This window comes from Pseudomonas sp. B37(2017), assembly GCF_002112885.1.
GTDB classification, from domain to species: Bacteria; Pseudomonadota; Gammaproteobacteria; order Pseudomonadales; family Pseudomonadaceae; genus Aquipseudomonas; species Aquipseudomonas paraglycinae.
In genome coordinates this window covers 170646-228316 of the sequence record NZ_NEIX01000005.1, presented here as the reverse complement: position 1 = coordinate 228316, position 57671 = coordinate 170646, and the positions used below count along the sequence as shown (strand labels likewise).

The window sequence follows — 57671 nt, the reverse complement described above, 5'->3', positions numbered from 1 at the left end:
GTGCGTGATTACAGCCAGCTCACCGCGTTTGCCCAGGCCTGCGAAGTGAAACTTGGCGGCATCGACATCATCGTCAACAACGCCGGTGTGGCCTCGGGCGGTTTCTTCAGCGAGTTGTCGCTGGAAGACTGGGACTGGCAGATCGCGATCAACCTGATGGGCGTGGTCAAGGGCTGCAAAGCGTTCCTGCCGCTGCTGGAACAGAGCAAGGGCAAGATCATCAACATCGCCTCGATGGCCGCGCTGATGCAGGGCCCGGCGATGAGCAACTACAACGTGGCCAAGGCTGGAGTGGTGGCGCTGTCGGAGAGCCTGTTGATCGAACTGGCCCAACAGGAAGTCGGGGTTCATGTGGTCTGCCCGTCATTCTTCCAGACCAATCTGCTGGATTCTTTCCGTGGCCCGACGCCGGCGATGAAAGCCCAGGTCGGCAAGTTGCTGGAAAGTTCGCCGATCACCGCCAGCGATATTGCCGATTACATCTATAAGCAAGTCGCAGCCGGCGAGTTCATGATTCTGCCCCACGAACAAGGGCGCATGGCCTGGGCGCTCAAACAGAAGAACCCGCAGTTGCTGTACAACGAAATGACCGCGATGGCCGAAAAGATGCGCGCCAAGGCCAAACAGAACAACGGCTGAACTTGCCCGGGGTTCGTCGCATCGTTAGGGTGGCCGCAACAGTCACCCTGACGAGATGTCTTGCATGCTCAATTACCTGTGGTTCTTCCTCGCCGCGCTGTTCGAAATCGCCGGCTGTTTCGCGTTCTGGATGTGGTTGCGCCAGGGCAAGAGCGCCCTCTGGGTGATCCCGGCGCTGATCAGCCTGACTCTCTTTGCGCTGCTGTTGACGCGCATCGAAGCGACCTACGCCGGTCGCGCCTACGCCGCTTACGGTGGCATCTACATCATTGCTTCGATTGGCTGGCTGGCGGTGGTCGAGCGCGTCCGCCCGTTGGGTTCGGACTGGATCGGTGTGGCGCTGTGTGTGATCGGGGCCAGTGTGATCCTGTTCGGGCCACGGTTTTCCGCGAGCTGAATCTTGCAGCCCTGAAGGAAACGTCTGAAGGCTTGCGCGACCTGACGCGTAGGGAATGACTGAATTGCCCGGCGTGCATTGTAGGGCGGTCGAAACCCGCGCATCTTCAAGACTCGCAAACCTTGAAGGACACCTCCCATGCTTGTACTCAGCCGTGTTGTCGGTGAACTGATTTCCATCGGCGACAACATCACTCTGCGCGTTCTGGCGGTCAACGGCTCCAGCGTGCGGTTCGGCGTCGAAGCGCCGGAGCAGGTCGGCGTGCATCGCGCCGAGGTCTACGAACGGATTCAGCGCAAACAGGCCAGCGGCAAGGGCCGCTGACCGTTTTCAGTCGAACAGGTGCTTGGGCACGTCGTGCTTGAGCATCAACTGGCATTGCTCGCTTTCCGGATCGAAAACGATGAGCGCCTGGCCTTTGGTCAGCGCCTGGCGAACCCGCAGTACGCGGGTTTCCAGCGGCGTGTCGTCACCGTTGTCGGTACCGTCGCGGGTGACGAAATCCTCGATCAGGCGGGTGAGGGTGTCGACTTCGAGCGCGTCGTAGGGAATCAGCATGGGCACCTCGGCTAAATCAATGTCGGGATGCTACGGCGAATGATCGCCGAGGGCCAGACTCAACTGTCCGAGCGTTGCCCCACCAGGCTGTCCACCGATGGCACACGGGTGTCGCTCTCCATCTGCGTTTCGTGTTCGATCTGATGACTGAAGCGGTCCAGTGATCCAGTGGCCGGTTGCGCATCGCTGGCAAATACCGGCGGACTCAGAATGTACGCCCCCAACAAGCGACTGAGCGCCGCGAGGCTGTCGATGTGCGTGCGTTCGTAGCCGTGGGTTGCGTCGCAGCCGAAGGCGAGCAGGGCGGTGCGAATGTCGTGACCTGCAGTGACCGCCGAATGGGCGTCGCTGAAGTAATAGCGGAACAGGTCGCGGCGCACCGGCAGTTCGTGCTCACCGGCAAGGCGCAACAGGTGGCGCGACAGGTGATAGTCGTAAGGCCCGCCGGAATCCTGCATCGCCACGCTCACCGCATGTTCGCTGGAGTGCTGGCCCGGCGCGACCGGGGCGATGTCGATGCCGACGAACTCGCTGACGTCCCACGGTAACGCGGCCGCTGCGCCGCTGCCGGTTTCCTCGGTGATGGTGAACAGCGGATGGCAATCGATCATCAACTCCTGACCGCTGTCGACGATGGCTTTCAGCGCTGCCAGCAGAGCGGCGACGCCGGCCTTGTCGTCCAGATGGCGGGCGCTTATGTGGCCACTTTCGGTGAATTCCGGCAGCGGATCGAACGCCACCACATCACCCACGCTGATGCCCAGCGAATCACAATCGGCGCGGGTCGCGCAGTAGGCGTCCAGACGCAGCTCGACGTGATCCCAACTGATCGGCATCTCGTCCACGGCTGTATTGAAGGCATGCCCGGAAGCCATCAATGGCAACACGCTGCCGCGAATCACACCGTTGTCGGTGAACAGGCTGACGCGGCTACCCTCGGCGAACCGGCTCGACCAGCAGCCCACCGGCGCCAGGGTCAGTCGCCCGTTGTCTTTCACCGCGCGCACGGCGGCGCCGATGGTGTCCAGGTGTGCCGAGACCGCCCGGTCGGGGCTGTTTTTCTTGCCCTTGAGGGTGGCGCGGATCGTGCCGCGACGGGTCATCTCGAAGGGAATGCCAAGTTCCTCCAGACGCTCGGCGACGTAACGCACGATGGTGTCGGTGAATCCGGTAGGGCTGGGAATGGCGAGCATTTCCAGCAGGACTTTCTGCAGGTAGTTCAGATCCGGTTCGGGAATTTGGGTGGTCATGGAAACTCCTGTTGCGGGGCGTCATTCGCGCGTTGAACGCGCGAATGACGCCGAAGAGAGATCAAACGGCCGGCTGACTGTGCGGAAACAACAGATCGACAAACCGCTCGGCCGTCGGTTGCGGCTCGTGGTTGGCGAGACCCGCCCGCTCGTTGGCTTCGATGAACACGTACGCCGGTTGATCCGCCGCCGGCACCATCAGGTCGAGGCCGACCATCGGGATCTCCAGCGCTCGGGCCGCGCGCACTGCAGCGTCGGCCAGGGTCGGGTGCAGAATCGCCGTGACGTCTTCCAGCGTGCCGCCGGTGTGCAGGTTCGCGGTGCGCCGCACGAACAGATGCTCCCCGGCCGGCAGGATGCTGCTGTAGTCGTAACCGGCCGCGTGCAGGGTGCGTTGGGTTTCGTGGTCCAGCGGGATTTTGCTTTCGCCGCTGGTGGCTGCTTGTCTGCGTCGGCTCTGCGCTTCAATCAACGCGCCGATGGAATGATGACCGTCGCCGACCACTTCCGCCGGGCGGCGGATCGCCGCTGCAACCACCTCGAAACCGATCACCAGAATCCGCAGGTCGAAGCCTTCGTGGAAGCTTTCGAGCAGCACGCGAGTGTCAAACTGTTTGGCGGCTTCGATGGCCTGCTGCACGTCCTCGATGGTTTGCAGATCCACCGCCACGCCTTGACCCTGCTCGCCATCCAGCGGTTTGACCACCACGCGCTGGTACTCGTCGAGAAACGCCAGATTGTCGTCCGCATTCCCCGCCAACTGTTGTGACGGCACATTCAACCCGGCAGCTTTCAGCACGTTATGAGTCAGGCTCTTGTCCTGGCACAGGTTCATGCTGATGGCGCTGGTCAGGTCGCTGAGGGATTCGCGGCAACGCACCCGGCGCCCGCCGTGACTGAGGGTGAACAGCCCGGCGTCGGCGTCATCCACTTGCACGTCGATGCCGCGCCGATGGGCTTCCTCGACGATGATTCGCGCGTAAGGATTGAACTGCGCCTCCGGCCCCGGACCTAGGAACAGCGGCTGATTGATGCCGTTCTTGCGCTTGATGGCGAACGTCGGCAGGTTGCGGAAGCCGAGTTTGGCGTAGAGGTTTTTCGCCAGGCGGTTATCGTGCAACACCGACAGATCGAGGTAGCTCAGACCGCGACTCATGAAGTGCTCGATCAGATGGCGCACCAGCACTTCGCCGACACCGGGGCGCGAACACTGCGGATCGACCGCCAGGCACCACAGACTGCTGCCGTTTTCCGGGTCGTTGTAAGCCTTCTGGTGATTGAGGCCCATGACGCTGCCGATCACCGCGCCGCTGTCGTCGTCTTCCGCCAGCCAGTACACCGGGCCGCCCTGATGGTGCGGGGTGAGCAGGGTGGCATCGATCGGCAGCATGCCGCGCGCCTGATACAGCTGATTGATAGCCTGCCAGTCCGCGTCACTTTGCGCACGGCGAATGCGAAAACCACGAAACACCCGGGTGGCCTGACGATAATCACTGAACCACAAGCGCAGAGTGTCAGACGGGTCGAGAAACAGTTGGGTCGGTTCCAGGCCGAGAATCTGCTGCGGCGCGGCGACGTACAAGGCAATGTCGCGCTCGCCCGGCTGTTCGTTGAGCAGTTCCCGCGCAAGGCTGGCCGGATCGGGAAAAGTGTGGCCGATCAGCAACCGGCCCCAGCCGCAATGCACCGCAATCGGCTCGGCGGCCGGCTCGCTGCCGTCCTCGGCCAGACGCGCCTGCAAGCGTTCGTAGGACGGTGTCTGACCGCGCAGTAGCCGTTGGCTGTAAGCCGTGGCGTGAGGTTTCATCGATCAGATTCCTTGTTCGCTGAGCCACAGATTCAGGGCCGCCAGTTGCCACAGCTTGGAGCCGCGCAACGGGGTCAACTGGCCTTGTGGATCGGTCAGCAATTTGTCGAGCATGGCGGGGTTGAACAGGCCGCGATCCTGACTTGGATCGAGCAGCAGTTCGCGCACCCAGTTCAGGGTATCGCCCTGCAAATGTTTGAGACCCGGCACCGGGAAGTACCCTTTCTTGCGGTCGATCACTTCGCTTGGGATGACCAGTCGCGCGGCTTCTTTCAACACCTGCTTGCCGCCGTCCGGCAGTTTGAATTTGCCCGGAACACGGGCCGACAATTCCACCAGTCGATAGTCAAGAAACGGCGTACGCGCTTCCAGGCCCCAGGCCATGGTCATGTTGTCGACGCGTTTGACCGGGTCGTCCACCAGCATCACTGTGCTGTCCAGGCGCAGGGCCTTGTCGACCGCCGCATCGGCGCCGGGCTGTGCGAAATGTTCCTTCACGAAGTCACCGGCAGCGTCATTGGCGGTCAGCCATTTCGGCTGCACCGTGGCGGCGTAGTCGTCGTAGCTGCGGTCGAAAAACGCCTCGCGATAGGCCGCATACGGATCGGCCGCGCCGTCGACTTGCGGATACCAGTGATAACCGGCGAACAACTCGTCGGCGCCCTGGCCGCTCTGCACCACCTTGCAATGCTTGGCCACTTCGCGGGACAGCAGATAGAAGGCGATGCAGTCGTGGCTGACCATCGGCTCGCTCATGGCGCGGAACGCGGCGGGCAATTGTTCGATGATCTCTTTTTCGTCGATGCGCAGTTGATGGTGCTGGGTGCCGTAGTGCTTGGCGATCAGATCGGAATACTGAAATTCGTCACCGCGCTCGCCACCGGCATCCTGGAAACCGATGGAAAAGGTCGACAGGTTCTCCACGCCAACTTCTCGCAACAGGCCGACGAGCATGCTCGAATCGACGCCGCCGGAAAGCAGCACGCCGACATCCACCGCCGCCCGTTGGCGGATCGCCACGGCTTCGCGGGTGCTGTCGAGCACGCGGTCTCGCCAGTCTTCGAGAGTCAGGTTTTTCTCGTCGTCGTGTGGGCCGTAGGGCAGGGTCCACCAGGTTTTCTGCTCGGTGGTGCCGTCCGCTTCAATGCGCATCCAGCTCGCGGGCGGCAACTTTTCAATGCCCGCCAGCAAGGTGCGCGGCGCTGGCACCACGGCGTGGAAATTCAGGTAATGGTTGAGCGCCACCGGATCGAGGATCGGGTTGATGTCACCGCCCTTGAGCAGCGCGGGCAGGGCCGAGGCAAAGCGCAAACGCTGGCCGGTGCGCGACAGGTACAGCGGCTTCACACCGAGACGGTCGCGGGCGATGAACAGGCGCTGGGCATCGCGCTCCCAGATGGCGAAGGCAAACATGCCGTTGAGTTTCGGCAGCAGCGCTTCGCCCCAGGCGTGATAACCCTTGAGCAGCACTTCGGTGTCGCCGCCGGAGTAGAACGCGTAACCGAGCGCTTCGAGTTCGGCGCGCAGTTCCGGGAAGTTGTAGATCGCGCCGTTGAAGGCCAGGGACAGGCCCAGTTGGCTGTCGATCATCGGCTGCGCCGAGCCGTCCGACAGGTCCATGATTTTCAGGCGTCGATGGCCCAGGGCAATCGGCCCCTGGGCATGAAAGCCCCACGCGTCAGGGCCGCGAGGCGCCAGGTGATGGGTGATTCGCTCGATGGCTGCAAGGTCTGCAGGTTGTTGATCAAAACGTAACTCGCCAGCTAATCCGCACATAAAGTCCTTACCGGTTTTTCCGTTGGGGAGGGTGTCGCTGCACCGCGCCGAAATGGCCGGTACTGAGAAACTGACCCGGCCCGGATGCTGGAGTTTTAGAACGATCAGTTATAAGCGCGTTGGTCTGACCGGTGGCCCATTAACAGCTTGGGTGAAGGGGGAGGTAGTAGATAAGTATTCGAAACATACGGATTGCTGGTTGTTTCTCGGCCCGAACGGGCAGTTATTCGTGTTTTTTATTCGGCGGCGGGATCGATAGGGTGGGAGGGACTCAACAGCAATAAAGGAATATTGCCCATGTCCACTACACCCGCGTCGATCGCACCGATCGCCCTTACGGAAAAACAGAAACTGAGCTTTTTGCTGGAAGCCACCGGCGATCTGGACACCGCCACGGCCTTGCAGAAAAACTTCCCCTCCGTGCTGCTCAATGCCAGTGCCGACACATTGGCGGCACTGGACAAGACCGCCTGTGACCTGCACACCATCCAGGCCCAGGTCGAGACAGACTTGAGCCGGCTGCAATCGCTGAAAAGCTTTTGCATCGCGCAATTGAAATACGCCCTGACCAAACGCTGGTCAGCTGTGTTCGATGCCGAGAAAGACCACCTCGAGTTACCGGGAAGTTATTGCGGTTGCGAGCCGGTAACGCCACCAGGCGGCGGAGCGAAGGTCACGCCGTCCGCTACCCCGACGCTGCTGGAAGCAGCGATGCAGAACTTCACGCAAGACGAGGCGCAAGCCGATTACTTCCCCGAAGGCAGCTTCGTGCGCATTGCCAGCGCACCTGACGGCGTCCCCGGTCTGACCCCGCCGGCGTTCGCCGCGCTCTGCCGGGAGCTGGATCTGGGGCGGCTGTATCAGGAGCATTTCCAGCAGGTGTTCGGAGTCAGGGAAGTCAATGGCAGTCGGGTCGCCACCGGTACGATGGTTCGCAATATCTCGGTGATGAAAAAGCAGATGCTGCAACTGGATCTGCACCTGGCGCTGATGAAGGAACACGTCTCCCGGGACGGTTTTCAGACGGTTCAGCGCCTGATCGACGCCGGTGGCATAGCTGATGCCAAAAGCCTTCAGTTCAAGGGGCGACCGCTGATCATGCAGGGCATTGAAGCGCTGGAAAGTTGCCTCTGGGGTGTTGTGGTCTTCTCCGAAAAATCGGTCGAGCTGGATCCGGATCAATGGTGTCTGGTGTACATGCCCGGGGAACCTGACCAGCCCCTCTACGAGTACGCGAGTTTCACGGCGTTCATCGCATATCTGGAGTTCAAACTGGGAGTCGGCAGTTACAAAAGCTACTTCACCCACTGCATCGGCGAAGTCGACAAGGTCGAGTTTTTCAAGACGTTTGCCGAGAACGATAGCCTGGGGCACGTCAAACAATTGGAAATGCCCGGCCCGCTGTTCGATTTCATGCTCAAAAGTCATGTCGGCAAACTGCAACTCGACGCCCGTGCGCTTGCCGTGCCGACTGCCGATGTCGATGAGGAAGAGCGCAAGAAGCGTTTGATCCAGTATCTGGAAGTCGGCATGACGGTCGCCAACGTGGCGGGATTCGTCGTTCCGGTACTGGGGCAACTGATGATGGGCGTGGCTATCGGACAAATGCTCGCCGAAGTGTACGAAGGAATCGAGGACTGGAATCGCGGCGACCGCCAGGAAGCTTTTTCACACCTGCTCAGTGTCGCGGAAAACCTTGCCCTGATGGCCGCCGTGGGTGCCGGCGTCAAGGTCTTGAAGTCCCTGGCGATCAAAACCGTTCAAAAACACCCGGATTTCTTTCAGCCCTTTACCGCCATTCTCGACCGCAGTGGTCAGTCCCGATTATGGAAGCCGCAACTGAGCGCCTATGAACAGCCTCTTCCTGTCGAAGAGGGCCTCGAACCTGACGCGACGGGCTTGTATCAGGTCAACGGCAAGACTTTCGCCCGCATTGACGACCGCACCTATGCCGTGGCGCTGGATCCTTCTTCGAAGACCTGGCGGATTCAGCACCCTGTCCGTCCACAGGCGTATGCGCCGACGCTCAAGCCCAGCCGACACGGTGGCTGGCGTCATGCCTCGGAGCCGAGCGAGCAATGGTCCGGCGCCTATACCCTCAAACGCATCGATCCGCAGTTGGCGAGTCTGGACGACAGTCGACTGGAGATGATCCGGCGGCTGACCGACACGCGCTTCGACGAACTGCATCGCTTGAGCGATGACAGTCTGCCAATAACGCCTCGTTTACGAGACATGATCGAGCGGTTCGCTCTCGAGCGCCGGGTGCGTGACTTCGTTGCCGCCATGGAGCGTGGCGAAGCGACCGATGCACGGCATGTCCAGGAACAGTTGCAGGCGCTGCCAAGGCTTTCCGGTTGGCCGCAGGATCGCTACATCGAGGTCGTTGATGAAAAAGGGGAGATCACCGAGACCTTTCCTCCCGGCTCGATTGAAGATGACACCCTGAGCGTCATTGTCAGCAACGATCAGTTGGAGAAGGGCGAGTTGCTGCAGACCGTCATCGACGGTCTGTACCCCAAAGAGGTCGAGGCTCTGGTCGGCGCTGACGTTGCGCTGACCGATCGGGGGGTGAAACTGGCGAAAGTCATCGGGGCGGCGGTCAAGGCTGATCGTCGTTCGACGTTCGATCATCTGTACCGGCGCTATGACCAGACGCTGGACAGTGAGGTGCTCAAGACCAGAGCGGCTTATCCCGACGTACCGACGCGTTACGCACAGGAACTGATCCGTCAGGCTTCGAGCGTCGAGCGCACGCTTCTGCGCACCACCGGACGAGTGCCCATGGGCCTGGCGCAGCGCTTGAGCGAGGCCGTGAGCAATGTTCGCCTGGATCGGGCGCTGACCGGGTTCTACCTGGCTGAAGTCGCCAACGCCGACACCGAAAAACTGGCCATTGGCTTGTTGCCGCAACTCGAGGGTTGGGATCCGCAGCTTTACCTGGAATTGCGGGCTCAGTCACTCAAGGGAGACCTGCTTGAGACCCTCGGCAAGAAACCGCTCACTGCCGGGAACTCGCTCACACTGGTCAGGCTCGACAACGGCTTCGAGGTGTTCGACAGCCAGGCCAGGTCTCTCGGAAAAGCGCTGGGGCCGGACAGTCTCTATCAGTCGATCCTGAAGGGGCTTTCACCTCGTCAGCTGAAGTCCATCGGCCTGGAAGGCGTCAAACCTGAGGATGGCTGGCGTCTGCGAAGCAAGTTACTCGACACCGCACTGGATGAGCGGGAAGGATGCAACCGGTTGTTAAGCGGCGAGCAGTTTGAACCGCCGGCTCCCGAGCCTGCATGCGTGCTCGCCGATCCACCCGGCGAAGCCGCAAATCATCCACAACGTCTGTTGCGCAAGGTGAAAAAACTCTACCCCTTGTTTTCCGATATCCAGGCCCGGGAGTTTCTTGATCAGTTGGGCGCAGACCATCTGACACGCGCACTTCGGGTCAGGCAATTGCAGGATGACCTGGCGCGCCTGCGAGAGGTGCTCGATACCTGGATGGACGATGCCGCGGCCATCAAGGCTCAGGGCGGGATATCGACTGAAGTGCGCGAATGCCGGCATCTCGTGGCGTACGAGATCGAAGACAGTTTTCGCCGGCTGGTTTTACTGCCCGACGAGTATTACCGTCCGGCCTATGGCCTGAAGCTCGATGGCATGCGGTTCGGAAAGCTGCCGATCCTGCCGCCCGGGCTGAGCTTCGATCACGTGAGGCATCTGTCACTGCAAAACATGCAGCTGGACAATGATGTCGCGTATTTCCTCAAAGCCTTCAAGAACCTCGAGACACTTGAGCTGGGTCGCAACAGGCTCACCCAGTTGCCGGAGGCGGTCTCGCTCATGCCGAATCTCAGGCGTTTGGGCCTGATGCACAACCGTCTTCAGATGACCGAGCATGCCCTGGTGAAATTGTCGCGAATGCGCAATTTGCAAAGCCTGGACCTAAGCGAAAACCCTCTGGGGGCGACGGTGGACGTCAGCGGGATGTTCGAGCTGTCTGACCTGAGCGTGCGCAATACCCGAACCACTGAACTACCCAAGGGGTTGCACCGTTTGCCAAACCTGGATCGGGTAGATTTGCGCGACAATGACATTCGCGATTTACCACAGTGGCTGTTTGAAACACCGCGGCGCTTCAGTGAAACGATCAATCTGCGCAACAACCCGATTTCCGCTCTCAGCAGTACTCATCTGGAGAACTACCGCAAGAAAATCGGGGTCGGCATGGGGTATCTGGAAAACGATATCGCGCGCCTGGATGAACACCAGGCACGTTCGATCTGGCTGACCGAAACCGGAGGGACGGTGGGTTCCAGGCGGCTGCAAACATGGAACGCGATCAACGACGATCCGATGGCTGAAGGCCTGTTTCATTTGCTGGCGGAGCTGGGCAATACCGCTGACTCCGAATTCGTGCGAGAGGATATGTCCAGGCGGGTCTGGGCGGTGCTTGAGGCGACGCAGGCCAACGCCGAACTGCGCGAGCAGATTTTCAATCTGGCGGCCAACCCGATCAATTGCACGGATAGCGCAGCGCTGAACTTCAGTCATCTGGAGGTCGCCGTGCATGTGCGCAATGTATTGCGCTTTGCCGGTGAGAGGCAGGTCTCCCCGACGGTCCTGATGAAGCTTGCCCGAGGCTTGTTCCGGCTTGAGCAAATCGACTTGATAGCGGCGGAACACGCCCGGGATCAAGGATCCCCCGACCCTCTGGAAGTGACCCTTGCGTATCGCACGGGGCTGGCACGGGCGTTCGACCTGCCTGGGCAGGCGGCGCATATGCGTTACAGCGAACTGGCTGATGTGACGAATGATGAATTGATAGCGGCGCTCCACCGAATCCAGACGGCTGAACTGTCCTCCAGCTGGGTGAAGTTTCTGGTTCGCCAGCCGTTCTGGAGTGACTACCTGAAAACCCGTTTCGCGCAGCAGTTCGAAGACGCCATTGCCCCTCACCATGAGGAAGTTCAGGCACTGTTCGAAAAAGCTGAGGAGCTCACTTCTGCCGACTACCTGAGTGAAATGGGTCTGTGCACCTCGCGTAAGCAACAAACCGAGAACGCCCTGTTGCAACGCTTGACCCAGCGTATCGCGGAGCAGATCGAGCGGGGCACCTGCATCGTGCCCGGTGACTGACAGCGTCTGGACGGAGCGCCCGGTTCACTTGCCGCGAATCAACTGGCGCAGGGCGAAGCGGTTGGGATGACAAGCCTCGGCCACGGCTCTGGGCAGCGGCAGCGGCTCGTTGTCCAGCCACGCGGCCAGTAACTCGCCAGACAGTGGCGCGGTGATCAAGCCGCGTGAACCGTGGCCACTGTTGACGTACAGACCGTCCAGCCACGGGCAGGGAATGTCCGGCACTTGCCGGGCATCCTTGCTCAAGGCGCGATAGGCCTCAGTGAAGGCTTCGCGATCGGCGAGCGGGCCGACGATGGGCAGGTAATCGGGGCTGGTGCAGCGGAAGGCAGCGCGGCCCTCAAGGCTGGCGGTGTCGAGTTCGTCGATGTGCAGGCGCGCGACCAGATCCGTGGAGATCTCTTCGAGCATCCCCAGATTGCCCAGGTGTTCGGCGGTGGTCGGTGTCAGGTCGTCGCTGTTGAAATCGAAACTGGCGCCGAGGGTGTGTTCGCCCAAGCGTGCCGGTGCGACATAACCTTCGGCGCACACGACAGTGGTCAACGCCTGGCTTTGTGTGGTCTGCGTCAGCCGGGTGATCTGCCCGCGAATACGCTTGAGGGGCAGGTCGGCACTTTGGGCAAAACGCTTGATTTCGGCAGCACCGGCCAACACCACGACCGGTGCTGTTGCGATCAATCGTTCACCGTCGAAGGCTTGCCACTGACCGTCGACCTTGCGCAGCTCCACGGCTTCCTGATGGGTAAGCAGCGAGACGCCCGGTTGTGCGGATTGCGCCTGACACAACGCCGGCGGATGCACCCAGCCGCCCTCGGGATAATACAAACCGCCATGGGCCAGACCGATCCCGGCACGGGCCTGTGCTTCGGGTTGATCGAGCCATTGCAGAAGGTCTTCGGGAAACGCGGCCGCCAGTTGCGCCTGACGCTCGCGTTCCTTTTCATTGAACGCAAGTTGCAGCACGCCGCAGTCGTCCCAGTCGGTGCCGCGTTGCAGGGTTTCCAGCAGGCGTCGGGTGTAGCCGAAACCGCTGACGATCAACTGCGACAGTGCGGTGCCATGGGCGGACAGTTTCAGGTACAGCACGCCTTGGGGATTGCCCGAGGCTTCCTGTGCTACCGCGTCATGCCGTTCCAGCAGACTGACTTGCCAACCCCGCGCCGCGAGGCTGGCTGCCGTGGCGCAACCGGCCAGACCGGCACCGATCACCAGGGCGCGACGCTCACCGCTCAACGGAGCCGGGCGGGCGAACCACGGTTTTTCGGCGGCGGGGGGCGCAACGTCCTCGGGCCAGCCGAGAAATTGGCCGCGCAGGATCTCCCACTTATGGCCGATGCCCGGCGTGCGCTTCATCTTGAAGCCGGCGGCGTTCAGCAGGCGCCGTACCCAACCGGTGCTGGTGAACGTGCTGATGGTCGAACCGGGCGCCGCCAATCTCGCCAGTTCCGCGAACAGTTCGGCAGTCCACATCTCCGGGTTTTTCGCCGGGGCGAAACCGTCGAGAAACCACGCGTCGATCTGGCCGTCCAGTTGCGGCAACTGCTCCAGTGCATCACCGATCAGCAGCGTCAGGGTCACACGACCGTTATCCAGAACAATGCGCTGAAAACCCTGATGGATTGCCACGTAATGCTTGAGCAACTGATTGGAGAATTGCTTCAGGTCGGGCCACAACGCCAGTGCCCGTTGCAGGTCGGCAGGGCTCAACGGAAACTTTTCGACGCTGACAAAATGCAACCGCGCACCGGCCACCGCATGCTGTTCGAACAACTGCCAGGCGCAGAGAAAATTCAGCCCGGTGCCGAAGCCGGTTTCACCGATCACCAGTCGCCCACCCGCCGACAGCGCGGCAAAACGCTCGGCCAGACGGTTCTGTTCAAGGAACACGTAGCGGGTTTCATCCAGCCCCGACTGGTCGGAAAAATACACATCGTCGAACACTCGCGAACGCGGGCGTCCCTGGTCATCCCAGTCGAGTTGGGCGTGGGGCATTACAGGTTTCATGGCAGGCTCGGCAACGACAAGGCGGCCATTCTAGCCGATCACGCAGGCGGCGCTTGATCCATGGCAAGCCTTGCAGACTATCACTCAAGGACAATCCGCCGCCGGCGGGAATTTCTGTGCCGCGTCAGAGCCCAATCCGCTAGTCTTGCTGAATCCTGGAAGGAGCCGTCCCTATGTTCGAATCCGCTGAAATCGGTCACGCCATCGACAAAGACACCTACGAAGCCGCCGTGCCCGCCCTGCGTGAAGCGTTGCTTGAAGCCCAGTTCGAGTTGCAGCAGCAGAAGCGTTTCCCGGTGATCATTTTGATCAACGGCATCGAAGGCGCCGGCAAGGGCGAGACGGTGAAGTTGCTCAACGAGTGGATGGACCCGCGCCTGATCGAAGTGCGCACCTTCGACCAGCAGACCGATGAAGAGCTGGCACGGCCACCGGCCTGGCGTTACTGGCGGATGCTGCCGGCCAAGGGGCGGATGGGGATTTTCTTCGGCAACTGGTACAGCCAGATGCTGCAGGGCCGGGTTCACGGCTTGTTCAAGGATCCGCGTCTGGATCAGGCGATTGCCGGCGCCGAGCGCATGGAAAAGATGTTCTGCGATGAAGGCGCGCTGATCTTCAAGTTCTGGTTCCACCTGTCCAAGAAACAGATGAAGGCGCGGCTCAAGGCCCTGGCCGATGACCCACTGCACAGCTGGCGCATCAGTCCTCTGGACTGGCAGCAGTCGGAAACGTACGACAAGTTCGTCAAATACGGCGAACGCGTGTTGCGTCGCACCAGCCGCGATTACGCGCCGTGGCATGTCATCGAGGGTGTCGACCCGTACTACCGCAGCCTGACGGTCGGCAAGATTTTGCTCGAAGGCCTGCAAAACGCGCTGAAGCGTCCCGATGTGCACCCGCATGATGTCAGCGCCCAGCCGCTGGGCTCGTCGGTGGATCAGTTGAACCTGCTCGACAGCCTCAACCTGACTCAGCGTCTGGAGAAGAAAGACTACGAAGAGCAATTGATCACCGAGCAGGCGCGGCTGTCCGGCCTGATGCGTGACAAGCGCATGCGCCGTCACGCGCTGGTGGCGGTGTTCGAAGGTAACGATGCGGCGGGCAAGGGCGGTTCGATTCGTCGTGTGGCGGCGGCGCTCGATCCGCGCCAATACAGCATCGTGCCGATTGCCGCGCCGACCGAAGAGGAAAGGGCGCAGCCGTATCTGTGGCGTTTCTGGCGGCACATTCCGGCGCGGGGCAAATTCACCGTGTTTGATCGCTCGTGGTACGGCCGGGTGCTGGTGGAGCGGGTCGAGGGCTTTTGCAGCACCGCCGACTGGATGCGTGCCTACGGCGAAATCAATGACTTCGAGGAGCAACTGGCCGACGCCGGGGTGATCGTGGTCAAGTTCTGGCTGGCGATCGACAAGGACACGCAGATGGAGCGCTTTCAGGAGCGTGAAGAAATCCCGTTCAAGCGCTTCAAGATCACCGAAGACGACTGGCGCAACCGCGACAAGTGGGACGCCTATCGCGCCGCCGTCGGCGACATGGTCGACCGCACCAGCACCGAAATCGCGCCGTGGACCCTGGTCGAGGCCAATGACAAGCGCTGGGCCCGGGTCAAGGTGCTGCGCACGATCAACCGTGCGCTGGAAGATGCTTTCGAGAAGTCCGACAAGCGAGCCAAAAAGCACAAGGACTGAACCGATGGGCCCGCATACGCGAGGTGAATGATTGTCGCGGTCGGCGATTGGGTGGACTTATGCTCGGTCCACTCTCAACCGACTGCAACAATGAGGTATGCCATGCGTGAAGTGGTGATCGTCGACAGCGTACGGACCGGCCTGGCCAAGTCCTTTCGCGGCAAGTTCAACCAGACCCGTCCCGATGACATGGCGGCCCATTGCGTCAATGCGTTGCTCTCGCGCAACGACATCGACCCGGCCAGCGTCGAGGATTGCATCGTCGGCGCCGGTTCCAACGAAGGCGCCCAAGGCTACAACATCGGCCGCAACGTCGCGGTGCTCTCGCAATTGGGCACCGGCACCGCCGGCATGACCCTCAACCGTTTCTGTTCTTCGGGCTTGCAGGCGATTGCGATTGCCGCCAACCAGATCGCGTCGGGTTGCAGCGACATTATCGTCGCCGGCGGCGTCGAGTCGATCAGCCTGACCCTGAAAAGCGTCAACACCGATCACCTGATCAACCCGTTGCTCAAACAGCAGACCCCCGGCATCTACTACACCATGGGCCAGACCGCCGAAGTGGTGGCGCGCCGTTATGGCGTCAGTCGCGAGGCGCAGGATCGTTACTCGCTGCAAAGTCAGATCCGCACCGCTCAGGCGCAGGCAGCCGGCCTGTTCAGCGATGAAATCGTGCCGATGGCGGTGAAGTACCGCGTTGAAGACAAAAACAGTGGTGAAGTGCAGGTCCTCGACGGCGTCGTAGATCGTGACGACTGCAACCGCCCGGACACCACCTATGAAAGCCTCGCCGGGTTGAAACCGGTGTTCGCCGAGGACGGTTCGGTGACTGCTGGCAACTCGTCGCAGTTGTCCGATGGCGCTTCGATGACGCTGGTGATGAGCCTGGAAAAAGCCCTGCAACTGGGGCTCAAGCCGAAAGCGTTTTTCCGTGGGTTCACCGTGGCCGGTTGCGAGCCGGACGAAATGGGCATCGGCCCGGTGTTCTCGGTGCCGAAACTGCTCAGGGCCAAAGGCTTGCAGGTGGCGGATATCGATCTGTGGGAATTGAACGAAGCGTTCGCCTCGCAGTGCCTGTACGCCCGTGATCGTCTGGAAATCGACAACGAGAAGTACAACGTCAACGGCGGCTCGATTTCCATCGGTCACCCGTTCGGCATGACCGGCTCACGGCAGGTCGGGCATCTGGTGCGCGAGTTGCAGCGGCGCAATCTGCGCTACGGGATCGTGACCATGTGCGTGGGCGGCGGGATGGGCGCGACCGGGTTGTTTGAGGCTGTGCGTTAAGTCCGGGAATTTGTTTTGCTCTCTCGATAGCTTTCGCGAGCAAGCTCGCTCCCACAGTTGACCCTATTCTTATTGAAGGAATGTGATCGAATGTGGGAGCCAGCTTGCTCGCGAAGGGGGCGACCGGATCTACCTGCCAGCATCCCGCAACTGCATCCGCGCGATGTAGGCGCGGATTTCCTGCTCGGCTTTCTCGGGGCTGTCGAACGGCCCTTCGAGGGTATTTTCCCGGGTGCTGAAATACAGGTCGCCGTTGACCCGGCACACGCGGTCGCTGCGAAAGCGCGTGGCGGGGGCGGTGTCCTGGGCGCGCATGCCTAACATGACGGGGTCTCCTTGGTGATTGATGTCCCGGGCTGGATCCAAGAAGCTTATGCCTGAACCACTTACCCTGCCCGGCCGGCCGATCAACGGCCCATCGTCAATTTTCCGCTGCGACCTGCACAGTTTCATTTGCGGCTGGAGCGCAACTGTCCCTGTGTCGGGCAGGGTCTGTGCGCCTAGAATGAGCGCTCCTGTCTCTGGCGCTTGGGGTTCTCATGCACGTTTCATCGGGTCGTTGGGTGTACGGCATGTTCCTGGCGTTGTTGACGGCGTTTTTGTGGGGAATCCTGCCGATCAAGCTCAAGCAGGTGCTGGTGGTGATGGACCCGGTCACGGTGACCTGGTTTCGCCTGCTGGTCTCCGGCGGCTGTCTGTTCATTTATCTGGCGGCGACCAAAAGGTTGCCGAGTCGCAAGGTGCTCGGGCCTAAGGGCGGCTGGCTGGTGCTGATGGCGGTGCTCGGGCTGGTAGGCAATTACGTGCTTTATCTGATGGGCCTGAACCTGCTCAGCCCCGGCACCGCGCAACTGGTGGTGCAGATGGGGCCGATCATGTTGCTGATCGCCAGTCTGTTCGTGTTCAAGGAGCGCTTCAGTATCGGTCAGGGCATTGGGCTGGCGGTGCTGTTGATCGGGTTTGCGCTGTTCTTCAATCAGCGTCTGGCTGAATTGCTCACCTCTTTGTCTGACTACACCGCCGGCGTGTTGCTGGTGCTGTTGGCCTCGACGGTCTGGACCTTTTATGCGCTGGGGCAGAAGCAACTGCTGACCGTGTGGAATTCGCTGCAGGTGATGATGGTGATCTACCTGTTCTGCGCCATGTTGCTGACGCCTTGGGTGCATCCGCTCGAAGCGCTGTCACTGAGCCCATTGCAGGGCTGGCTACTGCTGGCGTGCTGCATGAACACCCTGATCGCCTACGGCGCGTTTGCCGAAGCACTGGCGCACTGGGAAGCTTCACGGGTCAGCGCGACGCTGGCGATCACGCCGTTGGTGACGTTCGGTGCGGTGGCCGTGGCGGCCGGGGTGTGGCCTGAATATGTGCACGCCGAGCAAATCAATCTGCTGGGGTATGGCGGGGCGGTGCTGGTGGTGCTGGGTTCGGCGCTGGTGGCGCTCGGGCCTTCGCTGATTGCCGGGCTCAAGGCGCGGCGGATGCGCATGGCAGCAGGTTAACCGAGTCATCGTTCTTCGCGAGCAAGCCCGCTCCCACTTTTAACCGCATTCCTGACATGGGATTGCGGTCAACTGTGGGAGCGGGCTTGCTCGCGAAGACTGACTTACAGACGCTGCAGATCTCAGCCCTTGGCGCCGGCCTCGATCATGTTTTCCGGCCGCACCCAGGCATCGAACTCCTCATCGGTCAGATAACCCAGCTCCAGCGCCGCTTCGCGCAGGGTCTTGCCTTCGCTGTAAGCCTTCTTGGCGATTTCCGCCGACTTGTCGTAGCCGATGTGCGGGTTCAGCGCCGTTACCAGCATCAGGCCGCGTTCCAGATGTTTCGCCATGACTTCGGCGTCCGGCTCAAGCCCGGCGATGCAGTGCTGCTGGAAGTTGCTGCAGCCATCGGCCAGCAGACGGATCGATTGCAGCAGGTTGTGGATGATCACCGGTTTGAACACGTTCAGTTGCAGGTGACCCTGGCTGGCGGCAAAACCGATCGCCACGTCATTGCCCAGCACCTGGCAGGCGAGCATCGACAGCGCCTCGCACTGGGTCGGGTTGACCTTGCCGGGCATGATCGAACTGCCCGGCTCGTTGGCCGGCAGGCGCACTTCGGCAAAACCGGCACGCGGACCGGAACCCAGCAGGCGCAGATCATTGGCGATTTTCATCAGCGCCACGGCGAGGGTTTTCAGGGCACCGGACAGCGTGGTCAGCGGCTCATGGCCGGCGAGGGCGGCGAACTTGTTGGGCGCGGTGACGAATGGCAGGCCGGACAACGCCGCCAGTTCAGCGGCAATCGCTTCGCCGAAACCGTGGGGCGAGTTGAGCCCGGTGCCGACCGCGGTGCCGCCCTGGGCCAGTTCGCAGACTGCCGGCAACGCCGCGCGAATCGCCCGTTCGGCGTAATCCAGCTGCGCTATGAAACCGGAGAGCTCCTGACCGAAGGTGATCGGCGTGGCGTCCATCATGTGGGTGCGGCCGGTTTTCACCAGCTTCATGTGCCGCGCCGACAGTTCGGCCAAACCGCCCGACAGCTCGGCGATGGCCGGCAGCAGTTGGCCCTGCACTGCTTGCGCGGTGGCGATGCTCATGGCGGTGGGGAAGCAGTCGTTGGAGCTCTGCGAGCGGTTGACGTGATCGTTGGGGTGCACTGGCGTCTTGCCGCCACGCGGGTTGCCGGCCAGTTCGTTGGCGCGGCCGGCAATCACTTCGTTGGCATTCATGTTGCTTTGGGTGCCGCTGCCGGTCTGCCAGACCACTAGCGGGAATTGGTCGTCGTGCTGGCCGTCGAGCACTTCGTCGGCGGCCTGTTCGATCAGGCGGGCGATGTCGGCGGGCAGGTCGCCGTTGCGGTCGTTGACCCGGGCCGCGGCTTTCTTGATCAGGGCCAGGGCGTGCAGGACCGGCAAGGGCATGCGTTCCTGGCCGATGGCGAAGTTGATCAGCGAGCGTTGCGTCTGAGCGCCCCAGTAAGCGTCGTCCGGGACCTCGATCTGGCCCAGGCTGTCGGTTTCGATACGGCTCATCGTGCACACTCCTGTTGGTCTGTTTGCGCAGTTTAGGCCGGTGTCGGCCCGGGTGGTTCCCTCCGGCCGATTGTTGACCGGCAAATCCCCGCCAATCAAGCGCGGCAAGGCCCGGGGGTTGAGCCGCAGCGTTATTCAGGCGCAGAATGGTCGCCCTTGGGGTTTTACCTCGCCTAGCTGAAAAGGAAACTCGATGACTCGTCTTCGTGCCATCTGCACCGCGGTTGCCCTGGTTTGCGCCAGCGGCCAGGTGCTTGCCGATACCGCCAGCCACAACGCCAGTGCCGAAGCTTTCCTGACCCTGGCACACGCTGACAAGCTGGGCACTCCGGTGTACATGCAGGTTCAGCAGATGTTCGCCCAGCGTTTTGAACAGACCAAGGCGCCGGAATCCAAGAAAGCCGTACTGGATACCTACCAGGCCAAGGCCAACGCCGCTCTGGACCAGGCCATTGGCTGGAACAAGCTGAAACCGGACATGGTCAAGCTCTACACCACCAATTTCAGCGAATCCGAGCTCAAAGACCTGGTCGCGTTCTACCAGTCGCCACTGGGCAAGAAAGTCCTGGAAAAAATGCCGCAGCTGACTCAGCAATCGGCGCAGATGACCCAGGCCAAGCTGGAAAGCGCCGTACCGGTGGTCAACAAGCTGCTGGACGACATGACCAACGAGCTGGCACCGAAAGGCGCGGCTCCGGCCAAGAAGAAGTAAGCGGAGTTCGTGATGACCATGCAACAACGCATCGAATCGACGCTGGCGCTGCTTCAGCCTGAGCATCTGCAAGTGCTGGACGAAAGCCACATGCACAGTCGCGGGTTGCAGACCCACTTCAAGGCAGTGGTGGTCAGTGCGCAGTTCGAGGGCCTGAACCGGGTCAAGCGCCACCAGAAAGTCTACGGCACGCTCGGCGAGCTGATGGGCGAGTTCCATGCGTTGGCGCTGCACACCTACACCCCGCAGGAATGGGCAGAGACAGGCGTCGCTCCGGCGTCGCCGACCTGTGCCGGCGGCAGCAAGCATTGAGCCTTGCAGCAATGAACTGAGGTTTTTTGCTAGAATCCGCAACGCGCCGCTCACCCGGCGCGTTTTTTTTCGCATCCGGTTCACCCTTTACGAGGGTAGCCACCTGGAGAAATACCCATGACACAACCGATTGTCGTGGCGGCACTGTACAAGTTCGTCACCCTCGAAGATTACGTCAACCTGCGCGAGCCGCTGCTGCAAGCGATGGTCGACAACGGCATCAAAGGCACCCTGCTGATCGCCGAAGAAGGCATCAACGGCACGGTTTCCGGCAGCCGTGAAGGCATCGACGGCCTGCTGGCCTGGCTGCGCAACGATCCGCGCATGGTCGACATCGATCACAAGGAATCATACTGCGACGAGCAGCCGTTCTATCGCACCAAGGTCAAGCTCAAGAAAGAGATCGTGACCCTGGGCGTCGAAGGCGTCGACCCGAACAAGAAGGTCGGCACCTACGTCGAACCGCAGGACTGGAACGCGCTGATCAGCGACCCGGAAGTGCTGCTGATCGACACCCGCAACGATTACGAAGTCTCGATCGGCACCTTCGAAGGCGCCATCGATCCGAAAACCACCAGTTTTCGCGAATTCCCCGACTACATCAAAGAACACTTCGATCCGGCCGTGCACAAGAAGGTCGCGATGTTCTGCACCGGCGGCATTCGCTGCGAAAAAGCCTCGAGCTACATGCTCGGCGAAGGTTTCGAAGAGGTTTATCACCTCAAGGGCGGCATCCTGAAGTACCTCGAAGAAGTGCCGCAGGAAGAAACCAAATGGCAGGGCGACTGCTTCGTCTTCGACAACCGCGTGACCGTGCGCCATGACCTGAGCGAAGGCGACTACGATCAGTGCCACGCCTGCCGCACTCCGGTCAGCGTTGAAGATCGCGCTTCCGAGCATTACGTGGCCGGCATCAGCTGCCCGCACTGCTGGGACACCCTGAGCGAGAAGACTCGCCGCAGCGCAATCGACCGCCAGAAACAGATCGAACTGGCAAAAGCGCGCAACATGCCGCACCCGATCGGCTACAACTATAAGCAAGCATCCACCGAGGCTTAATCATGTCTGCACGCCTGCTCTATGTGATGGATCCGATGTGTTCGTGGTGTTGGGGATTTGCTCCGGTCGCCAAGGCATTGGTGGAGCAGGCGCAGGCAGCCGGGGTGGAACTGCACCTGGTGGTCGGCGGGTTGCGCACCGGCAGTGGTGCGGCGCTGGAGCCGACCACCCGGCGCTACATTCTCGAACACTGGCAGGCGGTCACCGAGGCCACCGGCCAGCCGTTCAAGCTGGAAGGCGCGTTGCCGGACGGCTTTGTCTACGACACCGAACCTGCCTGCCGGGCCATCGTCACCGCGCGCAGCCTGGCACCGGATTGCGCGTGGAAACTGGTCGGGTTGATCCAGCACGCGTTTTACGCTGAAGGTCGCGATGTCACCCAGGCCAGCGTACTGGTGGAGCTGGCAGAGCAGGCTGGCGTGCCGCGCATCGAATTTGCTGCCCTGTTTGATCACGCCGATCAACACAAGGCGACCCAGGCCGATTTCAGTTGGGTCCAGGATCTGGGCATCGCCGGATTCCCGACCCTGCTCGCCGAACGCAACGGCCAACTGGCGTTGCTGACCAACGGCTACCAGCCGCTCAGTGAACTGTCGCCGTTGCTCGGTCGATGGCTGGAGCGCGCGGCCTGTGTCTGACCCGGCCAATGACACGCCAGCCGTCAAGCGTGTCGACCGGCTGAGCTGGGCTGAAGTCCGGCGACTGGCACTTCATCACAAAAAATCCCTGTGGATCGCCAACGGCGTGGCCGTACTGGCGACGCTGTGCAGCGTGCCGATTCCGTTGCTGCTGCCGTTGCTGGTGGACGAGGTCCTGCTCGGCCACGGTGATGCCGCGCTGAAAGTCATGAACCATGTGCTGCCCTCAATGTGGCAGCAGGCGGCGGGCTACATCGGCCTGATGCTGGTGGTGACGCTGACTCTGCGTTGCAGTGCCCTGTGTTTTGGCGTGTTGCAGGCGCGGTTGTTTGCGCGGCTGGCCAAGGACATCGTTTATCGCATTCGCGTGCGTTTGATTGAACGACTCAAACGGATCTCCCTCGGCGAATACGAAAGCCTGGGCAGTGGCACGGTCACCACGCACCTGGTCACCGACCTCGACACCCTCGACAAGTTTGTCGGCGAAACCCTCAGCCGTTTTCTGGTGGCGATGCTGACGCTGGTCGGCACCGCCAGCATCCTGATGTGGATGCACTGGAAACTGGCGCTGCTGATCCTGCTGTTCAACCCGTTGGTGATCTACGCCACGGTGCAGTTGGGCAAGCGGGTCAAGCACCTGAAGAAACTGGAGAACGACAGCACCTCGCGCTTCACCCAGGCGCTGAGCGAAACCCTCGATGCAATCCAGGAAGTGCGAGCCGGCAACCGGCAGGGCTTTTTCCTCGGACGGTTGGGTCTGCGTGCGCAGGAAGTGCGCAACTACGCGGTTAACTCGCAGTGGAAGACCGACGCCTCGAACCGCGCCAGTGGTCTGCTGTTCCAGTTCGGCATCGACATCTTCCGCGCGGCGGCCATGTTGACGGTGTTGTTCTCTGACCTGTCGATTGGCCAGATGCTCGCGGTGTTCAGCTATCTGTGGTTCATGATCGGCCCGGTCGAACAGCTGCTGAACCTGCAATACGCTTATTACGCGGCGGGCGGTGCGCTGTCGCGGATCAACGAACTGCTGGCCCGCGCCGACGAGCCGCAATACCCCGGCGGCGTCGACCCGTTCAAGGGGCGCGATACGGTCGGGATTCAGGTGCAGGGTCTGAGCTTCGGTTACGGCGACGAACTGGTGCTGGATCAGTTGAACCTGTCCATCGCGCCGGGCGAGAAAGTGGCGATTGTCGGCGCCAGTGGCGGCGGCAAAAGTACCCTCGTGCAATTGCTGCTGGGCCTGTACACACCGCTGGCCGGGACGATCCGTTTCGGCGGATCGTCCCAGCAGGAAATCGGCCTGGAAACGGTTCGGGAAAATGTCGCGGTGGTGCTGCAACATCCGGCGCTGTTCAACGACACCGTACGCGCCAACCTGACCATGGGCCGTACCCGCAGCGATGAAGCCTGCTGGCAGGCACTGGAAATCGCCCAGCTCGAACCCACCATCCGCGCCTTGCCGGACGGCCTGGACAGCATCGTCGGCCGCTCCGGCGTGCGGCTGTCTGGCGGTCAGCGTCAACGTTTGGCCATCGCGAGGATGATCCTCGCCGAGCCGAAAGTGGTGATTCTCGATGAGGCGACGTCAGCCCTCGACGCCGCCACCGAATACAACCTGCACCAGGCCATGGCGCGCTTTCTCCATGGCCGCACCACGTTGATCATCGCCCACCGCCTGTCAGCGGTGAAGCAGGCAGATCGGGTGCTGGTGTTCGACGGCGGGCAAGTGGCCGAGGATGGCGACCACCAGCAACTGATTGCCGATGGCGGGTTGTACGCCAAGCTTTATGGGCATTTGCAGAGGTTGTAGATCATTTCCATAGCACCTCCAGTGCGTTGGCCGTGCCGTCGTAGCCAAACTCTTTGACGATCACTGAACAACTGGTGCATGGAGGCATGGTTGTAGCCACGTCGATCGAAGCGATCATGTGGTTTTCGGGGTATTTCTTGCGAAGCACACTGATCAGTTTGGCCTCGCTGTCCAGAGAGGTCGGCCGACGGGTCAGCGCAGGCGTGTAGGTGTCGATGTCCTTTATCGTATGGGGAATCGCCACCAATTGCCCTTTGCTCGAGACTTCCAGTGAGGTTCTGTTGAAGGTCTGGTCGAAGTCGATATTGAAGTAGGTGGTGTCGCCGATGATCACTTTGTCTGACATGGGCAGCGCCTTGAAAAGCGGCAGTTCGCCAGTCAGTCCTTGCGAGCCGGAAACGCTTATATAGACCTCACGGTTTCCGGTAGCGGTCACGATGTCTGCATAGGCGATGTTTCTCGAATTCTGTGCTCGATAGCTGCGAGGGAGCAGCGCTTGAAGCTTGTCCATCGCCTTATTGATTTTCAGATCTGCGTGCTGCCGGACATTGATTGTTTTCTCGCAAAACAGCGTATCGAAGATATCGGCGGTTCGTTGGCGAAAGCTGTCTGAAGCATCCCTGCTACGTGACCAGGATGCAGCACCATTCGGCAGCCGGCTGACGATCATGCGCGTGGAATGATCGAACAACACCGCTTCACCGGGGCTGGTATCGACTTTAAGCAGTTTGAGCGTGTCGGGCGGGTTCGCATGGCCACCAATGCGAATGGCAATTTTCTCCATGGTTTCGAGGGCGCGTTCCACGGCTGGAATACCGTAGATTCTCGCCATGTTGTTGGCGTTGAGAGACCCGGTGTACACCGTCATCAGCTCACCCTTCAGATTGGCAGGCAGGGTATTGGCCTTGCGCAGCGTCAACGGAGTGGTGAGGCTCTGACCTTTGGGCAGTTCGGCGACGTAGAAGGATCCGGCGTCCAGTCGGGTGAACACATAGTGCCTTGAGTCGTCGATAGCGGGGACGATGATGGCGCCGGCCTCGAAGGTGTCGAACTGATTCCGGGTGCCGAAGGGGATATCCACTTTGATCCTCCCGTAAATCCCTTTTTGAAACGCTATTGCCGCCAAGTGTCTGCTTTTCTTTTTCAGGGACTTGAGCAGCATCGCTCGACCCGCTGTGGCCGGGGTGTAAATGCTGTCCCCGAACCAGGGTGCCCAGCCTTTATCCGTGTCGTAAGTGCCGTTGGCTGGCGTGGGGGCCGGATTGCGGGTGACATAGCTCGTTTTACAGGCGTCCGACCCCGGCATGCGCCGCACTCTGCAGGGCAGGGCTTTGAGTAGCGACTGATCATCGATCAGGTCGGCGCGGCGCAGCTGGTTGCCGTCCGGTCGATAAGGGATGTCATCAATCAGCAGCGTGGTTCGACCATCGACCTCAAGCACTTCACGAACATGGGCGTTTTCTGGAACTTGCGCAACGACGTGGGTTTCGCTCGGGGGCAATGTCTTGAAGCCGGATCGACCTTGTGCGAGATTTTTGCCGTTGTTGCGCAGGCGCGGGCCGTAGGGCAGGGAGGTCATCGGGTCGACCAGATGAAAGCGTTCCAGTCCCGAAGAGTCTGTATGGCGCAGGAGTACATCATCAATACCGTTGACCGTCGCGAGCTGATCACCGTTCGTCAGCGGCTTCCAGTCCCCGGGATCGATGGCTTGTGGCAGATTCTGGACCAGGCGGAAGCCATCGGCCTTTCCCGTCAGTTTTCTGATGCCGACAACGCTCATTCCGCCGATGAAGAGCAGCCCTTTTCCGGCACCGCTTCCCAGTCCCTTGAGCAGCGAGGGAATACCGTCCAGTGGGTTGAGGTTCGCCAGTGAGCGGGTGAGGAGATGGCGGGCCAATGTCGAAAACGGCGGCAGCGTTGCATTGACGACCATGCGAGTGGTGCCGGCAGCGGCGCGGAGCAGGCGCACCGAACCCGAGATGAATTTGCCGATCGGGCACAGGAACGAAGCCAGGTCGAACAGCAGTCCGATCCCGCCCAGGGCTTTGCTTTTGACATCGTCGGAGAGCAGGTCCTCGATGCTGCCCCAGAAAGGAACGAACCCTTTGACGATCGTCACGAATACTTCCAGCCGTTTCTCGATCTTCGCCCTGTGGCTGTCGAAGATTGTCATGCCTCGGGCTTGCTGGCGCAGGTGTTCTTCATCGACGTAGAGGTAGTTTGTCGCGATGTAGTTGGCCAGTGCGTCCAGTCGTGATGTCAGCGTCGCAGCATCGGTCCCGGTATCCATGGAGGCTGCGGCTATAGTGCCCACGGTGTCGAGGTAGCCGATGCAGGCCCCCCGGGCGGCAGGTGTCCTGCCGTGGAGATGGGCCGACCAGTCGAGCAGCAACGAAGTACTGATGTCACGCTCGGGTGAATAGGTTTGCCCGGGGATGGTGGCGTGCAAGGCAAACTCGGTCCGAACGCCATTGACGGTTGAAAACCTCAAGGTGGGTCGAAGGCGAATGACACCGGCACTCGGGATCAGCTCGTAGTAGGCAATATTTCCCTGGTGGGTCACTTTTATAACGAAGCCCTTCCTGGCCCGGGTCAGATCCGGCGGTTCGTTGGGTACTGATTTTCGACGCATCCCCAACAACTCGATTTCACCTATTGCCAATGCCTGGCGTTCGCTCGCTGGCAGTGAAGTCAGCAAGCTGGCGATCAAGGTCTGATAGGGCGGCCTGATCGTCGCCAGATGTTGGTTGAAGGCGCTTTCAAACTGCGCATTAATATCCGGCAAGGATTTGCCGGCCCAGCTGTAGTCATCTGCATTTACCCGTTCATAACCACCCCGCGAGTTTTCACGCTCGGCATAGAGGACGCGCTGGTCATCCAGCCGGAGTGCTGTGGTGGATCGCGTTGTGCCGTCGGGCATGGAGACAATCCATCGCTTTTCGCCATCGAGCTGGCCGTCTGCATAGACATCCAGAAAGTCGTGGCCCTGCTGATTCTTCTGGTCCAGTGGTGCTCTTGAATGACTATGGCTCGGATCGGCAGACATCAACTTGCGTCCGTCCTTGTTGAATGTAAAACCACTGAACCGGTCAGCCAGCACGTCCCTGGCCATCTGTATCCGGTCAGGCGGGGTGGAATCCAGCGTCATCACGGCCTTGTTCAGGTTTTCGCTTTGTTCTTCCAGCGCAGTCAGCGCTCGCTTGATGTCTTCCTGATCGTGACCGGATGCCGCTCGCGCCGGGATGACGCCAGTGCACACCGCCCATTCAAGGGCGGGGCCTATTCGCAGTCGTGCAATTGTTTCCAGCTCTGCGGGGGAGGCGCCAGCACTGCGTTCCAGAGCCAGACTGACCAGTTGCTGGAAAGACAAGGGTTGAGACTGATCCAGGCCAAGCACCTCGGCCAGCAGCACGCCGTGCATGAAGTTCACCCACACGATCGACGTCTTGTAACGAAGCTCGGGCGGGATATCGCGCACGGCAAAGTCTTTCGACAGGCGATGTTGAAACACCTGGGCCAGCAGGATCGCCTCTTTGGTAGTGGCAACCCGTCGGGTACGCAGCAAATGCTGTTCGAAATCGCGGCGCAGGGTCTGGTAGCTTTTGCCCCAGTGAGCAGGGTCTTGCCAGTGGAATCCGGCGAGCTCCTGCGACTCGTCGGGAGACGGCGCATGCAAATGCAGGCAGATGGCTTTGCATGACAACTGATAGCGTACGGACGACGGCGTCTGTTCGCCGGGGGATGCACCGAACCATTTGAGCCTTTTCAGCAGCCGTTCTGTCAGGTCCAGTGATTCGGGGGAATTCAGTACTCGCTGGAGGAAAACCGAAGGGGTCGCGCGCAGTTCGTCCGTGTCGGCGAGCCGCAGGATATCGCCACTCAAATGACGGATCAGCGAAGGTTTGCCGATCAAAAAGGTTTTGACCGTGTCGAGCATTCGTTCATTGATGCGTTGTGCCATGTACTGTTCGAGGGTCATGGCGGGTGTAATAGCCGGTGTTGCGACTCGGGCTGCCTTGAACCTTTTGCGGTCCCGGCCGGTCGGTTGGGGAATCAGGGATTCGATATCCGGGCCGGTATCCAGTCCAAGCGCCTCGATGGCGCTGGTTTCTGCGGTTGTCGATAGATCGGTTGAAGCTGAAGACGTCGAGGGCATGTCACACTCCTTGTGAAGGCATTCCCGTTACAGAGGGGGGGAGACCTGAAGTGCCCAGTAAATCGATGCCGCCAGCGACCGTGGCTGTACATATGTCTATCCGGCGTTTGTCCTGAACTGAGGCGGATCCGCCGCTTGCCGGAAACCCGAACGCCTCCTAGTCTTTGGGGGTTGGTCTGATAGAGACGGACAATCAGGCAGTGACCACGCAAGGAACTCCATGAAGCAAAAGCGGACTCTCGGAACGCCTCGGTTGCTGGGCATCGTCTGGCCATTTATCGCCGTCGTGTTGTTTCAAGCCTTGTTGGGGGGCGTGAGTCTTTACGTCCTGTCGGCCGTTCGCGGCTATGTCGCTGGTGAAAGCCTTTGGTCCAAGGGCCAGAAAGACGCGATCTATTACCTCAATCTCTACGCGGACAGTCGCGACGAGGCGATTTACCTTAAATACCAGAACGCCATTGCCGTGCCTCAGGGCGGCCATCAATTGCGCCTGGCGCTGGACAAGCAACCGCCCGACTTGCAGGCGGCGCGTGAGGGCATTCTCAAGGGTGGCAACCACCCGGATGATGTTTCCAGCCTGATCTGGCTGTATCTGAACTTTCGTCACTTCAGTTATCTGGAAACCGCCATCGACCGCTGGACGCTGGGCGATGCCTATCTGGTGGAGCTCGATGGCGTGGCGCAGGAGATGCATCAACGTATCACTGCCAATGCCGCCACCGAGGCTGATATCCACCGCTGGAAAGACCGGATCTTTGCAATCAATGACGGCGTGACCCCGGCCGCCAAGGCGTTCAGCGATGCCTTGGGTGAAGGCTCGCGGATGATTCTGCGGCTGCTGCTGTTCACCAACCTCGCCACCGCGCTGGGCCTGATCGTGCTGGCGCTGCTGCGCACCCGCAAGTTGCTCAAGCAACGGCATGCCTTCGCCGAAGCGCTGCAACTGGAAAAGGATCGGGCCCACGTCACCCTGCATTCGATTGGCGACGGGGTGATCACCACCGATGTGAGCGGGGCGATCGACTACATGAACCCGGCGGCCGAGGCGTTGACTCACTGGAAGGCCGAGCAGGCTGCCGGTCTGCCGTTGGCGGCGTTGTTCAACTTGCTGGATGACAACGCCCAGACCGAAGGGCTGACCCTGATCGAACACATTCTCAGCGGCCAGCTCACCGGCGGCAGCGAACACTCGAAGCTGATTCAGCGGCTGGACGGCAGCACCGTGTCGGTGACCCTGGTCGGCGCGCCGATCCGCAATGCCGGCAAGGTCAGCGGTACGGTGCTGGTGCTGCATGACATGACTCAGGAGCGGCAATACATCGCCAATCTGTCGTGGCAGGCCACCCACGATGCGCTGACCGGCCTGGCCAACCGTCGCGAGTTCGAATACCGCCTCGAACAGGCCCTGCACAACCTGACGCGGCAGGCCGGGCGACATGCGCTGATGTTCCTCGATCTCGATCAGTTCAAGCTGGTCAACGACACCTGCGGGCACGCGGCAGGCGATGAGTTGCTGCGCCATATCTGCGCGTTGCTGCAATCAGGCTTGCGTGAGGGCGACACCCTGGCGCGGCTGGGCGGCGATGAGTTCGGCATCCTGCTGGAGAACTGCGCACCGGAGGCGGCCGAGAAGATCGCCGAGAGCTTGCGCCAGACCGTACAGAACCTGCATTTCGTCTGGAAGGGACGGCCGTTCCTGACCACCGTCAGCATTGGTCTGGTGCACGTCGCACAGAACCCGACCACCCTCGAGGCCTCGTTGCGGGCCGCCGACATGGCTTGCTACATGGCCAAGGAAAAGGGCCGCAACCGGGTGCAGGTCTACCACGCCGACGACTCGGAACTGTCCCTGCGTTTCGGCGAAATGGCCTGGGTGCAGCGCCTGCACATGGCCCTGGAGGAAAACCGGTTCTGTCTCTACGCCCAGGAAATCGCCCCACTGGGTTCGGTTGCCGGTGGCACCCGCGGGCACATCGAAATTCTGCTGCGCCTGCATGACGAAGCGGGCCGTATGATTCTCCCGGACAGTTTCATACCGGCGGCAGAACGTTACGGTTTGATGACGTCGCTGGATCGCTGGGTTGTGCAGAATGTATTTAAGGTTATTGCTCAATGTATTAACGAAGAGTGCGAAGGCCCTCTGGCAATGTGTGCGATTAATCTTTCAGGCATTACTATCGGAGATGACGCGTTTTTGCACTTTCTACGCGAGCAGTTTGATAACTACGGCGTACCGCCTGAAATGATTTGTTTTGAAATTACAGAAACCAGTGCCATTGCAAATCTCGGGAGTGCAATCAGATTTATTAATGAACTCAAAGGCTTGGGTTGTTATTTCTCACTCGATGACTTTTGTGCCGGAATGTCTTCATTCGCTTATCTGAAACATTTGCCTGTAGACTTCCTGAAGATCGACGGGAGTTTCGTAAAGGATATGCTGGACGACCCGATTAACCGTGCAATGGTCGAAGTGATCAATCACATCGGGCATGTCATGGGTAAGCAGACAATTGCCGAGTTTGTCGAAACAGCGCAGATCGAGCAGGCATTGCTTGAAATCGGCGTGGATTACGCTCAGGGTTATGTTGTGGAGCGTCCGCAGTTGTTTACCTGTGACAGTTTGCAAAGTCGGCCCGCCAGACCGCAGCCGTTGTTATTCAAGGCGCCTGGCACGTTCCGTTGAAGTCTCTTGCCGATCCGTACAATCACAAATCAAAAGGAGCCGAACAGTGATCGACACATTCAACCGAACCGGACCACTCATGGAAGCTGCAAGTTATCCCGCCTGGGCGCAACAGTTGATCCAGGATTGCAGCGAGAGCAAACGCCGGGTTGTCGAACATGAACTTTATCTGCGCATGCGTGATAACAAGCTCAGCGCCAAAACCATGCGCCAGTACCTGATCGGGGGCTGGCCCGTCGTTGAGCAATTCGCGTTGTACATGGCGCAGAATCTCACCAAGACCAAATTCGCCCGTCATCCGGGTGAAGACATGGCGCGGCGCTGGTTGATGCGCAATATCCGCGTCGAACTCAACCACGCCGATTACTGGCTGCACTGGAGCCGGGCCCATGGGGTGAGCCTGGAAGACCTGCAAGCGCAGCAAGTGCCACCGGAGTTGCACGCCCTGAGCCACTGGTGCTGGCACACCAGTTCGGCGGATTCACTGATCGTGGCCATCGCGGCCACCAATTACGCCATCGAAGGCGCGACCGGGGAGTGGTCGGCGCTGGTGTGTTCGACGGGGGTCTACGCCGCGGCCTTCCCTGAGGAAGATCGAAAGCGGGCCATGAAGTGGCTGAAGATGCACGCCCAGTACGATGATGCCCATCCGTGGGAGGCGCTGGAGATCATCTGCACCCTGGCCGGGTTGAACCCGAGCAAAGCCTTGCAGGCGGAGCTGCGACAGGCGATCTGCAAGAGTTACGACTACATGTACCTGTTCCTCGAACGCTGCATGCAGCTCGAACTGTCGGAGCGGGTGTTAGTCGGGCGTGAACGTCGGGCGCTGGTCGAAAGCTGATTTCGGCGACATCCATAAAAAAACGGGAGCCTTGGCTCCCGTTTTTTGTTGGCGGCGAATAGTCAGCCCGCCATGGTCAGGCGATTGCGGCCCTCGCGCTTGGCGACATACAGCGCGCTGTCGGCGCGGCGCAGCAGGCTGTCGGCGGATTCGCCCGGCAACAGGGTCGAGCAGCCGAGGCTCACGGTCAGTTCGATCAATTGATTATTGGCGTAGTAATCCTGGGCCTGCGCTGCCTGACGCAGGCGCTCGCCGACCATGGCGGCCGCATCGCGACCGGTGTTGGACAGCAGGATCAGAAACTCTTCCCCGCCATAACGGAACACCATGTCGACATTGCGCAACTGGCCCTTGATCGATGCCGCCACGGCTTTGAGCACGTCGTCGCCGGCGCTGTGGCCATGGAGGTCGTTGACCTGTTTGAAATGGTCGATGTCCAGCATCAGCAACGACAGCGGTTGCAGGTGCCGGCGGGACATCTCGATCTCGCGCAGCAGCGTCTGCTCCATGGCAATGCGGTTGCCGGCACCGGTCAGCGGATCACGCAGCGCGCTTTGCGTGGCTGCGCGGTACAGCAGCGCATTGCGCATCGGATACAACAGGGCCGACAACAGTGATTCGAGATTGCCCAGTTCCTGTTCGCTGAAGCGCTGGTTACGGCGGAACACCAGTTCACCCATGTGCTCGCCTTCGTGGCTCAGGCTATAGCTGGCCGAGTGATGGCCGCGGGCGCCGAATTCCAGGCGCAGGTCGCTGCCGTTGTGCACGTAGGTCAAGGCGTCCAGCGGCACCAGGCGCTGAACTTCGCGGAAAAACAGACCGAGGATGCGTTGAGGCTCAAGGCTGGTTTGCAGTTGCAGGCTCATTTGCTGGCGCAATTGCGCTAGGCTGACAGGTCGCGCCAGGAGGGGCGGCTGCTGACCAAAGCCCAGGCGTTGCAATTTGGCACTGTCGAAGTCAATTGCAGTGGTCTGGGAGGGTGATTTCATATGGCGTGAGCCCCTAAGCAGTAAGTCTGTCTTACAGGCTGGGTGAGAGCGGCTATGGGCTGCGCGTCATACTGATCCATCAGTCCCGTAGGACATTTGGCGTAAGTTTAGTCTGCCCGATGACGATTAGTCAGCTATCGAATCAGGCCTTGCCCGACTGCCTTCACACGGCGTGCTTTGAGGAAATGTAGAGCGAAAGTCGTGCCATACGGTTCATATTTTATTAAAACCGTTTTGAATCAATGGCTTAAGATTTTCGCGGAAAGAGGGGCGGTGGTTATTTGACTGAATTTGCCGCGCTCAAAGCGGCAATTGCATGCCGCGACGGTATTCCGCCACGGCAACAAATGCGACGTATGGCATTACTGGGCGTTGAAGGCCTGGCCATTGATACCGGTGCTGTCGGGGCCCATCAGGTACAGATAGACCGGCATGATCTCTTCCGGAGTCGGGTTGTTCAGCGGGTTTTCACCCGGGTAAGCCTGGGCGCGCATGCTGGTGCGGGTGGCGCCCGGGTTGATGCTGTTGGAGCGCACCGGAGCGACGTTTTCGACTTCGTCGGCGAGGGTTTGCATCAGGCCTTCGGTGGCGAACTTGGACACACCATAGGCGCCCCAGTAAGCGCGGCCCTTGCGCCCGACGCTGCTGGAGGTGAACACCACCGAGGCGTCCTGCGACAGTTTGAGCAGCGGCAGCAGGGTGCTGGTCAGCATGAACATCGCGTTGACGTTGACCTGCATGACGCGCATGAAGTTTTCACCGGACAACTGCTCGATCGGCGTGCGCGGGCCGATGATCGAGGCGTTGTGCAGCAGGCCGTCGAGGTGGCCGAACTCGGTCTCGATCATCGCCGCCAGCTCATCGTATTGATGGGGCAGGGCGGTTTCGAGGTTGAACGGGATCACGGCCGGCTGCGGATGCCCGGCCGCTTCGATCTCGTCGTAGACCTGGGTCAGGTTGGCTTCGGTCTTGCCCAGCAACAGCACGGTCGCGCCGTGGGCGGCGTAAGTCTTGGCGGCAGCCGCGCCGATGCCGCGACCGGCACCGGTGACCAGAATGACCCGATCCTTGAGCAATTCGGGGCGAGCGGAGTAATCAAACATAAGAAACCTCTAATCCATTAACTTCTGATCGTTCCCACGTCTTGCGCGGGAATGCAGCGATGGTCGCTTTGCAGCACCACTCAGCAACTGCACAGCGCGTTGTCGAGCACCTTGCGCAACTCCAGCGGATGATCCACCACCACGTCCGCGCCCCAATGACGAGGGTTGTCGTCGGGGTGAATGTAGCCATAGGTCACGGCAGCGGTTTTGGTGCCGGCGTCACGGCCGGATTCGATATCGCGCAGATCATCGCCGATAAACAGAACGGTCGACGGATCGAGATCAAGCATCTTGCAGGCAAGGGTCAGCATCTCGGGATCCGGCTTGCTGTTTTTCACGTGATCCGGGCAGATCAGCAGCGCCGAGCGCTCGGCCAACCCCAGTTGCTGCATGATCGGCTCGGCGAAGCGCAGCGGCTTGTTGGTGACTACGCCCCAGACCAGATGGGCTTTCTCGATGTCGGCCAGCAATTCGCCCATGCCGTCGAACAGCTTGCTGTGCACGGCGCAGCCCACCAGATAGCGCTCGAGGAACTCCAGACGCAATTCCTCGAAGCCCGGCGACTCCGGGTCCATCGAGAACGTCACCGCGACCATGGCCTTGGCGCCGCCGGAGATTTCGTCGCGGATGTGCTTGTCGTTGATTGGAGGCAAGCCACGATCCGCGCGCATCGCCTGGCAAATGGCGATGAAGTCCGGCGCGGTGTCGAGCAGAGTGCCGTCCATGTCGAAAAGGACTGCTCTGATGGCCATCGGCTTACTCCTCGCGCAGGGTCTGGATCATGTAGTTGACGTCAACGTCCGCCGCCAGTTTGTAGTGCTTGGTCAGCGGGTTGTAGGTCAGGCCGATGATGTCCTTGACGGTCAGGCCGGCCATGCGGCTCCAGGCGCCCAGCTCGGACGGGCGGATGAATTTCTTGAAGTCGTGAGTGCCGCGCGGCAGCAGCTTCATGATGTATTCGGCGCCGACGATGGCGAACAGGTACGCCTTCGGGTTGCGGTTGATGGTGGAGAAGAATACCTGGCCGCCGGGCTTGACCATGCGGAAGCAGGCGCGGATCACCGAGGACGGGTCCGGTACGTGCTCGAGCATTTCCAGGCAGGTGACGACGTCGAACTGCTCGGGCATTTCTTCGGCCAGGGCTTCGGCGGTGATCTGGCGGTATTCGACGTTCACGCCGGACTCCAGCTGATGCAGCTGCGCGACAGCCAGCGGTGCTTCGCCCATGTCGATGCCGGTCACGGTTGCGCCGCGCTGGGCCATGGCTTCGCTGAGAATGCCGCCGCCGCAACCGACGTCCAGAACCTTCTTGCCAGCCAGGTTGACGCGCTCGTCAATCCAGTTGACCCGCAGCGGGTTGATGTCGTGCAGCGGTTTGAACTCGCTTTCGCGGTCCCACCAGCGATGGGCCAGGGCTTCGAATTTGGCGATTTCGGCGTGGTCGACGTTGCTCATGATTCAATCCTCTAAAACTTGAAAAAGGCTGTAGCCCCGGAGTTTGCTCCGGGGTGTTTACGATTCGGTGTGGCCGCTGATGCGTCGGCCCCAGGCCCGGGCGGTTTCGCCGAGCTGTTGTTCGTCCAGTCGGGTCAGGCGGCGGTCGTCGAGCAACTGCTTGCCAGCGACCCACAGGTGTTTCACGCAGTCGCGACCGGTGGCGTATATAAGCTGCGAAACCGGGTCATAGACCGGTTGTTGCGCAAGGCCGGACAGGTCGAAGGCGACGATGTCGGCTGCCTTGCCGAGCTCCAGCGAGCCGGTCTCGGCTTCGATCCCCAGGGCTCGCGCGCCATTGAGCGTGGCCATGCGCAGCGCCCGGTGGGCGTCCAGCGCGGTGGCCGAGCCGGCGACGGCTTTGGCCAGCAGGGCGGCAGTGCGGGTTTCACCCAGCAGGTCCAGGTCATTGTTGCTCGCGGCGCCATCGGTGCCGACCGCGACATTGACCCCGGCCTGCCACAGGCGCTCCACCGGGCAGAAGCCGCTGGCCAGTTTCAGGTTCGACTCCGGGCAATGGATCACACTGGTGTTGCTTTCTACCAGCAACGCCAGGTCGTCATCGCTGATCTGGGTCATGTGCACGGCCTGGAAGCGCGGGCCCAGCAGACCGAGGCGACCGAGGCGGGCCAGCGGGCGTTCGCCGCGCTGTTCGACCGCTTGCTGCACTTCGAACGCGGTTTCGTGGACGTGCATGTGGATCGACGCATCCAGCTCTTCGGCGATCACGCGGATTTTTTCCAGGTTCTCGTCGCCCACGGTGTAGGGTGCATGAGGGCCGAAAGTGATCTTGATGCGCTCGTGATGCTTCAGGTCGCCGAACAGTTCAACGCCCTGACGAATGGCTTCATCGGCGCTGGCGGCACCCGGAATCGGGAAGTCGAGGATCGGAATCGCGATCTGTGCACGGATTCCGCTGTTGTGTACGCGCTCGCTGGCAACCTTCGGGAAGAAGTACATGTCGGAAAAACAGGTGATGCCACCTTTTATCTGCTCGGCGATGGCCAGATCGGTGCCGTCACGCACAAAATCTTCATTGACCCATTTGCCCTCGGCCGGCCAGATGTGGTTCTCCAGCCAGGTCATCAGCGGCAGATCGTCGGCCAGGCCACGGAACAGCGTCATTGCCGCGTGGCCGTGGGCGTTGATCAGGCCGGGGCTGAGCAGAACGTCCGGCAGTTCGCGGACTTCGGCGGCGTTACACTTCAGCGCTTCGGCACGCGGGCCGATAAACACGATGCGACCGTCGCGGATGCCCAGGCCATGCTCCTTGAGCACAACGCCTGCGGGTTCGACGGGTACCAGCCAGGTCGGCAGCAATAATAAGTCGAGCGCAATGGCAGGTTTCGGCATCGAGGGTCGGTTCCAGTGCTTTTGTAAAGGATGGCGAAGTATACCCGAGCGTCTTCGCGGGGGGATCGCTATAATCGGCGGCTTTTGTTCATGAGTGCGGGGTGAGGGATGCGCGATCGACTGTTGGCTGCTGAGAAAGTAAAGGCCATCGATTGGCGTGATGGCGCGCTCCACCTGCTGGATCAGCGCGTTTTGCCGTTCGAGGAAAACTGGATCGCCTACACCAGCGCCGCCGGCGTGGCCGAGGCAATTCGTTCGATGGTGGTGCGCGGTGCGCCGGCCATCGGCATCAGTGCCGCCTACGGCATCGTATTGGCAGCCCGTGCCCGGATTGCCGAGGGCGGCGACTGGTACGCGTCGCTGGAAGAGGATTTCATGCTGCTGGCCGATTCCCGGCCGACCGCGGTGAACCTGTTCTGGGCGTTGAACCGCATGCACGACCGGCTGGACCGTTTGAAGGAAAACGCCGATCCGCTGGCGGCGCTGGAAGCTGAAGCCATCGCGATTCATGAAAGCGATCGCGAAGCCAACCTGACCATGGCCCAGCTCGGCGTCGACCTGATCCGCAAGCATCAGGGCAATGCCCAGGCGATTCTCACTCACTGCAACACCGGCGCCCTGGCCACCGGCGGTTTCGGTACGGCGCTCGGAGTCATTCGCGCGGCGTTCATCGAAGGCATGGTCGAACGTGTTTACGCCGATGAGACCCGGCCGTGGCTGCAAGGCTCGCGCCTGACCGCGTGGGAACTGGCCAACGAAGGCATTCCGGTGACCCTGAACGCTGACTCCGCCGCTGCGCACATCATGAAAACCAAAGGTGTGACCTGGGTGATCGTCGGCGCCGACCGGATCACCGCCAATGGCGACGTGGCGAACAAGATCGGCACCTATCAACTGGCGGTCAACGCCATGCACCACGGCGTGCGTTTCATGGTGGTGGCACCGAGTTCGACCATCGACATGAATTTGGCCAGCGGTGATGACATTCCGATCGAAGAGCGCGACGGCGCCGAGTTGCTGGAGGTTGGCGGCAAGCGCGTCGGGGCTGACGTTGAAGCGTTCAACCCTGTGTTTGACGTAACCCCGGCAGATCTGATCGATGCGATCGTCACCGAAAAAGGCATCGTCGAGCGCCCGGACACCGCGAAGATGGCGCAGTTGATGTGCCGCAAGCGCTTGCATTGATTGGCTTGATGTCCGCGTTGTCCTCTTCGCGAGCAGGCTCGCTCCCACAGGTTTTGTGATCGCCACAGAACCTTGTGGGAGCGAGCCTGCTCGCGATGGGGCCTTGAAAGTCAATAAACATCCGCAATTTCGTCCCGAAATTTGCATTCAGGGAAGCTCTGAGCCTCTCTCGTCCCCGTTAAGCCTGTCATCGGTCATCTAACTATGCTCCATGCGCATCTGGGGGATAGGTGCGTGGCGGCTCTTGTGATAACATCCGGCGTTTTCCGAGGCAGTCCCACGGGGTTGTCTTCACTGCGCAAATCCAGGGTCAACTTGTCGATTTGTCGTAAGTCGGCGCATGGCACTCGGCCTGCATCGACGAGCTTCGTGCGTCCCCTATGGATATGGCGAAGTTTCACCAGAAAAAGGAATCAGGCTTCTCATGGGCGAACTGGCCAAAGAAATCCTCCCGGTCAATATCGAAGACGAGCTGAAACAGTCCTATCTCGACTACGCGATGAGCGTGATCGTCGGCCGTGCACTGCCGGATGCGCGCGATGGCTTGAAGCCCGTGCACCGTCGCGTGCTGTTCGCGATGAGCGAGCTGGGCAACGACTTCAACAAGCCGTACAAGAAATCTGCCCGTGTCGTTGGTGACGTGATCGGTAAGTATCACCCGCACGGTGATACCGCGGTGTACGACACCATCGTCCGCATGGCGCAGCCTTTCTCCCTGCGTTACCTGCTGGTCGACGGCCAGGGCAACTTCGGTTCGGTGGACGGCGACAACGCCGCGGCCATGCGATACACCGAAGTGCGCATGACCAAGCTGGCGCACGAGCTGCTGGCCGACCTGCACAAGGAAACCGTGGACTGGGTGCCGAACTACGACGGCACCGAGCTGATCCCGGCAGTCATGCCGACCCGCGTTCCGAACCTGCTGGTCAACGGCTCCAGCGGTATCGCCGTGGGCATGGCGACCAACATTCCGCCGCACAACCTCGGTGAAGTCATCGACGGTTGCCTGGCCCTCATCGACAACCCCGAGCTGACCGTCGATGAGCTGATGCAATACATTCCCGGTCCGGACTTCCCGACTGCCGCGATCATCAACGGTCGCGCCGGCATCATCGAAGCCTACCGCACCGGCCGCGGTCGCATTTACATGCGTGCCCGCTCGATCATCGAAGACATCGACAAGGTCGGTGGCCGTCAGCAGATCGTCATCACCGAACTCCCTTACCAGTTGAACAAGGCGCGTCTGATCGAGAAGATCGCCGAGCTGGTAAAAGAGAAGAAACTCGAAGGCATCACCGAACTGCGCGACGAGTCCGACAAGGACGGTATGCGCGTCGTGATCGAACTGCGTCGCGGCGAAGTGCCTGAGGTGATCCTCAACAACCTCTACGCCCAGACCCAGCTGCAATCGGTATTCGGCATCAACATCGTTGCGCTGATCGACGGCCGTCCGCGGATCCTGAATCTCAAGGACCTGCTGGAAGCCTTCGTCCGTCACCGTCGCGAAGTGGTTACCCGCCGTACCGTGTTCGAACTGCGCAAGGCGCGCGAGCGTGGTCACATCCTCGAAGGTCAGGCCGTTGCCCTGTCGAACATCGACCCGGTGATCGCCCTGATCAAGGCTTCGCCGACGCCGTCGGAAGCCAAGGAAGCGCTGGTCAGCACGCCGTGGGAATCCTCGGCTGTGGTGGCGATGGTGGAGCGTGCCGGTGCCGATTCGTGCCGTCCGGAAAACCTCGATCCGCAATACGGTCTGCGTGAAGGCAAGTACTTCCTGTCGCCAGAACAGGCGCAAGCCATTCTGGAACTGCGTCTGCACCGTCTGACCGGTCTGGAACACGAAAAACTGCTGGCCGAGTATCAAGAGATCCTCAACCAGATCGGCGAGCTGATCCGTATCCTCAACAGCGCCGTGCGCCTGATGGAAGTGATCCGCGAAGAGCTGGAAGTGATCCGCGCCGAATACGGCGACGTGCGCCGCACCGAAATCCTCGATGCCCGTCTCGACCTGACCCTGGGCGACATGATCCCGGAAGAAGAGCGCGTCGTGACCATCTCCCACGGTGGCTATGCCAAGACCCAGCCGCTGGCTGCGTACCAGGCCCAGCGTCGTGGCGGTAAAGGCAAATCGGCCACCGGCGTGAAGGATGAGGACTACATCGCTCACCTGCTGGTCGCCAACAGCCACACCACGCTGCTGCTGTTCTCCAGCAAGGGCAAGGTGTACTGGCTGAAGACCTACGAAATTCCGGAAGCGTCCCGCGCCGCCCGTGGTCGTCCGCTGGTCAACCTGCTGCCGCTGGATGACGGTGAATACATCACCACCATGCTGCCGGTCGAGGAATACACCGAAGGTCACTACATCTTCATGGCTACCGCCAACGGCACCGTGAAGAAGACACCGCTGGAATCCTTCAGTCGTCAGCGCAGCGTCGGTCTGATCGCGCTGGAGCTGGACGAAGGCGACGTGCTGATCTCCGCGGCCATCACCGATGGCGAGCGTGAAGTGATGCTGTTCTCCGACGGCGGCAAGGTCACCCGCTTCAAGGAATCCGACGTGCGTGCCATGGGCCGTACCGCCCGCGGTGTGCGCGGCATGCGTCTGCCGGAAGGGCAGAAGCTGATTTCGATGCTGATCCCGGAAGAAGGCAGCCAGATCCTTACCGCTTCCGAGCGTGGCTACGGCAAGCGCACCGCGATCACCGAGTTCCCTGAGTACAAACGTGGCGGCCAGGGCGTGATCGCCATGGTCAGCAACGAGCGTAACGGCCGTCTGGTCGGTGCGGTTCAGGTGCTCGACGGCGAGGAGATCATGCTGATTTCCGACCAGGGCACGCTGGTGCGTACCCGTGTCGACGAAGTTTCCAGTCTGGGTCGTAACACCCAGGGCGTGACCCTGATCAAGCTGGCCAAGGATGAAACCCTGGTCGGTCTGGAGCGGGTCCAGGAGCCGTCGGAAGTCGAGGGTGAAGAGTTTGAAGGTGAAGAAAGTGTCGAGCTGGAAGAAGGCGTGATCGGCGCCGAACCGGACGATGCGGTCGATAACCTGCAGGCGGACGCCGCAGACGAAAAAGAGTCGCAAGACTAACCAAATCGTAGCAGGGCAGAGTGTTTGCTCTGTCCGCTACCGTGATTGCATAGCGAGAGTGGATGTGAGCAAACGAGCCTTTAACTTCTGCGCAGGTCCCGCTGCGCTGCCTGAAGCTGTCCTGTTGCGTGCCCAGTCCGAGATGCTCGACTGGCACGGCAAGGGTCTGTCGGTCATGGAAATGAGCCATCGCAGTGATGACTACGTGGCCATCGCCGAGAAGGCCGAACAAGACCTGCGCGACCTGCTGTCCATCCCCTCCAATTACAAAGTGTTGTTCCTGCAGGGCGGTGCGAGCCAACAGTTCGCCGAGATTCCGCTGAACCTGCTGCCCGAGAACGGCACTGCCGACTATGTCGAAACCGGCATCTGGTCGAAAAAAGCCATCGAGGAAGCGCGTCGCTTCGGCAACATCAACGTTGCTGCCAGCGCCAAGCCTTATGATTACCTGACCATTCCTGGCCAGAACGAGTGGAAGCTGACCCCGGGTGCGGCCTATCTGCACTATGCGTCCAACGAAACCATCGGCGGCCTGCAGTTCGACTGGGTTCCCGAGGCCGGTGACGTTCCGCTGGTGGTCGACATGTCCTCCGATATCCTCTCGCGTCCGATCGATGTGTCGCAGTACGGCCTGATCTACGCCGGCGCGCAGAAGAACATCGGCCCGAGCGGTCTGGTCGTGGTGATCGTCCGTGAAGACCTGCTGGGTCGCGCCCGCAGTTCGTGCCCGACCATGCTCGACTACAAGATCTCCGCCGATAACGGCTCGATGTACAACACCCCGGCCACCTATTCCTGGTACCTCTCGGGCCTGGTCTTCGAGTGGCTGAAGGAGCAGGGCGGCGTCGCCGCGATGGAGCAGCGCAACAAGGCGAAGAAAGATCGCCTGTACGGCTTCATCGACAACAGTGACTTCTATACAAACCCGATCAGCGTCAACGCCCGCTCGTGGATGAACGTGCCGTTCCGTCTGGCTGACGAACGCCTGGACAAGGCGTTCCTGGCCGGTGCCGACGCCCGTGGCTTGCTCAACCTCAAGGGCCATCGTTCGGTGGGCGGCATGCGTGCCTCGATCTACAACGCCCTGGGTCTGGACGCCGTCGAAGCGCTGGTTGGCTACATGGCTGAATTCGAGAAGGAGCATTCCTGATGTCCGAGCAGGAGCTCAAGGCGCTGCGCGTTCGCATCGATAACCTGGATGAGAAGATCCTCCAGCTGATCAGTGATCGCGCGCGCTGCGCCGAAGAAGTTGCCCGGGTCAAAATGGCCAGCCTGGCCGAAGGCGAGCAGCCGGTGTTCTATCGCCCCGAGCGTGAGGCGCAGGTCCTCAAGCGCGTGATGGAGCGCAACAAGGGGCCGCTGGGCAACGAAGAGATGGCGCGCTTGTTCCGCGAAATCATGTCTTCGTGCCTGGCCCTCGAGAACCCGCTGAAAGTGGCTTATCTCGGTCCGGAAGGTACTTTCACCCAGGCGGCGGCCATGAAGCACTTCGGTCACGCGGTGATCAGCAAGCCGATGGCGGCGATCGACGAAGTGTTCCGTGAAGTGGCGGCCGGTGCGGTGAACTTTGGCGTGGTGCCGGTAGAGAACTCCACCGAAGGCGCGGTCAACCACACCCTCGACAGCTTCCTCGAGCACGACATGGTGATCTGCGGCGAAGTCGAGCTGCGGATTCACCATCATCTGTTGGTCGGTGAAAACACCAAGACCGACAGCATCAGCCGCATCTATTCCCATGCCCAGTCGCTGGCCCAGTGCCGCAAGTGGCTGGACGCCCATTACCCGAATGTCGAGCGTGTGGCGGTTTCCAGCAACGCCGAAGCGGCCAAGCGGGTCAAGGGTGAGTGGAACTCGGCAGCGATCGCCGGTGACATGGCAGCCGGGCTGTATGGCCTGACCCGTCTTGCCGAGAAGATCGAAGATCGTCCGGACAACTCCACGCGCTTCCTGATGATCGGTAACCAGGAAGTGCCGCCGACCGGCGACGACAAGACTTCGATCATCGTATCCATGAGCAACAAGCCCGGCGCGCTCCATGAGCTGCTGGTGCCGTTCCATGACAACGGGATCGACCTGACCCGGATCGAAACCCGTCCGTCGCGCAGCGGCAAATGGACCTACGTGTTCTTCATCGACTTCGTCGGTCATCACCGTGATCCGCTGATCAAAGGTGTACTGGAAAAGATCAGTCAGGAAGCAGTAGCACTCAAGGTGCTGGGTTCCTACCCGAAAGCAGTTCTTTAAGGGGTGGTAGCAATGAGTGGCAACTTCCTCGCTCTGGCACAGCCGGGCGTGCAACAACTTTCGCCATACGTGCCGGGCAAGCCCGTGGACGAACTGGCGCGCGAGCTGGACCTGGATCCGGCAAGCATCGTCAAGCTGGCGAGCAACGAAAACCCGTTGGGCGCGAGCCCGAAAGCGCTGGCCGCGATCCGCGAAGCGCTGGACGAGCTGACCCGTTATCCGGACGGCAACGGTTTTGCCCTGAAATCCCTGCTGGCCGAGCAGTGCCGTGTCGAGCTGAACCAGGTGACCCTGGGCAACGGCTCCAACGACATTCTCGAACTGGTGGCGCGCGCCTATCTGGCGCCGGGCCTGAATGCCGTGTTCAGCGAGCACGCGTTCGCGGTCTACCCGATCGCGACCCAGGCGGTCGGCGCTCAGGCCAAGGTCGTTCCGGCCAAGGATTGGGGTCATGACCTGCCGGCGATGCTGGCGGCCATCGACGCCAACACCCGTGTCGTGTTCATCGCCAACCCGAACAATCCGACCGGCACCTGGTTCGGCGCCCAAGCTCTGGACGAGTTCCTGCAGGACGTGCCGGAGCATGTGCTGGTTGTTCTGGACGAGGCTTACATCGAATACGCCGAAGGCAGCGATCTGCCGGACGGTCTGGATTTCCTCGCGGCTTATCCGAACCTGCTGGTCTCGCGCACGTTCTCCAAGGCCTACGGTCTGGCGGCGCTGCGCGTTGGTTACGGCTTGTCCACCCCGGTGGTGGCGGACGTGCTGAACCGTGTACGCCAGCCGTTCAACGTCAACAGCCTGGCCTTGGCCGCGGCATGTGCGGCGCTGAAGGACGAGGAATATCTGGCGCAGAGCCGTCAGCTCAATGAATCCGGCATGCAACAGCTGGAAGCGGGTTTCCGCGAGCTGGGCCTGAGCTGGATTCCGTCCAAGGGCAACTTTATCTGTGTCGATCTCGGTCAGGTGGCGGCTCCGGTGTTCCAGGGTCTGCTGCGCGAAGGCGTGATCGTGCGTCCGGTGGCCAACTACGGCATGCCGAACCATCTGCGGGTGACCATCGGTCTGCCGGCGGAAAACAGCCGCTTCCTCGAAGCGCTGCGCAAGGTTCTGGCTCGTGGGTGATGTCACTGCGCTGCAATCTGCTGCACCTATGATCGGGCGCCTGGTGGTGGTCGGTCTGGGGTTGATCGGTGGTTCGTTTGCCAAAGGCTTGCGTGAAAGCGGCGTGTGTCGCGAAGTGGTCGGGGTCGATCTCGACCCGCAATCGCGCAAGCTGGCGGTCGAGTTGGGCGTGGTGGATCGCTGCGAAGACGACCTGGTGGCGGCTTGCCAGGGCGCGGACGTGGTCCAGTTGGCGGTGCCGATCCTGGCCATGGAAAAAGTGCTGGCCCGTCTGGCCAGCATGGATCTGGGGCAGGCGATCCTCACGGATGTCGGCAGCGCCAAGGGCAATGTGGTGCGTGCGGCGACCGAAGCGTTCGGTGGCATGCCGGCGCGTTTCGTGCCGGGCCATCCGATTGCCGGCTCCGAGCAGAGCGGGGTGGAAGCCTCCAACTCAGAGCTGTTCCGCCGTCATAAAGTGATTCTGACCCCGCTGGAGCAGACCGATCCGGCTGCCCTGGCGGTGGTTGATCGTTTATGGCGCGAGCTGGGCGCCGATGTAGAGCACATGCAGGTCGAGCGTCACGATGAAGTGCTGGCCGCGACCAGTCATCTGCCGCACCTGCTGGCCTTCGGTCTGGTCGATTCGCTGGCCAAGCGCAATGAAAACCTTGAGATCTTCCGTTACGCTGCGGGCGGTTTCCGTGATTTCACAAGAATCGCCGGAAGCGACCCGGTCATGTGGCATGACATCTTTCTCGCCAATCGCGAGGCTGTCCTGCGCACACTCGATACATTTCGCAGCGACCTCGACGCCTTGCGCGACGCGGTCGATGCAGGGGATGGGCACCAATTGTTGGGCGTCTTCACGCGCGCCCGGGTTGCCCGCGAGCATTTCAGTAAAATCCTGGCCCGCAGGGCCTATGTGGACGCTATGAATTCCAACGATCTGATTTTCCTGGCTCAACCTGGTGGCCGCCTGTCCGGTCGGATTCGCGTACCGGGTGACAAATCGATTTCCCACCGTTCGATCATGCTCGGTTCCCTGGCTGAAGGCGTCACCGAAGTCGAAGGCTTCCTCGAGGGCGAAGACGCCCTGGCGACCTTGCAGGCGTTCCGCGACATGGGCGTGGTCATCGAAGGCCCGCATCACGGCCGCGTGACCATCCACGGTGTCGGCCTGCACGGTCTGAAGCCTGCGCCGGGCCCGATCTATCTGGGCAACTCCGGCACTTCGATGCGCCTGCTGTCCGGCCTGCTGGCCGCGCAGGACTTCGACAGTACCCTGACCGGCGATGCGTCGCTGTCCAAGCGTCCGATGAATCGCGTCGCCAACCCGCTGCGGGAAATGGGCGCCGTGATCGAAACCGCTGCCGAAGGTCGTCCACCGATGACCATCCGTGGCGGTCACAAGCTCAAAGGCCTGACCTACACGATGCCGATGGCCAGTGCCCAGGTTAAGTCCTGCCTGCTGCTGGCGGGTCTGTACGCCGAAGGCAAGACCACCGTCACCGAGCCGGCCCCGACTCGTGACCACACCGAGCGCATGCTGCGCGGCTTCGGCTACCCGGTGAGCGTCAATGGTGCCACGGCATCGGTTGAGTCCGGCGGCAAGCTGGCTGCGACCCACATCGAAGTGCCGGGCGACATCTCGTCTTCGGCATTCTTCCTGGTGGCCGCGTCGATCGCCGAAGGTTCGGAGCTGGTGCTCGAACACGTCGGCATCAACCCGACCCGTACCGGCGTGATCGACATTCTGCGCCTGATGGGCGCAGACATCACTCTGGAAAACCAGCGTGAAGTGGGCGGCGAACCGGTTGCCGACCTGCGCGTGCGAGCGGCTAAACTCAAGGGTATCGAGATTCCGGAAGCGCTGGTTCCATTGGCCATCGATGAATTCCCGGTGCTGTTCGTGGCCGCGGCCTGTGCCGAAGGGCGCACCGTGCTGACCGGCGCCGAAGAATTGCGGGTCAAGGAGTCGGACCGTATCCAGGTCATGGCGGACGGTCTGCTGGCGCTGGGCGTCAAATGTGAACCGACTCCGGACGGCATCATCATCGACGGCGGCCAGATCGGCGGCGGCGAAGTGCATGGTCATGGCGATCACCGCATCGCGATGGCTTTCAGCGTGGCCTCGCTGCGCGCCACGGCACCGATCCGCATCCATGACTGCGCCAATGTCGCGACATCGTTCCCGAACTTCCTGGCGCTGTGCGCACAGGTCGGCATTCGTGTGGCGCAAGAGGCTCAGTCGTGAACAACATTGCACCGGTCATCACCATCGATGGGCCAAGCGGCTCGGGCAAAGGCACCGTAGCCGGGATTCTGGCCAAGCGTCTGGGCTGGAACCTGCTGGATTCCGGTGCGCTGTATCGCCTTTTGGCGTTTGCTGCGCACAACCATGGTGTCGACCTGACCAATGAAGAGCTGCTGAAGAAACTGGCCGCTCATCTGGATGTGCAGTTCATCGCGGCGACCGACGGTCAACTGCAACGCATCATTCTGGAAGGTGACGAAGTCAGCGATGTCATCCGTACTGAAAGCGTCGGTTCCGGCGCTTCTCAGGTGGCTGCATTGCCGGCCGTGCGCGAGGCGCTGCTGCAGCGCCAGCGTGCTTTCCAGGAAACCCCGGGCCTGGTGGCCGATGGTCGGGACATGGGCACGGTGGTTTTTCCGAATGCGCCCCTGAAGATTTTCCTCACCGCCAGTGCCGAGGAGCGGGCTCGCCGTCGATATTTGCAGTTGAAGGGCAAAGTCGAGGGTGTTAGTCTGTCGAGTCTGCTAGATGAGATCCGTGCGCGCGACGAGCGTGATACCCAGCGAGCGGTGGCCCCGCTCAAGCCGGCGGCTGACGCCATACAGCTGGATTCCACGGAGTTGTCCATCGATCAGGTGCTGGAACGCATCATGAGCGAGATCGCCATTCGCGATATCGCCGGGTGACCAGGAAGGCCGCAGGGGACCAGTCATAGTCCTGCGGTGGCTTCCTTTAAATGAAACTGACCCGCATCGTCTGGGATGTGGAGACGGGCGTATTTTTCGCCCTAATCAACAGGAATTAAAATGAGCGAAAGCTTTGCGGAACTCTTTGAAGAAAGCCTAAAGACCCTGAACCTTCAGGCAGGCTCCATCATCACCGGTGTTATCGTTGATATCGATTACCAAGCTCGCTGGGTAACCGTTCACGCTGGCCTGAAGTCCGAAGCACTGATCCCTCTGGAGCAGTTCTACAACGACGCTGGCGAACTGAACATCAACGTCGGTGACGAAGTTCACGTTGCTCTGGACTCGGTTGAAGACGGTTTCGGTGAAACCAAGCTGTCCCGTGAAAAAGCCAAGCGCGCTGAATGCTGGATCGTTCTGGAAGCAGCCTTCGCAGCTGAGGAAGTGGTCAAGGGCGTTATCAACGGTAAGGTTAAAGGCGGCTTCACTGTCGACGTTAACGGCATCCGTGCGTTCCTGCCAGGTTCCCTGGTTGACGTCCGTCCAGTGCGCGACACCACGCACCTGGAAGGCAAAGAGCTGGAATTCAAGGTCATCAAGCTGGACCAGAAGCGCAACAACGTTGTCGTTTCCCGTCGCAGCGTCCTGGAAGCCGAGAACTCCGCCGAGCGTGAAGCTCTGCTGGAATCCCTGCAGGAAGGCCAGCAAGTCAAAGGTATCGTCAAAAACCTCACCGATTACGGCGCATTCGTCGATCTGGGTGGCGTGGACGGCCTGCTGCACATCACCGACATGGCGTGGAAGCGTATCAAGCACCCTTCCGAAATCGTCAATGTTGGCGACGAGATCGACGTCAAGGTTCTGAAATACGATCGCGAGCGCAATCGTGTTTCCCTGGGCCTGAAGCAACTGGGCGAAGATCCATGGGTTGCTATCAAAGCCCGTTACCCAGAAAGCACTCGCGTTACCGCCCGTGTAACCAACCTGACCGACTACGGCTGCTTCGCTGAGCTGGAAGAAGGCGTTGAAGGTCTGGTACACGTTTCGGAAATGGACTGGACCAACAAGAACATCCACCCTTCGAAAGTCGTACAAGTCGGCGACGAAGTGGAAGTCATGGTTCTGGACATCGACGAAGAGCGTCGTCGTATCTCCCTGGGCATCAAGCAGTGCAAGTCGAACCCATGGGAAGACTTCTCTGGCCAGTTCAACAAGGGCGACAAGATCTCCGGCACCATCAAGTCGATCACCGATTTCGGTATCTTCATTGGTCTGGACGGCGGCATCGACGGTCTGGTTCACCTGTCCGACATCTCCTGGAACGAAGTGGGCGAAGAAGCCGTACGTCGTTTCAAGAAGGGCGACGAGCTGGACACCGTTATCCTGTCGGTTGACCCGGAGCGTGAGCGTATCTCCCTGGGTATCAAGCAACTGGAAAGCGATCCGTTCTCCGAGTACGTCTCGGTTAACGACAAAGGCGCAATCGTTACTGGCACCGTGAAAGAAGTTGACGCCAAAGGCGCCATCATCGTTCTGGCCGACGATATCGAAGCGACTCTGAAAGCCTCCGAAATCAGCCGTGACCGCGTTGAAGACGCGCGCAACGTTCTGAAAGAAGGCCAGCAAGTAGAAGCCAAGATCATCAGCGTTGATCGTAAGAGCCGCGTAATTCAGCTGTCGATCAAATCGAAAGACGATGCTGAAGAGAAAGAAGCCATCCAGAGCCTGAAAGCAGCTCCGGAAGGCGAAGCAGCTGACACCACTATGGCGGCACTGCTGCGTCAAGCAATGGCCAAACAGAACTGAGTTCTGTCTGATCATTAAAAAAAGGGCGACTTCGGTCGCCCTTTTTTGTGCCTGCGATTTGGTGGGGCATCGCTCGCTGTTTGTTCGAGTGAAACCATTCCCTTTGCCGGGCGGTCTGTTTCTTTAATCGGATCAATCGTCTATTCGCGTCTAGGCTTAGTCTGAAGATTGCAGTAGTCGGGCGGGCGCCTGGCATAAGGAAGTGAATGAGCAAGTTTATAGTGTTTATAGGTGTCTTGATGTTGGCGGGCTGCACAACGAGCGCCAAGACCCATGCGGTGCGTGGAGTCAGTGGTATCGAGGTTGACTGCTCCGGCTTGGGTTCGGGCTGGGAGAAGTGTCAGAAGCGTGCCGCCAAGGAATGCAAGGGGGCGGGGTATAAGGTGGTCACGCGATCTGATGACGCCCGGGATGAGGATGAGTTTCCCTTTGGCTTCAATCCGGCAGGCTACGTCACTCGAACCATGTTGGTGATTTGTCGGTGAGTGAGTGTTGGCGGGCTTGTCATCCGATGCCCTGAAAATGGGCGTTTCGGCGAGCGGAAAGATATGTCAAGCCCTGGGCTGTTCAAAATCTTCCGGGCGTGCTAAAACCTTTCAAGCGCTGATCTAGCTGCTTGAAAAAGAAGGGAAAAATATGACGAAGTCGGAGTTGATCGAACGAATTGTCACCCATCAGGGGCTGCTCTCATCCAAGGATGTGGAGCTGGCCATCAAGACCATGCTTGAGCAAATGTCCCAGTGTCTGGCCACGGGGGATCGTATCGAGATCCGTGGTTTTGGCAGCTTTTCCTTGCACTATCGTGCGCCGCGTGTCGGTCGCAATCCAAAGACCGGTCAGTCCGTCAGCCTTGACGGTAAATTCGTTCCGCATTTCAAGCCAGGCAAGGAATTGCGCGATCGCGTGAATGAAGAAGAGGAGGAGGGGGCTTGACGGTCACCGTTACGCAAGGAGTCGCTCATGAGTAATCTCAAGCGCATTTTGTTTTCCGTTTTAATTCTATTGCTTGTGTTGGCGATCCTTGCGTTCGTTCTCGAAAATCAGCAATCGGTCTCCCTGCTGTTTCTTGGTTGGGCAGGACCACAACTTCCGGTATCGGTGATTACGGTTGGTGCATTGCTGGTAGGTATGCTGATCGGGCCGTTTTTTGGCTGGTTTCTGGGACGTTCGTCCAGAGCTTCACGCAAGCGTGTAGTGTGATAACGGCAGGCGCAGGGCGTCTGTCGAAATTGCGTCCTTACCTGTCTATATCCATTAGTAAAAGATTCATTAAGCTGTAAAATGCGTCCCTTGTTCGATAGTGGCATATTCCCACATCGATTTAGACTGACTCTGACGGAAGCCACAGGTTTGATGGCTTCTGCATTCATGGATTAGGCAGTGCTCGTTGGTGACACTGTCCGCAGCTCAAGGGTATGGTTTCGCGTGAAAATTCTAGTTACCGGCGGCGCCGGCTTCATCGGCTCAGCAGTCATCCGTCACATAATTTCCAATACCAACGACGCAGTGATCAACGTCGACAAGCTGACGTATGCCGGTAACCTCGAGTCGCTGGCCGAGGTTAGCGGTAATTCACGCTATGCATTCGAGCGCGTCGATATCTGTGATCGTGACCAGATCGACCGTGTTTTGCGTGAGCACCAACCAGATGCCATCATGCATCTGGCCGCAGAGTCTCACGTCGATCGCTCGATTACCGGTCCGTCCGAGTTCATTCAGACGAACATTATCGGCACTTACACTCTGCTGGAAGCTGCTCGCCATTATTGGGCGCAATTGGATGGTGCGCGCAAAGCCAACTTCCGTTTCCATCATATTTCGACCGATGAAGTTTACGGTGACCTTGAAGGCCCTGAAGACCTCTTTACCGAAACCACACCTTATCAGCCAAGCTCGCCTTATTCGGCCAGCAAAGCCAGCTCCGATCACCTCGTTCGCGCCTGGGCTCGCACTTATGGCCTGCCGACATTGGTTACCAATTGCTCGAACAACTACGGCCCGTGCCACTTCCCTGAGAAATTGATTCCATTGATCATTCTCAATGCACTGGAAGGCAAGCCCTTGCCGGTTTACGGCAAAGGCAATCAGGTTCGCGACTGGCTGTATGTCGAAGACCACGCCCGTGCGTTGTACAAAGTTGTGACCGAAGGTGTGGTTGGTGAGACATACAACATCGGCGGTCATAACGAAAAACAGAACATTGAAGTCGTGAACACGCTTTGTGCACTACTCGATGAATTGCGTCCAGACTCCGCTCATCGCCCTCATTCGAGCCTGATCACCTACGTTCAGGATCGTCCCGGTCATGACCAGCGTTATGCAATCGATGCGAGCAAAATCCAGCGAGACCTGGGTTGGACTCCGGAAGAAACATTCGAAACCGGCATCCGCAAGACTGTCGAGTGGTATTTGAGCAATACCCAATGGGTAGAGCATGTGAAGAGTGGCAGCTACCAGCAATGGATCGACCAGAACTACGCAGGTCGCTCGAACAAAGCATGAAAATCCTACTTTTAGGAAAAAACGGCCAAGTGGGCTGGGAGCTGCAGCGCTCCCTTGCTCCAATTGGTGAGTTGATTGCATTGGATCGTCACTCGGTGAGCGGGCTAAGCGGCGACTTGTCCGACCTTGAAGGCTTGCGCGCAACGATTCGTCAGTGCGCACCCGATATCATCGTCAATGCTGCGGCGTACACCGCGGTCGACAAAGCTGAATCTGAAAAAGAGTTGGCTGAGCGCGTAAATGGTTTGGCGAGTCGAGTGATGGCTGAAGAGGCTGCCGCTTCCGGTGCCTGGCTGATTCACTATTCGACAGATTACGTCTTTAGTGGCGAGGGCTCCGTGCCATGGCAGGAGACTGATGCTGTTGCGCCAGTCAATTACTATGGTTTCAGCAAGCTCGCTGGCGAACAGGCGATTATCGCATCTGGCTGCAAATATCTGATTTTTCGCACAAGTTGGGTATATGGCGCTCGCGGCAATAATTTTGCGAAGACTATGCTGCGTCTGGCGAAAGATCGCGGAACGCTCAATATTATCGCTGACCAGATCGGCGCCCCTACTGGCGCGGATTTGATTGCCGATGTGACGGCGTTAGCTATTCAGCAAGTTCTTAAGCGCCCGGAATTAGCAGGTCTCTATCACTTGGCCGCTGCCGGAGAAGTGTCCTGGCATGGTTATGCCAGTCACGTGATTGAGTTTGCCAAGGCGCAAGGTGAAGAGTTGGCGGTAACAGCCATTAACCCAATCGATACAACCGCCTATCCAACGCCGGCGAGCCGACCGCTGAATTCGCGTTTGAATACTCGCAAGCTGCGCGACAATTTTTCTCTACACTTGCCGGATTGGCAAAGTGGTGTAACCCGAATGCTTAGGGAAGTTCTGAACAAATGATCACGACAAATCGTAAAGGCATCATCCTCGCCGGTGGCTCGGGCACGCGCCTGCACCCGTTGACCCTCGGTGTGTCCAAACAAATGCTGCCGATCTACGACAAACCGATGATTTTTTATCCGCTGTCCGTTTTGATGCTGGCGGGTATGCGAGAAATCCTGATCATTTCCACGCCGGAAGATTTGCCGTGCTTCCGTAAACTGCTGGGTGATGGAAGCCTGTACGGGATCAAGCTCACTTATGCCGAGCAGCCAAGCCCGGACGGCCTGGCTCAGGCGTTCATTATTGGTGAAGAGTTCATCGGTCAGGATCCATGCTGTCTGATTCTGGGGGACAACATCTTCTACGGTCAGCATTTCTCGGATAATTTGCGCTCCGCCAGTACCCAACAAAAGGGCGCAACCGTATTTGGCTACCACGTCTCCGATCCTGAACGCTTTGGTGTCGTCGAGTTTGATAAAAGTGGCAAGGCTTTGAGTATCGAAGAGAAGCCGCTGAAGCCAAAATCGAACTATGCGGTCACCGGTCTGTATTTCTACGATAACGATGTGGTCGAGATCGCCAAGAGCATCAAGCCCTCCGAGCGTGGCGAGCTGGAAATCACCGACGTCAACCGTGCGTATCTGGAGCGCCAGACCCTGAGCGTGGAAATGCTCGGTCGCGGTTTTGCCTGGCTGGATACCGGTACTCACGACTCACTGCTTGAAGCCAGTCACTTCGTTCACACGATCGAACAGCGTCAGGGTCTGAAAGTGGCGTGTCTGGAAGAGATCGCCTATCACAATGGCTGGATTTCTGCCGAGCAGCTTAACGCACAAGCGCAAGCACTGAAGAAGACGGGTTACGGTCAATACCTTCAGAAGTTGCTGGACTCGCCGTCTGCCTGATCGAAAGTTCTGACTTTCGCAACGCTATGTTTATCGCTGCAAGCAGGAATGGCATGCCAGTAGAACATCCCAAGGTTGCGATTTTGCTGGCCGCCTACAATGGCATGCAGTGGATCGAGGAGCAGTTGGCCTCGATCCTCGGTCAGGCAGCTGTCGACGTAACCGTTTATATAAGTATTGATCCCTCCAATGACGGTACCGAGGCATGGTGCGCCGATTATGCTGCGCAGCATCCGAACGTAATCGTCTTGCCCGACGCCGGTGCGTTTGGTGGGGCCTCCCGCAACTTCTTCCGTTTGATTCGAGATGTTGATCTTGAAGGCTACGATTTCATCGCTTTTGCTGATCAGGATGACGTCTGGTATCTGGACAAGATCGAGCGCGCTATCCGGTCGATCAAATCTCTTGGCGTGGATGCTTACTCGAGTAACGTAGTTGCGTTCTGGCCTGATGGTCGTAACCAGGTACTGGACAAGGCCCAGCCGCAAACCCGCTGGGACTTTCTCTTTGAGGCTGCCGGACCGGGCTGTACGTATGTCATGAGCAAAAGGATGATGCAGTTGCTGAAGGGCTCATTGTTCAAACATTGGGATGCCTTACAACAGGTCAGTCTGCATGACTGGTATTGCTATGCGTTCGCACGCAGTCGTGGTTTGCGCTGGTTCATTGATCCGCAGCCATCCATGTGTTATCGCCAGCACGAAAGTAATCAGATCGGGGCCAATACCGGTATAAATCCACTGATTGCGCGTTATAAAACTATCCATGACGGTTGGTGGTTTTCTCAGATTCGAATGATTGCGCAGTTGGTGGGTCTCGCCGATGATCCATTCGTCCGGCAATGGCTACCTTTGGGCCGTCGACAATTATTGCGACTGTCGTTAACAGCCGGTGAATGTCGTCGTCGAACCAGGGACAAGCTGTTCTTTTTCTTTATTTGTTGCGCGACTGCCGTGATCGGGAAGAAAACCAAATGAAAGGTGCTCGGGTATTGGTAACCGGGGCGACGGGGTTTGTCGGCGAGGCCGTGGTGTTCCGCCTGCTTCTCGACAAGATCTACACACCAGTTGCGGCTGCGCGTGGCGAAACTCGGTTGAGTGGTTTGTGTGATGTCGTGTCTTTTGATTTGGATGAGCGCGTTTTATTGCCGCCATTGAATAATGTTCAGACGGTGATTCATTGTGCGGCCAGGGTTCATGTAATGAACGAGGGGGAGGCTGATCCGCTTGCCATGTTTCGGCAAATGAATGTGCAGGGCACTGCGCGGCTGGCCCGTCATGCGGCAGCGTCCGGGGTGAAGCGCTTCATCTTTGTCAGTTCGATCAAGGTCAATGGCGAAGAGTCACCCGCCGGGAGGCCCTTTACCGCAGCCGATATTCCCGCGCCTGTTGATCCTTACGGTATTTCCAAGTGCGAGGCAGAGGAAGTCGTGCGTCAAATCGCACTGGAAACCGCAATGGAGTTGGTGATTATTCGACCGCCTCTGGTGTACGGGCCGGGTGTCAAAGCCAACTTTCTAAGTATGATGCGCTGGTTGCAAAAAGGATTGCCACTGCCATTGGGGGCATTGGGCAATCGCCGCAGCCTGGTGGCAATCAGTAATCTGGTGGATCTTTTGGTGACCTGCATCGATCATCCAAAAGCAGCCAATCAAACGTTTCTGGTAAGTGATGGCGAAGATCTTTCGACCACTCAATTGCTTCAAAGGATGGCGAGTGCCCTGACTGTCCGAGCGCGATTGTTGCCCGTGCCTCCGTTTGTTCTGCGCCTTGGGGCGGCTTTATTGGGTAGGAGAGCCTTGGCTCAACGACTCTGCGGCTCGTTACAGGTCGATATGGAAAAGACGCGCACAGTGCTGGAGTGGACGCCGCCCGTCAGCGTGAGCCAGGCACTTCAGGCCACTGCCAACCATTTTCGGGAGCGCTAAACGGGTCGGTATTTTTTGTGGATGTCACTTTTCCGCTAAGGCTTGCTCGATAAAGCATGGCCATTGATCTGACCCTCGAAGAATTGGCAGATTGCCACCCTTTTGCCAATTAGGGCGCCTTGATACCCTACGCAGCCCAAATCAGTACGCCTTGGCAGGATTTTTCCGGCTCAAGGCAACATTCAGATTACTCTTTTCATACCATGACCACCGCCTTGTGCTGTTGAAGGTGGTGATGTCACTGGGCTATCAAATTGGTATGACTTATAATGGCAAATTTTTCGCTGTCGGGAGCGGTCCATGAGAGGGGCATGTGATTTTCATGCTGCCAAGGCTGTACCTCTTGATGTTGAGCGAAACGACATCGTCATTATTTTATCTTCAATGCAATGGAGTGCTCGGTGGTAGCCCCTCTTCCACAATTTGATCAGACAGGCGAGCAGCCTGGCAGCGGTTCTGACGTTGGTATTCACGGTCATGAAACGCAACCGGCCCGCGTGACGATTCTGATGTGTACCTACAACGGTGAGCGCTTTCTCGCACAACAACTGGATTCGATAGCTCGCCAGAGTTATCGCGAATGGACCGTCGTTGTTTCTGATGACGGTTCTACCGACGCGACACTGGATATTCTGCGCCAGTACAGCTCGATCTGGGGAGAAGGCCGACTGACCATTCTGCAAGGGCCCAAGCGAGGGTTTGCGGCTAACTTCATGTCCGTTGCCTGCGATGCGCCCGTGCAATCGCAATTTTATGCATGGGCCGACCAGGACGATATCTGGCAAGCCAATAAACTTGAGTCTGCCGTAAAGGTATTGGAGGCGCTGCCGTCCGGTCTTCCGGCGTTGTATTGCGCCCGGACCGAGTTGATTGGTGACTCGGGAACGGTCATCGGTCGCTCGCCACTATTTTCTCGCCCCGCCAGTTTTGCCAATGCACTGGTACAAAGTCTGGCCGGGGGCAATACCATGGTATTCAATCATTTGGCTCGGGACGTGCTCTGTCATGCCGGCAGCCAAGTGGATATCGTTTCCCATGACTGGTGGGCCTATCTCCTGATTACCGCGGTGGGTGGCAAGGTCGTCTATGACGCCTCGCCTTCCATTCTGTACAGGCAGCATGAAGCGAATCTGATTGGCGCCAACTCTGGAGTGCGCGCACGGATCATGCGCTTGCGGATGATGTCTACGGGTCGCTTTCGTGACTGGAATGACAAAAATATCGCTGCACTTGAAACGGTTCGCTCACGCTTGAGTGCAGACAGCCTGCAGACCTTTGAGCAATTCAAGAAAGCCCGTGATTCAAAAGGATTCGGCCGTTTCGTCTGGCTCTACCGCGCGAAGGTCTATCGGCAGACGTGTTTGGGTAATCTTGGGCTGATGCTGGCCGCGGTGCTCAACAGAATTTGATGCCATCATCGTGCAGGGCGGGACGTGAAAATTGCTCCGTGGCGTCCTCCCGGTATCTCAACAAGAGAGTTTTTGTATGAAGTCTGTCTCCCTCGATTTATCTCAGGTGTGTGCATAATGCTTAATTTTTCCACGTCGCCAAAGGAAATGGTCAGCAGTTTCTGGCGTAATCGGAGCCTGATCGCGGCGCTTGTACAGCGAGAAGTCGTTGGGCGTTACCGTGGATCGTTCATGGGGATTCTCTGGTCGTTTTTTAACCCCGTGTTCATGTTGGTTGTCTACACCTTTGTCTTTAGCGTCGTTTTCAAGGCACGCTGGAGCGGCGGAAGTGACTCGAAAACCGAGTTTGCACTTATTCTGTTTGCGGGACTTATCGTCTTCAACTTTTTTGCGGAGTGTTTCAATCGAAGCCCGACGCTGATTCTCTCGAACGCCAACTATGTGAAGAAAGTTGTGTTTCCATTGGAGATCCTTCCCTGGATCACAGTCGGTTCGGCGCTCTTTCATATGGTGATCAGCCTGACTGTGTGGCTGCTGGCCTATTTGATACTGTTTGGCACGCCGCACCTGACCGTCCTGTTGTTCCCGTTGATTATCCTGCCGTTGATGCTGATGATCATGGGTTTGACGTGGGCCTTGGCGTCGCTCGGCGTCTACTTGAGAGATGTCGCGCAATTCATCGGCATCCTGACCACCGTCCTGATGTTTCTGTCGCCTATTTTTTACCCTGCCAGTGCGCTACCTGAGAAGTATCAACATCTACTGATGCTCAATCCGCTGACGCCTGCAATCGAGTACGCCCGGGACATTCTGTTTTGGGGAAAGCTGCCTGACTTTACCGTATTGGGCATTTATCTCGCCGGCTCGGCGTTGATTGCGTGGCTTGGATTCGCCTGGTTTCAGAAAACACGAAAAGGATTCGCCGATGTCATCTGAGGTCGCTATCAAAGTTCAAAATCTCAGTAAGTGCTATGAGATTTACGA

General features: G+C 59.6%; 46 protein-coding genes (2 of these 46 cut by a window edge). 33 read left to right on the top strand and 13 right to left on the bottom strand.

Annotation, left to right across the window (positions count from 1 at the left end):
* The 3 genes from CAF90_RS15260 to csrA all read left to right on the top strand — a co-directional run.
* Positions 1–639, top strand: the 3' portion of a protein-coding gene (locus CAF90_RS15260; RefSeq protein ID WP_007950873.1) for an SDR family oxidoreductase. 177 nt of this gene lie to the left of the window's left edge; only the last 639 of its 816 coding nucleotides appear in the window; its start codon lies beyond the left edge, outside the window; its stop codon occupies positions 637–639.
* Between the two features lie 64 nt (positions 640–703).
* A complete protein-coding gene (locus CAF90_RS15255; RefSeq protein ID WP_085607272.1) occupies positions 704–1036 on the top strand; it encodes a YnfA family protein in 333 nt (110 codons plus the stop codon).
* Positions 1037–1174: 138 nt separating this feature from the next.
* Complete coding sequence (csrA, locus tag CAF90_RS15250; protein ID WP_007950875.1) at positions 1175–1360, top strand: carbon storage regulator CsrA; 186 nt, start codon at positions 1175–1177, stop codon at positions 1358–1360.
* A gap of 6 nt (positions 1361–1366) precedes the next feature.
* Here csrA and CAF90_RS15245 read toward each other — a convergent pair whose 3' ends face one another.
* The 4 genes from CAF90_RS15245 to CAF90_RS15230 all read right to left on the bottom strand — a co-directional run bounded on the left by CAF90_RS15245 (position 1367) and on the right by CAF90_RS15230 (position 6427).
* Entirely contained in the window at positions 1367–1594 is a 228-nt protein-coding gene (locus tag CAF90_RS15245) for a YheU family protein (RefSeq protein ID WP_003192759.1), read from the bottom strand.
* A gap of 59 nt (positions 1595–1653) precedes the next feature.
* Positions 1654–2844, bottom strand: coding sequence for an osmoprotectant NAGGN system M42 family peptidase (locus CAF90_RS15240; protein ID WP_007950879.1), 1191 nt, complete (start codon positions 2842–2844; stop codon positions 1654–1656).
* A gap of 61 nt (positions 2845–2905) precedes the next feature.
* Positions 2906–4651, bottom strand: coding sequence for an N-acetylglutaminylglutamine synthetase (ngg, locus tag CAF90_RS15235; protein WP_085607270.1), 1746 nt, complete (start codon positions 4649–4651; stop codon positions 2906–2908).
* 3 nt (positions 4652–4654) lie between these two features.
* Complete coding sequence (locus CAF90_RS15230) at positions 4655–6427, bottom strand: N-acetylglutaminylglutamine amidotransferase (RefSeq protein WP_085607268.1); 1773 nt, start codon at positions 6425–6427, stop codon at positions 4655–4657.
* Positions 6428–6724: 297 nt separating this feature from the next.
* Between CAF90_RS15230 and CAF90_RS15225 the strand changes: the two genes are divergently transcribed.
* Positions 6725–11557: an NEL-type E3 ubiquitin ligase domain-containing protein gene (locus tag CAF90_RS15225; RefSeq protein WP_085607266.1), complete on the top strand. Its 4833-nt coding sequence runs from the start codon at positions 6725–6727 to the stop codon at positions 11555–11557.
* A gap of 24 nt (positions 11558–11581) precedes the next feature.
* Here CAF90_RS15225 and mnmC read toward each other — a convergent pair whose 3' ends face one another.
* On the bottom strand, positions 11582–13561 hold the full coding sequence (mnmC, locus tag CAF90_RS15220; protein ID WP_085607264.1) for a bifunctional tRNA (5-methylaminomethyl-2-thiouridine)(34)-methyltransferase MnmD/FAD-dependent 5-carboxymethylaminomethyl-2-thiouridine(34) oxidoreductase MnmC: 1980 nt from the start codon (positions 13559–13561) through the stop codon (positions 11582–11584).
* 173 nt (positions 13562–13734) lie between these two features.
* On the opposite strand from mnmC, the gene pap reads away from it, so the two are divergent.
* Both pap and CAF90_RS15210 read left to right on the top strand, forming a co-directional pair.
* Positions 13735–15249: a polyphosphate:AMP phosphotransferase gene (gene pap, locus CAF90_RS15215; protein WP_085607262.1), complete on the top strand. Its 1515-nt coding sequence runs from the start codon at positions 13735–13737 to the stop codon at positions 15247–15249.
* A gap of 102 nt (positions 15250–15351) precedes the next feature.
* Positions 15352–16536 (top strand): thiolase family protein, encoded by a 1185-nt coding sequence (locus tag CAF90_RS15210; RefSeq protein WP_085607259.1) that lies wholly within the window; start codon positions 15352–15354, stop codon positions 16534–16536.
* A gap of 129 nt (positions 16537–16665) precedes the next feature.
* On the opposite strand, the gene CAF90_RS15205 is transcribed toward CAF90_RS15210, so the two are convergent.
* A complete protein-coding gene (locus tag CAF90_RS15205; protein ID WP_085607257.1) occupies positions 16666–16860 on the bottom strand; it encodes a DUF6316 family protein in 195 nt (64 codons plus the stop codon).
* Between the two features lie 215 nt (positions 16861–17075).
* Here CAF90_RS15205 and CAF90_RS15200 point away from each other — a divergent pair, with 215 nt between their 5' ends.
* Complete coding sequence (locus CAF90_RS15200) at positions 17076–18035, top strand: DMT family transporter (RefSeq protein WP_085607255.1); 960 nt, start codon at positions 17076–17078, stop codon at positions 18033–18035.
* A 122-nt stretch (positions 18036–18157) separates the two neighbouring features.
* Here CAF90_RS15200 and CAF90_RS15195 read toward each other — a convergent pair whose 3' ends face one another.
* Positions 18158–19552, bottom strand: a complete 1395-nt coding sequence (locus tag CAF90_RS15195; protein WP_085607253.1) for a class II fumarate hydratase — start codon at positions 19550–19552, stop codon at positions 18158–18160.
* A 193-nt stretch (positions 19553–19745) separates the two neighbouring features.
* On the opposite strand from CAF90_RS15195, the gene CAF90_RS15190 reads away from it, so the two are divergent.
* From CAF90_RS15190 to CAF90_RS15170, 5 genes are all read left to right on the top strand, one after another.
* Entirely contained in the window at positions 19746–20264 is a 519-nt protein-coding gene (locus CAF90_RS15190; protein ID WP_085607251.1) for a DUF2059 domain-containing protein, read from the top strand.
* Between the two features lie 12 nt (positions 20265–20276).
* Positions 20277–20576, top strand: a complete 300-nt coding sequence (locus tag CAF90_RS15185; RefSeq protein ID WP_007950896.1) for a BolA family transcriptional regulator — start codon at positions 20277–20279, stop codon at positions 20574–20576.
* A 117-nt stretch (positions 20577–20693) separates the two neighbouring features.
* Positions 20694–21635 (top strand): rhodanese-related sulfurtransferase, encoded by a 942-nt coding sequence (locus CAF90_RS15180; RefSeq protein WP_007950897.1) that lies wholly within the window; start codon positions 20694–20696, stop codon positions 21633–21635.
* Positions 21636–21670: 35 nt separating this feature from the next.
* Entirely contained in the window at positions 21671–22273 is a 603-nt protein-coding gene (locus tag CAF90_RS15175; protein ID WP_170929396.1) for a DsbA family protein, read from the top strand.
* Positions 22266–24083, top strand: coding sequence for an ABC transporter ATP-binding protein (locus tag CAF90_RS15170; RefSeq protein ID WP_085607247.1), 1818 nt, complete (start codon positions 22266–22268; stop codon positions 24081–24083). The genes CAF90_RS15175 and CAF90_RS15170 overlap by 8 nt, the downstream gene beginning before the upstream one ends.
* Before the next feature lies 1 nt (position 24084).
* Here CAF90_RS15170 and CAF90_RS15165 read toward each other — a convergent pair whose 3' ends face one another.
* Positions 24085–28239: a deaminase domain-containing protein gene (locus CAF90_RS15165; RefSeq protein ID WP_085607245.1), complete on the bottom strand. Its 4155-nt coding sequence runs from the start codon at positions 28237–28239 to the stop codon at positions 24085–24087.
* A 220-nt stretch (positions 28240–28459) separates the two neighbouring features.
* Between CAF90_RS15165 and CAF90_RS15160 the strand changes: the two genes are divergently transcribed.
* Both CAF90_RS15160 and CAF90_RS15155 read left to right on the top strand, forming a co-directional pair.
* Positions 28460–30922, top strand: coding sequence for an EAL domain-containing protein (locus CAF90_RS15160; RefSeq protein WP_007950901.1), 2463 nt, complete (start codon positions 28460–28462; stop codon positions 30920–30922).
* Positions 30923–30968: 46 nt separating this feature from the next.
* Positions 30969–31763, top strand: coding sequence for a TenA family transcriptional regulator (locus tag CAF90_RS15155; protein WP_007950902.1), 795 nt, complete (start codon positions 30969–30971; stop codon positions 31761–31763).
* 62 nt (positions 31764–31825) lie between these two features.
* Here CAF90_RS15155 and CAF90_RS15150 read toward each other — a convergent pair whose 3' ends face one another.
* The 5 genes from CAF90_RS15150 to CAF90_RS15130 form a co-directional block, all read right to left on the bottom strand.
* Positions 31826–32752 (bottom strand): GGDEF domain-containing protein, encoded by a 927-nt coding sequence (locus CAF90_RS15150; protein WP_007950903.1) that lies wholly within the window; start codon positions 32750–32752, stop codon positions 31826–31828.
* A 362-nt stretch (positions 32753–33114) separates the two neighbouring features.
* On the bottom strand, positions 33115–33855 hold the full coding sequence (locus tag CAF90_RS15145; protein ID WP_007950904.1) for a YciK family oxidoreductase: 741 nt from the start codon (positions 33853–33855) through the stop codon (positions 33115–33117).
* A gap of 80 nt (positions 33856–33935) precedes the next feature.
* On the bottom strand, positions 33936–34607 hold the full coding sequence (mupP, locus tag CAF90_RS15140; protein WP_085607243.1) for an N-acetylmuramic acid 6-phosphate phosphatase MupP: 672 nt from the start codon (positions 34605–34607) through the stop codon (positions 33936–33938).
* Positions 34608–34611: 4 nt separating this feature from the next.
* Positions 34612–35310, bottom strand: a complete 699-nt coding sequence (gene ubiG / locus CAF90_RS15135) for a bifunctional 2-polyprenyl-6-hydroxyphenol methylase/3-demethylubiquinol 3-O-methyltransferase UbiG (RefSeq protein ID WP_007950906.1) — start codon at positions 35308–35310, stop codon at positions 34612–34614.
* 57 nt (positions 35311–35367) lie between these two features.
* The gene (locus tag CAF90_RS15130; protein WP_085607241.1) at positions 35368–36702 is read right to left on the bottom strand and encodes a TRZ/ATZ family hydrolase; all 1335 of its coding nucleotides are present in this window, start codon (positions 36700–36702) and stop codon (positions 35368–35370) included.
* 108 nt (positions 36703–36810) lie between these two features.
* Between CAF90_RS15130 and mtnA the strand changes: the two genes are divergently transcribed.
* The 19 genes from mtnA to CAF90_RS15035 form a co-directional block, all read left to right on the top strand.
* Positions 36811–37887, top strand: coding sequence for an S-methyl-5-thioribose-1-phosphate isomerase (gene mtnA, locus CAF90_RS15125; RefSeq protein ID WP_007950910.1), 1077 nt, complete (start codon positions 36811–36813; stop codon positions 37885–37887).
* Positions 37888–38311: 424 nt separating this feature from the next.
* Positions 38312–40975, top strand: a complete 2664-nt coding sequence (gyrA, locus tag CAF90_RS15120) for a DNA gyrase subunit A (RefSeq protein ID WP_085607239.1) — start codon at positions 38312–38314, stop codon at positions 40973–40975.
* A gap of 64 nt (positions 40976–41039) precedes the next feature.
* Complete coding sequence (gene serC, locus CAF90_RS15115) at positions 41040–42125, top strand: 3-phosphoserine/phosphohydroxythreonine transaminase (protein WP_085607237.1); 1086 nt, start codon at positions 41040–41042, stop codon at positions 42123–42125.
* Positions 42125–43219 (top strand): prephenate dehydratase, encoded by a 1095-nt coding sequence (gene pheA, locus CAF90_RS15110; protein WP_007950913.1) that lies wholly within the window; start codon positions 42125–42127, stop codon positions 43217–43219. The genes serC and pheA overlap by 1 nt, the downstream gene beginning before the upstream one ends.
* A 12-nt stretch (positions 43220–43231) precedes the next feature.
* Positions 43232–44344 (top strand): histidinol-phosphate transaminase, encoded by a 1113-nt coding sequence (gene hisC / locus CAF90_RS15105; protein ID WP_085607235.1) that lies wholly within the window; start codon positions 43232–43234, stop codon positions 44342–44344.
* 28 nt (positions 44345–44372) lie between these two features.
* Positions 44373–46580: a bifunctional prephenate dehydrogenase/3-phosphoshikimate 1-carboxyvinyltransferase gene (locus CAF90_RS15100; protein ID WP_256578491.1), complete on the top strand. Its 2208-nt coding sequence runs from the start codon at positions 44373–44375 to the stop codon at positions 46578–46580.
* Positions 46577–47266 (top strand): (d)CMP kinase, encoded by a 690-nt coding sequence (gene cmk / locus CAF90_RS15095; RefSeq protein ID WP_007950916.1) that lies wholly within the window; start codon positions 46577–46579, stop codon positions 47264–47266. The genes CAF90_RS15100 and cmk overlap by 4 nt, the downstream gene beginning before the upstream one ends.
* Positions 47267–47386: 120 nt before the next feature.
* On the top strand, positions 47387–49072 hold the full coding sequence (gene rpsA / locus CAF90_RS15090; RefSeq protein WP_007950918.1) for a 30S ribosomal protein S1: 1686 nt from the start codon (positions 47387–47389) through the stop codon (positions 49070–49072).
* A 206-nt stretch (positions 49073–49278) separates the two neighbouring features.
* Positions 49279–49557, top strand: coding sequence for a hypothetical protein (locus CAF90_RS15085; protein WP_007950919.1), 279 nt, complete (start codon positions 49279–49281; stop codon positions 49555–49557).
* A gap of 151 nt (positions 49558–49708) precedes the next feature.
* Complete coding sequence (gene ihfB, locus CAF90_RS15080; RefSeq protein WP_007950920.1) at positions 49709–50005, top strand: integration host factor subunit beta; 297 nt, start codon at positions 49709–49711, stop codon at positions 50003–50005.
* Between the two features lie 27 nt (positions 50006–50032).
* Positions 50033–50272 carry a LapA family protein gene (locus tag CAF90_RS15075; RefSeq protein WP_085607232.1) on the top strand — a complete coding sequence of 80 codons (240 nt, stop codon included), beginning with the start codon at positions 50033–50035 and terminating at the stop codon, positions 50270–50272.
* A gap of 225 nt (positions 50273–50497) precedes the next feature.
* Positions 50498–51574 (top strand): dTDP-glucose 4,6-dehydratase, encoded by a 1077-nt coding sequence (gene rfbB, locus CAF90_RS15070; protein ID WP_170929391.1) that lies wholly within the window; start codon positions 50498–50500, stop codon positions 51572–51574.
* A complete protein-coding gene (rfbD, locus tag CAF90_RS15065; protein ID WP_085607228.1) occupies positions 51571–52464 on the top strand; it encodes a dTDP-4-dehydrorhamnose reductase in 894 nt (297 codons plus the stop codon). The genes rfbB and rfbD overlap by 4 nt, the downstream gene beginning before the upstream one ends.
* Positions 52461–53351 carry a glucose-1-phosphate thymidylyltransferase RfbA gene (gene rfbA, locus CAF90_RS15060; protein WP_085607226.1) on the top strand — a complete coding sequence of 297 codons (891 nt, stop codon included), beginning with the start codon at positions 52461–52463 and terminating at the stop codon, positions 53349–53351. The genes rfbD and rfbA overlap by 4 nt, the downstream gene beginning before the upstream one ends.
* Positions 53352–53404: 53 nt before the next feature.
* Positions 53405–54328, top strand: a complete 924-nt coding sequence (locus CAF90_RS15055) for a glycosyltransferase (RefSeq protein WP_085607224.1) — start codon at positions 53405–53407, stop codon at positions 54326–54328.
* Complete coding sequence (locus CAF90_RS15050) at positions 54325–55278, top strand: SDR family oxidoreductase (RefSeq protein WP_085607222.1); 954 nt, start codon at positions 54325–54327, stop codon at positions 55276–55278. The genes CAF90_RS15055 and CAF90_RS15050 overlap by 4 nt, the downstream gene beginning before the upstream one ends.
* 401 nt (positions 55279–55679) lie before the next feature.
* Positions 55680–56687, top strand: a complete 1008-nt coding sequence (locus CAF90_RS15045; protein WP_256578481.1) for a glycosyltransferase family 2 protein — start codon at positions 55680–55682, stop codon at positions 56685–56687.
* Between the two features lie 117 nt (positions 56688–56804).
* A complete protein-coding gene (locus CAF90_RS15040) occupies positions 56805–57623 on the top strand; it encodes an ABC transporter permease (protein ID WP_085607218.1) in 819 nt (272 codons plus the stop codon).
* Positions 57613–57671, top strand: the 5' portion of a protein-coding gene (locus CAF90_RS15035) for an ABC transporter ATP-binding protein (protein WP_085607216.1). 1249 nt of this gene lie beyond the right edge of the window; the window shows 59 of its 1308 coding nt (coding positions 1–59); the start codon lies at positions 57613–57615; its stop codon lies off the right edge, out of view. Before CAF90_RS15040 ends, CAF90_RS15035 begins: the two co-directional genes overlap by 11 nt.

What these genes read in the sequence shown, in the direction of transcription:
- CAF90_RS15255 (WP_085607272.1), top strand. Translation starts at nt 704, where the DNA reads ATGCTCAATTACCTGTGGTTCTTCCTCGCCGCGCTGTTCGAAATCGCC.
- csrA (WP_007950875.1), top strand. Translation starts at nt 1,175, where the DNA reads ATGCTTGTACTCAGCCGTGTTGTCGGTGAACTGATTTCCATCGGCGAC.
- CAF90_RS15245 (WP_003192759.1), bottom strand. Translation starts at nt 1,594, where the DNA reads ATGCTGATTCCCTACGACGCGCTCGAAGTCGACACCCTCACCCGCCTG.
- CAF90_RS15240 (WP_007950879.1), bottom strand. Translation starts at nt 2,844, where the DNA reads ATGACCACCCAAATTCCCGAACCGGATCTGAACTACCTGCAGAAAGTC.
- ngg (WP_085607270.1), bottom strand. Translation starts at nt 4,651, where the DNA reads ATGAAACCTCACGCCACGGCTTACAGCCAACGGCTACTGCGCGGTCAG.
- CAF90_RS15230 (WP_085607268.1), bottom strand. Translation starts at nt 6,427, where the DNA reads ATGTGCGGATTAGCTGGCGAGTTACGTTTTGATCAACAACCTGCAGAC.
- CAF90_RS15225 (WP_085607266.1), top strand. Translation starts at nt 6,725, where the DNA reads ATGTCCACTACACCCGCGTCGATCGCACCGATCGCCCTTACGGAAAAA.
- mnmC (WP_085607264.1), bottom strand. Translation starts at nt 13,561, where the DNA reads ATGAAACCTGTAATGCCCCACGCCCAACTCGACTGGGATGACCAGGGA.
- pap (WP_085607262.1), top strand. Translation starts at nt 13,735, where the DNA reads ATGTTCGAATCCGCTGAAATCGGTCACGCCATCGACAAAGACACCTAC.
- CAF90_RS15210 (WP_085607259.1), top strand. Translation starts at nt 15,352, where the DNA reads ATGCGTGAAGTGGTGATCGTCGACAGCGTACGGACCGGCCTGGCCAAG.
- CAF90_RS15205 (WP_085607257.1), bottom strand. Translation starts at nt 16,860, where the DNA reads ATGTTAGGCATGCGCGCCCAGGACACCGCCCCCGCCACGCGCTTTCGC.
- CAF90_RS15200 (WP_085607255.1), top strand. Translation starts at nt 17,076, where the DNA reads ATGCACGTTTCATCGGGTCGTTGGGTGTACGGCATGTTCCTGGCGTTG.
- CAF90_RS15195 (WP_085607253.1), bottom strand. Translation starts at nt 19,552, where the DNA reads ATGAGCCGTATCGAAACCGACAGCCTGGGCCAGATCGAGGTCCCGGAC.
- CAF90_RS15190 (WP_085607251.1), top strand. Translation starts at nt 19,746, where the DNA reads ATGACTCGTCTTCGTGCCATCTGCACCGCGGTTGCCCTGGTTTGCGCC.
- CAF90_RS15185 (WP_007950896.1), top strand. Translation starts at nt 20,277, where the DNA reads ATGACCATGCAACAACGCATCGAATCGACGCTGGCGCTGCTTCAGCCT.
- CAF90_RS15180 (WP_007950897.1), top strand. Translation starts at nt 20,694, where the DNA reads ATGACACAACCGATTGTCGTGGCGGCACTGTACAAGTTCGTCACCCTC.
- CAF90_RS15175 (WP_170929396.1), top strand. Translation starts at nt 21,671, where the DNA reads ATGTGTTCGTGGTGTTGGGGATTTGCTCCGGTCGCCAAGGCATTGGTG.
- CAF90_RS15165 (WP_085607245.1), bottom strand. Translation starts at nt 28,239, where the DNA reads ATGCCCTCGACGTCTTCAGCTTCAACCGATCTATCGACAACCGCAGAA.
- CAF90_RS15160 (WP_007950901.1), top strand. Translation starts at nt 28,460, where the DNA reads ATGAAGCAAAAGCGGACTCTCGGAACGCCTCGGTTGCTGGGCATCGTC.
- CAF90_RS15150 (WP_007950903.1), bottom strand. Translation starts at nt 32,752, where the DNA reads ATGAAATCACCCTCCCAGACCACTGCAATTGACTTCGACAGTGCCAAA.
- CAF90_RS15145 (WP_007950904.1), bottom strand. Translation starts at nt 33,855, where the DNA reads ATGTTTGATTACTCCGCTCGCCCCGAATTGCTCAAGGATCGGGTCATT.
- mupP (WP_085607243.1), bottom strand. Translation starts at nt 34,607, where the DNA reads ATGGCCATCAGAGCAGTCCTTTTCGACATGGACGGCACTCTGCTCGAC.
- ubiG (WP_007950906.1), bottom strand. Translation starts at nt 35,310, where the DNA reads ATGAGCAACGTCGACCACGCCGAAATCGCCAAATTCGAAGCCCTGGCC.
- CAF90_RS15130 (WP_085607241.1), bottom strand. Translation starts at nt 36,702, where the DNA reads ATGCCGAAACCTGCCATTGCGCTCGACTTATTATTGCTGCCGACCTGG.
- mtnA (WP_007950910.1), top strand. Translation starts at nt 36,811, where the DNA reads ATGCGCGATCGACTGTTGGCTGCTGAGAAAGTAAAGGCCATCGATTGG.
- gyrA (WP_085607239.1), top strand. Translation starts at nt 38,312, where the DNA reads ATGGGCGAACTGGCCAAAGAAATCCTCCCGGTCAATATCGAAGACGAG.
- pheA (WP_007950913.1), top strand. Translation starts at nt 42,125, where the DNA reads ATGTCCGAGCAGGAGCTCAAGGCGCTGCGCGTTCGCATCGATAACCTG.
- hisC (WP_085607235.1), top strand. Translation starts at nt 43,232, where the DNA reads ATGAGTGGCAACTTCCTCGCTCTGGCACAGCCGGGCGTGCAACAACTT.
- CAF90_RS15100 (WP_256578491.1), top strand. Translation starts at nt 44,373, where the DNA reads ATGATCGGGCGCCTGGTGGTGGTCGGTCTGGGGTTGATCGGTGGTTCG.
- rpsA (WP_007950918.1), top strand. Translation starts at nt 47,387, where the DNA reads ATGAGCGAAAGCTTTGCGGAACTCTTTGAAGAAAGCCTAAAGACCCTG.
- CAF90_RS15085 (WP_007950919.1), top strand. Translation starts at nt 49,279, where the DNA reads ATGAGCAAGTTTATAGTGTTTATAGGTGTCTTGATGTTGGCGGGCTGC.
- ihfB (WP_007950920.1), top strand. Translation starts at nt 49,709, where the DNA reads ATGACGAAGTCGGAGTTGATCGAACGAATTGTCACCCATCAGGGGCTG.
- CAF90_RS15075 (WP_085607232.1), top strand. Translation starts at nt 50,033, where the DNA reads ATGAGTAATCTCAAGCGCATTTTGTTTTCCGTTTTAATTCTATTGCTT.
- rfbD (WP_085607228.1), top strand. Translation starts at nt 51,571, where the DNA reads ATGAAAATCCTACTTTTAGGAAAAAACGGCCAAGTGGGCTGGGAGCTG.
- rfbA (WP_085607226.1), top strand. Translation starts at nt 52,461, where the DNA reads ATGATCACGACAAATCGTAAAGGCATCATCCTCGCCGGTGGCTCGGGC.
- CAF90_RS15055 (WP_085607224.1), top strand. Translation starts at nt 53,405, where the DNA reads ATGCCAGTAGAACATCCCAAGGTTGCGATTTTGCTGGCCGCCTACAAT.
- CAF90_RS15050 (WP_085607222.1), top strand. Translation starts at nt 54,325, where the DNA reads ATGAAAGGTGCTCGGGTATTGGTAACCGGGGCGACGGGGTTTGTCGGC.
- CAF90_RS15040 (WP_085607218.1), top strand. Translation starts at nt 56,805, where the DNA reads ATGCTTAATTTTTCCACGTCGCCAAAGGAAATGGTCAGCAGTTTCTGG.